Origin of the sequence: Amycolatopsis sp. cmx-11-12, from assembly GCF_046269425.1 — a bacterium.
GTDB lineage: Bacteria > Actinomycetota > Actinomycetes > Mycobacteriales > Pseudonocardiaceae > Amycolatopsis.
In genome coordinates, this window is sequence record NZ_JADNQM010000014.1 from 1 (window position 1) to 56834 (window position 56834).

Sequence of the window (56834 nt, forward strand, 5' to 3'; positions counted from 1 at the left end):
GGCTGATCCACCACGGCGACTGGGAAGTCCGCATGGCGGCCGACGGGCTGCCGGAATTCATCCCGCCCCAGTACCTGGATCCGTTACGAAGAACCCGGCGCAACACCCTCCCCGCCTGACTCTGACCGAGGAGCCCGCCAGCCACACCGGCGACGGGCCCCTCGGCATGCCCACACGAGACCCGAAGCCCGCGACTCTTGATCAAGGAGCCACGGTCGCCAGGCCAAGGCAGAGTCCCGGCAAAGTCAGGGTCTTCAGGTCGGGTGGCTATTGGTCGCTGCGCGAGGCTGGCGATGAAGGATTTGGGACGCCCCCGAGTAAGGAAAGAGTCCTTCACTACCCGCCACCGTGGTCCCTGATGACACTGAGACGGACGTGACACCAGCGCCCCGACCGCCAGCACGACACCTTTTGCCTCGACGACGAGATCGGCGTCATCTCCCTCATCGACACGAGCGCCCACGGGCCTGCTCACTCAGCGGCTGCACCCTCATCAAAGTGCTCGCGGCACGAGCCGACTGGCCCACCTACCTAGCCCGTCGCAGAAGTCCAAAGCCCCCCGCCCACCAGATCGTCCAACTCGGCCGCGAAGAGCACAGCAGGATCGAACCCCATACCCGCGAAGTGCCCAGCCAGTTCGAGAGACAAGACGCCGTGGATCCGGGTCCAGAAGGTCACCGCACTACGGAGAACCGCGGACGCCACCGGCCTGCCACCAGCCCAGTCGCGATGATCGTCGAGATGAGCTTCGAACGGCGTCGCCCGCCCACCTTCGGGACACTCGGCGTGGACGTCGAGCAGCACGGTCATGATCTCGTTCGAGATCTTCGTGGTGTCGTCGGGCGCACGGTAGCCGGGGATGGGCGTGCCGTAGACGAACAGGTATCGCTGAGGGTCCGCCAGCGCCCAATCCCTTATGGCGTAGGCGACTTCGGCCACGCCGCCGCCTGAATCCGCGGCGGCCTGGACGGTGTCGGCGAGGCTCCGATAGGCGTCGCGGATGAGGTCCGTGATCAGGTCGTCGCGACTGGTGAAGTACCGGTACAGCGCGGGGCCGCTCATGCCCACATGTTTGGCGATCGCGTTGAGGGACAACGCGGACACGCCCGCGGTGGCGAGCTGTTCCCACGCGTACCGCTTGATCTCCGCGCACACCTGAGCCCGGTAGCGCTCGCGCGAGGTCTTCGCGTCCATCGACTGCTCCTTCCGGGTCCATCGCCGCGTTCAGTTAGAGGTTATCACTTTCTCTATTGACACTCGCGCTGTCGTGGTTATAGCTTCTAACTATCACAAGTAGCACTAACTAGCCCCCAGGCGAGGAGAAGAACCATGACGGACACCCAGCCCGCCCCGAAGACCCGCCGCCGCACCGCCGCACGTGCCGCCGTACTCGCCCTCCCGTTGACCGTCGGCTTGCTGGGCGGCGTCGTCACGCCGGCCCAGGCCGCCACCGCCACCCCCGCCCCGCTGTCGTGCCAGGGCAAGACCATCGACACGACGGCCCCGATCCACTACCGGACCGAGACCCTCATCAACGCTCCCCTGAGCAAGATCTGGCGGCTACAGACCGACGTCGAGCGCTGGCCGTCCTGGCAGGAGCCGGTCCTGACCAACGAGCGCCTGGACTGGGGCCCGCTCCGGAAGAACTCCCGGTTCCGCTGGACCACCCCGGCGCCGCCCACCGCCACTACCCCCGCCACCACGCTGTCGATCACCTCGACCGTGCACCAGATCCAGCGCGGCAAGTGCATCCGCTGGAGCGGGCCCGCGGTCGGCGAGGGTCTGAGTATCGACAACGGCATCCACGTCTGGAACTTCACCGAGGTCAAGGGCGGCGTCCTCGTCCGCACCGAGGAGAACTGGTCCGGCGCCCAGGTCGAGGCCGACGTGCCCACCGCGACCAAATTCCTCGGCTGGGGCCTCGAAGCCTGGCTGAAGGATCTCAAAGCCACCGCCGAATCCCACTGCTGACTCACACCCGCCCGCCTTCAGGAGGAAACGATGTCCACCCAGACGCTCGACCGCGAAACCACCACCCGCCGCGCCCCGCGCTCCGTCATCATCTCGGCCTGGGCCGTCCCGATCATGATCATCGGCCAGTTCGCGATGATCGCCATCGTCCCGGTCGCCCTCGTCCTGATCGGCACTTTGCGCGACGCCCGGCTCAAGGCGCTTCGCTGGGGCGCGATCGCCCTCACCGCGGCCTACCTCACGCCCCTGGCGCTCTGGGCGATCGGACCCGAACGCGCACAGAGCCTCTCCAAGGACATGCACCCCGTCTTCGCCGCGATCATCGTGGCCGTGGGAGTGGCGTTCGCCGTCGCTTTCCACGTCTTGCGCCGGAAGTCCCGCTGAGCACCGGCGCTGTGCCCCGCGAGTAGGTGACTACTTGCGGGGCACGCCGTCCGTGAACGAGGGGATCACGCCGTACGAGGCCTTCCGCGAGGCCCGCCGCAGAGTCGCCAGCACGGCCGGCCCCAGCACCAGGATCGCGACCGTGTTCGTGATCGCCCGCCCGGTGTCCCAGCCCGCCGTCGAGGTCAGCAGTGTGAACACGGCGAACCGGTGCAGGTTCTCCAGCAGCGGAGCGCCGGGAACGTACGAAATGTGCCCGTCGTGGTATGGCACTTCGGCGTCGGTGATGAACGGCCAGAACCACAGGTTCATCAGGAATCCGAACACATACGCGACGAAGATCCCGTAGCCCACCAACATCGCGATCTCGGCCTTGCCGGTGACGCGGCGCGGCAGCAACCCGGCGCCCATCCCGATCCACGCCGAGCACATCATCTGGAACGGCAGCCACGGTCCGACACCCGCGGTCAGCAACGCCGACGCGAACAGCGACGTACAGCCCAGCACGAAACCGAAGCCGGGGCCGAGCACCCGTCCGGCGAGCACCAGCAGGAAGAACACGGTCTCGATACCCGCGGTCCCCGCCCCCAGTGGCCGCAGCGCCGCGTTCACCGCCGAAAGGACGCCGAGCATCGCGAGGGCCTTGGAGTCCATGCCCCCTTCGGACATCTCGGCCAGCACGATGACGATCAGGATCGGCAGGATGCCGATGAACACGAACGGCGCGTCCGGGCCGTGCTGCATCGACTGCGGTTCGACGCGGACCAGCAGCGGCCACACGAACATCATCAGCCCGGCGAGCGAGGCGAGCCCGAGCACCGTCGCCGAGCGCGGGCCCAGCCGGACGGCGGGAGCGGTGTTCACCGGACCTCCTGCGGAAGCGCCGAGCGGACGTCGTCGACGGTGAGCCACGGTTCGCCGAGGATCTTGGCGACCTGTGTCGCGAACGCCGGCGAGCCACCGAGCACCTCGCCGGTCGGACCGTTCGAGACGACCTCTCCTTCCGCCATCACGACCACGCGGTGCGCGATCGTCGCGACGAATTCGACGTCGTGCGTGGCGACGACCACCGCCTTGCCTTCGGCCGTCAGCGACGCGATCATCTGCGCCAGCGCGGATTTCGCGGTGTAGTCGAGGCCTCGGGTGGGTTCGTCCAGCAGCATGATCCGCGGCGCGGCGGACAACTGCACCGCGAGCACGAGCGCGAGACGCTGTCCCTCCGACAGGTCGCGCGGATGCGAAGCGGGGTCGGTGCCTGGAGCGAGCCTGTCGAGCAGACCCCGGCAATAACCCGGTTCCGCGCCCGACTCCGCGTCGGCGGCCTCGCATTCGGCGGCGACGGTCTGCAAGTACAACAGGTCGCTCGCGGTCTGCGGCACCATGCCGACGAGGGCGCGGGCCGCGGCGCTACTCAGGGTCTTCGGGTCCTTGCCCTCGACGGCGACCTTGCCGCCCTGCCGCGGGCCGGAACCCTGCACCGCCCACAGCAGCGACGACTTGCCGGAACCGTTGCGGCCCATCATCGCCAGCACCTCACCGGCGCGCAGGGTGAGATCGACTTCCCGCACCGCGACCTTCGGCCCGTACCGTACGACGACTCCGGACGCGGTCAGCAGCTTCTCGCCCGCGGTCACGGTCCGATCCGGCGGAGTCCCCAGTGACAGCGAAGAAGCCCGGCGACGGGCGTCGCGCACCGTCATCGGCAGCGGATCCCAGCCCGCCAGCCGTCCTAATTGGACGATCGGCGGCGCGATCGGCATGTCCTTCAGCACCTCGGGCGGCGGGCCGTCCACCACTCCCCCGGTGCCGGGCAGGTAGATCATCCGGTCCGCGAACGGGATCACGCGTTCCATCCGGTGCTCCGCCATGAGCACCGTCGTGCCGAGGTCCTCCACCAGCCTGGCGAGCGTCGCCAGCACTTCCTCGGCCGCCGTCGGGTCCAGCGCGGACGTCGGTTCGTCCAGCACGAGCACCTTCGGGTGGGTGGTGAGCACCGAGCCGATCGCCACCCGCTGCTGCTGCCCACCGGACAGGGTCCGTAGCGCACGACGACGAAGTTCAGCGATACCAAGGAGATCCAGGGTTTCCTCGACGCGGCGCCGCATCACCTGCGGGTCGAGGCCGAGTTGTTCCATCCCGTACGCCAGTTCGTCCTCGACGGTGTCGGTGACGAAGCCCGCGAGCGGGTCCTGGCCGACGACACCGACCAGGTGCGCGAACTCGCGCGGCGGCCGGGACCTCGTCGTGATGCCGTCGACGGACACCGTGCCGTCCAGGTGACCGCCGGTGAAATGCGGGACGAGACCGTTGATCGTGCCGAGCAGCGTCGACTTCCCCGCCCCCGTCTGACCCGCGAAAAGCACGAGTTCGCCTTCGCCGATGGACAGCGTCACGTCGGACAGCACCGGTTCGGAGCGGCCATGGTAGGTGAAGGAGACCTGATTCAGTTCGATCATGCGTGCGCTTCTTTTTCGTGCGCTGCTTCTTCCAGCGCGGCGTGCGGGGGTTCGGGCACCGGGGTCAGGAAGGCGGGCAGCACGCCGATCAGCACCCCGAGCAACGGCCCCCACGACAGCGACGGCCAGGACAGGTCGATCAGTGACGGGTTCATGTTCATCGGGTTCACGGCGGACGTCGTGAACAGGATCGCCGCCACGCCGATCCCGCTCGCGGCCACGACGAGTTCGGGCAGCTGCCAGCGATCGGGCCGGTAGCGGGTGCGCTGGACCCGTTTGCCCGCGGACCAGAATCCGGCGAGCCCGACCAGCACTCCGGCGGTCAGCACCGGCGCGGCGAGGTATCGGGGCGTCGAACCGTCCAAAGTGGCGTAAACGCCGACGCAGACGCCGATCAAGCCGATGATCATCAGCGTGCCGGTGAGCAGCCGGGCACGCGCTTCGACCATTCCCGCACGGCCGTAGCCGCGTGAGTCCATCGACGCGGCGAGTTGCAGCGAGCGGGAAAGCGCGTCCTCCAGCACCGGGATGAGGACAGTGTGCAAGGCCTTCACCTTCTTCTTGCCCGAACCGCCCCGCAGCTTGCGAGCCCGCCGGACCCGCAGCACGCTTTCGGCGAGTTGCGGGAACACCGAAAGCGCGACGATAACCGCGGTGCCGACCTCGTACAACGCCGGCGGCATCGCCTTCAGCAGGCGTTTCGGATTCGCCAGCGCGTTGGCCGCGCCGAGGCAGATCACCATCGTGGCCAGCCGCATCCCGTCGTAAAGCCCGCCAAGCAACGATTCCGCGGACACGTCACCGAAGAGCCGGATACCGGCCGCCCATTCGGGCAGCGGGATTTCGGGCAGCCGCAGGATGATCGTGGACCCCTCGGCGCCGCCGAACACGACGCGGAAGAACACGCGGATCACCACGATGAACGCGCCGAGGTACAGGTAGAGCCGGAACGCCAGCGCCCACGGCGCTTCGGATCGCCGGGCCACGACGACGTACCCCGCGACGGCCACGATGGTCAGCAGCAGCCACGGGTTCGTCGTCCGGGTCGCGGCGACGGCGAGGCCGAGCGCCCACACCCACCAGGCGGCCGGATGCAGGTCGCGCGGCAGGAAGTAGGACGTCATCAGGCTCCCTGCGCGCGTTTCCGTCTGCGTGCCAAGAAGAATCCGGCCACACACAAGGCCAGCACGGCTCCGCCCGCGGCCCAGGGCGCCCAGTCGTTGGCGCCGGACTCGCGTTTGATCACCGCGTTGACGTCCTCCGCGTTCTCGCCGCCGGTGAACGCGACGTTCATCGACGGATCCTTCGCCTGCGGCCGCGCCGAGGCGCTCGGACGCGGCTTGGGCGGCGGCAGCGCACCGGCACTCGGGCCAGTAGCCGGGGCTTCCCCTTGCCCGGCATCGGCTTCCGCTGTCGACTGTGGACCGTCGCCCGTCTGCTGCTGCCCGCTGCCGCCTTGCGGTCGCTGCTGCCGTTCGTCCGGGTCGTCGGTGACGGGTTTGGCTTCCTCACGTGGCACACAAGGCTGGCTCTCGGTTCCCGGGCGCACGGCGGAGACCCGCGGGATCGGGTTGGACTCCGCGGTGGCGTTCAGCGAGAACGACCAGCCTTCGAAACCACCGGGGGTGAAGTCGCGGTTCTTGACGCCCCACTGGCTGTAGTCCCACGCGCAGTTGTTCGAGGCGTGCCAGTACGACCAGTAGGCCTGCGCCGGCGGCGTGTCGATGCACAGCTCGCGGTACTTCTCACGACCGGCGATCGGGACGTTCTCGGCGGCCGACGGGCGGTTCTCGACCCGGCAGATGAACGCCTCGCCCCATCGCTGCGCGCCCGCGATCTGGAAACCCGCGCCCTTGAGCGCGTCCAGCCCGGTGCCGCGGGTGGGCTGGGGATTGCAGCGCACGATGGTCGTGCCGCCGAGTTGCTGGAAGTCGACGACCACGGTCACCCCGGTGGCGTCTCTGCAGAAACCCGGATATCCCTTGCTCTGGTCGACCGCGTGGGCGGCGGGCGCCGTGGCGGCGATCAGGAAGATCGCCGCCACCACCCCGAAGACCCTCCTCATTGGACAGTGCGAGCCGGGTTGGTCGGCGTGACACCGGGCGGCGGGTTGGTCGTGGCCGACTTGTTCAGCGAGAACGACCAGCCCTCGAAACCGCCGGGGACGACGTTGCGGTTGAGCGCGCCATGGCTGCTGTAGGTCCAGGTGGACCCGGAACCGTCGGCGTACCAGTAACCCCAGTACGCGCCGGCGGGCGGGGTGTTGACGCACGGTTCCTTGTAGTTCGGGTTGCTCGACAGCGGGATGGTCTCCGTCGCGGACGGACGGCCTTCCAGGCGGCACACGAAACCGAGCCCCCAGCGGGCGGTACCGGCGACGGCGATCCCGGCGTCCTGCAACGCCTTGATTCCGGTGCGGTCGGTGCCGGGATTCGCGTTGGGCGAGCACCGGGTGATCGTCGGCGCGGCGGTGCCGCCGTTGCCGTCCAATTCCTGGAAGTCAACCACGACGGTGACGCCGGTGAGGGCGTCGTTGCCGGTGCAGATCCCGTTGTACCCCGCGGCTTGTGCGGGCGCGGCCACGGCGGTGGCGAGTCCGGTCAGTCCGATGAGGACGGACGTGACGGCGAGCAGTCTTCTCATGGTGTTGCCCCCTTGGTTTTGATGAAACGGCGAAGCAGGAAGATGAGCACGATCGCGGCGGCCAGCAGGAGCACCGCGATGCCGACGAGTCCCCAGGTCATCCACGTCGGCTGAGTGGACTGGGCGGCGGCCTGCAACTGGGTGCCGGAAACGGCGTTCGCGGCGCCTGCCTCCGAGAGCGGCAGCCGGATCGCGGGCGACAGCGGCGAATCCGCGGCGGTGAGCCAGGAGCGCCCCGCGACACCTTGCGCGGCGGCCAAACTGGTCGGGAAGTCGGTCTTCCCGTCACTCGCCACGACGGATCCCTTGGCGAAGCCGCCATCGGCCTGCACCAGCTTGCCCAGCGACCGTGCGGTGCCGCTCGCGTCGAGGCCCGCGATCTGCCGTGCGGCCGCGACGGAGGCGCTGAGCGCGACGTCCGGCTCACCGGCTTCCCCGGTCACCATGCCCGTGCCGGTCGGCCGGACGCCGAGGGCGCCCACCGCGGAGACGAACGCCGACACGCGCCGCTCGGACCAGCCGTCCGGTCGTTTGGTCGACGGCGCCGCGTCGGTGACCGGCCGGACCGCCAGCGCGGTGACCGCGGCGGCCGTCGCACCGAGATCGCCGGAGCCGCATTCCGCGGTGTCGAGGTGCTTCGGGAAAGTGCCGTCGGCGCATTGGCGCGAGAGCAGCAGTTCGACCGCGGCGCCGGGATCGGCGGCGGTGGCGAGCAGCGCCCAAGCGTGCCTCTCGACCGTCTCGTCGGCGTCGGCGAAGGAACCGGTGTCAGTGAACTTTCCGTCCTCGCCCCGGAGTTTCACCAGATCGGCGCGCATTTGACCGGCGACGTCCGCCTTCGCGAACTCGGCGACGAGCACGAGTTTGGCGAGCGGTTCGGCGTAGGCCGCCCCGCTCTGTTCATACGGCGCACCGTGGGCGTAGGCCTGCACGGCTTCCGGTGTGAGCAGGAACTTCGACGCGCGAGCGACCGTGTCCGGCTGCTCGTCCAGCGCCCGCAATGCCAGCACGAGATCCGCAGTGGCGTCGTAGTCGACGTAGGTCTTGCCGTCCTCGGTGACCTCGACGTGGTCACCGCCGACGAGCCGGTTCGTCAGGTACGTGCCCAGCCGGGAGGCCGGGGTCGCCGTTTCCGGGATCGCGACGGGAGTCGAAATCGCCGCGGGCGGCGGAACCCGTGCACCCGAGGACGCCCTCGGAGTGACGGCCTTCTTGGGCTTCGGCATGGTGGTCTTCGGCGCGGTGGTCTTCGGCGCGGGCTTGTTCGCCTCGGGTTTGGCCGCGGGCGGGGTGTCCGTGACGGTGACCGTGCTCGGCGCTGGTGAGCTGGGGGCGAGAGACGAGGACGTTCCCGGCGTCGGCGTCACCGACGTCGTGGTGGTCGAAGTCGTGGTCGTCGTGGTGGTAGTCGTCGTCGTAGTGGTCGTGGTGGTGCTGGTCGGCGCCGGGTCGCTCGTGGTCGAGGTGGGCGTGCTCGTGTCGGACGTGGTGGACGTCGGCGGCGCCGCCCCCTTCGCGAGCGAGTAGAACCCGATCTGGGACAGCCCGAGTGAACCCTGGGCGCCGGCACGGATCCAGGTGTCGAGCCCGCTGATGCCGTTGGTGCGCGCGGCGACGTAGGAATCCGGGTTGTAGGCGATCGCGCCGAGGTCGCCGGCGAGCCTGTTGCCGGAGTCGGCCGCGGCGTTCGCCTGCGCGGATTTGAGGAACCGCACGCCCTTGTCCACCGCCGCGTCGGCGCCACCGGCGTCGGCGAGGGCCTGGACGATCAGCCCGGTGCTGTTGCTGTTCGGGGCTTCGGTGCCGACACCACCGCCCCAGCCACCGCCGGGAGTCTGGTTCGCGATCAGCCAGGAAACCGTCCTGGCGATCGGCCCGTCGAGTCCCGCGGCGCCCGCCTTCCGCGCGGCCAGCATCGCCGACAGCGCGAGACCGGTGGCGTCGCCGTCCGAGGGAGACAGGTCGAACGGCCTGCCCTCGTCGCAGGTCGAGACCTTGTAACCGGTCGGCGTGACGTGGTCACCGGTCTCGGTCGTCTTGACGTAGCCGAAGAAGATGCGGAAATAGCCCTCGGAACACTGCTGCGTCACCATCTTGTCGATGGCGAGCCGATCGTTCTCCCCCACCGCGGCGAGCCCGATCACGCCGAGCGCCTGCCCGAACATGTTCGCGTTGTTGGGCACGGAATCGGCGAGTTCGGGATCCTTCGAGTAGTCGCTGACCCGGCCGATGTCGGGGCCCTTGCGCATGATCGCGCCCTTGGTCTCGGCGACCATGTCGTATCCGTCGAAGTTCCGGGGATTCCGGCCGGAGACCTCGGCGGCGACCAGGGTCTTGGCCGCGGCACCGCCGACGATGACCTTGTCGTATCCAGCGCCGGGTACGAGGCCGTCCCAGGTGAAGTAGTCGGTGGCGTGGCCATGGTCGTCGAGGAACTTCACGATCGGCTCGGCGCTCTTGCCCTCGCCCGAGGCGTACATCGAGAACAGCGCGTCGATCATCAGGCCGTGGTCGGGCAGTGCGCCGCCGTTGGGGTTCTCGAACGTGCCGTCCGGCTTCAGCTTGGTCGCGAGCCAGCGGGAGTTCGCCTGCGCCGCGTCGCGGTCGCCCGCGGCCGTCGCCGTGCCGGTGAGCAGTGCGGCGACCACGCCGACACTGATGGCGAACGCCGATGCGGCCAGATACCCGCGACGCATGACTCCTCCTTGCGGCCGTGGCGGAGGACAGGCGCGGGGCGCCGCGGTCACCCCTGTTTATCGCGACAGTGGTTCGTTCATCCACCCGTGCGGCATCCCGGCTCGCCCTGGTCAAAGGGCCCACGGTTGCGCGACAGCGCCGGATTTCGACCGGCTTCCCCGTCACGGGCGGCGGTGTTCAGTTGTCGAGCCCGCCGAGGTTAACACCCGATTACCCGCGGCAGGCACCGCTGACCAGGTCGGTTGCCAGGATCACATCGATACTCGCGCCCGGCGGTACCCCGGCGCTTGACCGGGATGAGACTCTTCGGGTCGTCCACTTGGAAAGGGTTCTCATGAGACGTTTGGTCCTCGCTGTCACCATGCTGTGCGGCATCGGACTGGTCGCCGCTCCGGCGGCGACCGCTGCCACCTCGAACAAGGCGGACGCCGCCGCGGGCTGGCTCGCCAGGCAGATGGTCGACGGGGAAAGGTTCGAGGCCGACTTCGGCGGCCAGAAGTTCCCCGACCAGGGTTTGACGATCGACGCGATCTTCGCGTTCGCCGCGGCCGGGGTGTCGGACACGAACGCGGGCAAGGCGATCACCTGGCTGGCGAAGCCGGAGATCACCACGGGTTACGTCGGCGGCGGCACCGAGGCCTACGCGGGCGCGCACGCCAAACTGCTGCTGGCCGCGCAGGTCCGTGGCAAGAACCCGGCGTCGTTCGGCGGTGTCGACCTGAAGGCGGGACTGCTCTCGCTACTCGCGCCGTCCGGCCGGTTCTCCGACCGGTCCGAGTTCGGCGACTACTCCAACGCCTTCAGCCAGTCGCTCGCCCTGCTGGCGCTGGACCGCACTCCCGCGGGCGCCCCCGCGTCGGCCGTGACGTTCCTCGCGGGCACCCAATGCGCGGACGGCGGTTTCCCGCTGAACTTCGGCGAAGCGACGTGCACGAGCGACGTCGACTCGACCGCGACGGTCGTGCAAGCCTTGCGCGCCACCGGTGACGCGGTGAACGCCGGTGAGGGCACTTCCTGGCTGGTCACCAAGCAGCACGCGAACGGCGGCTTCGGCGTTGGCGCGAACGCCCCGAACTCCAACAGCACCGGCCTCGCCGCGGAAGCGCTCGCCGGTCACCGTCCCGCCGCCGCGGTCAAGGCGCGGGAATTCCTGCGGTCGATGCAGACCGGCTGCGCCGGTGCCGTGGCGGACCGCGGCGCGATCGCCTACGACGCCACCGGCCTGAACCCGGCGACCGCCCCGCGCGCGACCGCGCAGGCGATCCTCGGCCTGACAAGGGTTCCGCTGAGCGACCTGCACGGCGGTGGCCGTCCGCAGGCCCCGGTGCTCGCCTGCCCGTGACGTCACCTCGCTGGGGCGGGACCCGCGGTCCGTGAAGGACTCCTTGAGGGACCCAAAGTCCCTCAAGGAGTCCTTCACGGACCTGGAACGCCACCATCGGCCCCAACGCGAAGGCCCCCTTCCTTTCGCTAGGCGCAAGGAAGGGGGCCTTCATGTACTTCAGACGACAAGGGCGCCGGCACCGAGAGGATCGGGTCGGTCCTGAGTGGCGATTCGTGTTAGGGCCGATCGTGTCTTAGGTACCTACTGGGTTTTGGGTGCGATCGATCGCAGGTTCGGTCCGTGACGTCCGGCGGCTGTGTCGCGAAAGCCACTTTCGGGACGTCTGATGTCCCGAAAGTGGCTTTCGCGACACGGGGGCGGACTGGTGTTGGCTTTACGGCGGCCCGGGCCAGTGGGTCGTGAGTGGCGATTCGGGTTGGGAACCGTCCTTACCACTCACGAGCCATGGTGTTATGAGGCGCGGAGCGGCTCGATGGTTTTCGCCAGCTCGTCGAGGTGCTCCAGGGTCTCGGCCTCGGGCAGCGTCGGCAGCATGAGGGAGACCTCGTCGACCCCGGCGTCGGCGAGTCGCCTCAGCAAGTCGGGATCGGCCGGGGCGCCGAACACGCTGATCCGGACGTCTTCGCGACCTTGGTCGGCGAGCCAGGACCGGACCCGGCGCAACTCCTCCGGCGGTGTCACGAAATGCGGCAGCCACCCGTCGGCGTGCTCGGCGAGCCGTTTGAGCCCGGCCGGGCCCTGACCGGCGACGTAGATCGGCGGATGCGGCTTCCGCGTCGGCTTCGGCCAGGAGTAGACCGGGTCGAAGTCGATGTGCTTTCCGTGGAACTCGGCCTCGTCCTTGGTCCAGATCTCTTTGAGCGCTTGGAGTTGCTCGGTCAGCAATGCGCCTCGGGTGCGCGGGTCGACGCCGTGGTTGCGCATCTCTTCGATGTTCCAGCCCGCCCCGACGCCGAAGATCACCCGTCCCTCGGAGAGCAGGTCGAGACTGGCGATCTCCTTGGCCGTGTAGAGCACGTCACGCTGGATCATCAGGGCGACCGCCGTGCCCAGCTTGAGATTCGACGTGACCGCCGCGACGGCGGCGAGCGCCACGAAGGGGTCGAAGTTGCGCAGGGCGCCTCGCGGCAGCTCACCGCCGGGGTACGGGGACTCCCTGCTCACCGGGATGTGGGAGTGTTCGGGGAGGTAGAGGGAGTCGAACCCCTTCTCCTCGATGGCCGCCCCGAGCACGTGGGGCCGGATTCCTTCGTCGGTCACTGCCGTCGCGATACCGAAGTCCATACCGTGCAACGACTCCCCGCGTGGCCCGGGTATTCCCACCGCAATTCGGCACCTCATTGCACGCGGGTCCCGCGGTCGGTGTTCCCAATGTCGCATTGGAGACGCTCAGTGTCTCCAATGCGACATTGGGGACGTCAGCCACACAGCCAGCCGAGAGAGTCGCACCCACCCACCGCAACTAGGGGACTAATTGCGGGGGTCGGTCACTCCCCGGCGGCGACGCGGCGCGCGAGTTCCACGCGTGACCGGACCCCCAGTGCGGTGAAGATGTTCCGCAGGTGGTGGTCCACGGTCCGGTGGCTGATCACCAGCCGCCGCGCGATCTCCTTGTTCGTCTCTCCCGCCGCCACCAGCCGCGTGATCGCGTCCTGCTGCGGGGTGAGCCCGGCGAGGGACCGGTGTGGCGCGTCGACGGTCTCGCCGGTCGCGCGGAGCCCGGCGCGGGCCCGGTCGGCGAACCGGGTCGCGCCGACGTTTTCGAAGCCGCGCAAGGCATCGCGGAACTGGTCGCGTGCGTCCCTGGCCCGCCGGTGCCGTCGCAGCAGGGTGGCGTAGGCGAACCGGGTCCTGGCGAGTTCCACCGCACCGCCCGCGCGCCGGTGTGCCTCGATGGCCAGCCGGAAGTGCCGCTCGGCCACCACCGGATCCGGCGCGGTCAGCGCGTGACAGCGATGGCTGAGTGCGAGCCAGCACGGTTCGGCCCCCGCCAGGGTCCAGCGGTCGAACACCTCCAGCGCCGTCCGCGCGCGCTCGGGCTTGCCGGAATGCACCGCGGCCTCGACCAGTTGCGGCGTGGCGAGCACGCGGATCACCGGCTGGTCGCCGGAAACACCCGACGCGAGATCTTCGAGCCTGCTCAGGGCGTCGTCCGGCCGGTCTTCGGCAAGGTCGAGGCAGGCGTTGGCCCACGCCGCGACAGCCGCGGGCCTGCCGAGGCCGCGTTCGGCGATCCCCTCGGTCGCTTCGTCCAGTTCCGGGACGCGGTCCCCGAGGAGCGCGGCGGCGAGCCCGAGCAGCGTCAGGTGTTCCATCCGCAGGTTTTGGGGCGCGCGCAAACCGTCGCGGGACGCCGCCCGCGCACACGGGATCCGGTCGAGCGCGATCGCCGAGAGCGAGAGGTAGATCAACGCCCACGGCAGCTCCGCGTGCCGCCTGCCGAGCCGCGCGCGGCTCACGGCCGCGGCCGCGTACTCGTGGGCCCGCTCGGCGTGCCCACGAGCGAAGGCCGCTTCGGCGGCCCAGACGGCTCCGGCGACGTCGGCGCCGGACATCCCCCGACGGACGGCGTCGTCCAGTGGCAGGTCGGCGTCGTCGTGACGTCCGGCGTAAACCGAGGTCATACCGCGGAAATGCGCGAAGGCGAGGCCGTCTCCGGCGGGGATCGTCCGTGCCAGGGCCCGGTATCCACCGAGGTCACCGCCGAGCCGCCGCGCCTCGCCCGCCAGCAGGAGCGCGGCCGCGGGATCGGCCAGCAGTTCCGCCGCCGTGCCGAGTTCGTGGGTGGCGACCGCCGGATCGCCGTCGCGCAGTTCGATCTCGCCGTGCAGCAACGCCACCGCGCCCGGTTCGGCGTCGACCCGCGACAGCAGCAGCCGCGCCCATCCAGGCCTGCCCGCCTGCCAAGCCGCGTCGGCCGCGGCCAGCAACCGTTCCGCCCGCACCGAACGGTCGGTGGTCAAGACGGCGGCACGTTCGAGCTGCCGCGCCGAGGCCGCGTGATCCGCCGCGGGCGCCGCGACGAGGGCATCGGCCAGCGGCTCGGACGGCGCGGCGGTCGCCATCGCGCGGTGCCAGAGCACGTCCGGCCCCTCCCCCGCGGCGGCCAGATACTCGTGCGCCGCCCGGCGATCCGCCGGTGACGCCGCCGCGTACCAGGTCGCCTTGCCCGCCGAAATGTCCATACAGGTGACGAGAAAACGCAGACGCTCGGCGGGCGGCATCGCGTCGAGCCTCGCCGTGTACCCGGGCAACCGCTCCCGCAGGACCGGCGACACCGGTTCCCTGCCCGCCGCCTGCGCGGGAGTCAGCGAGGCGGCCAGCGCGACCAGATCGGCCGGATTACCGCCACCGAGTTCGACCAGCTGCGGCCGCACGCCGGCGGGCACACCGCGGTCCCGCAACACCAGGTCAGCGGCGGAATCGGTCAGCGGCGTCAGCTCGACGGTCTCGAACTCGTCGGACCCTGATCGCGACACGAGCACCATCCCGACCGGCGCCCCGGCCAGCCTCCGGGCCGCGAAACCCAGTGCCGACAGGGATTCCGGGTCGACCCACTGCGCGTCGTCGACCCAGCAGATCGTCGGTACCGAAACGGCGCTGAGCCGATCGCGCGCCGCCACACCACCGGACACCGGGGCGCCGAACAACCGATGCAGCGCGCCATACGGCAACGCGCGTTCGGCCCGCAGACCCCGCACCCCGACGAGGCGGACACCGAGCGTGGCGCGCAGAGCGGTGAGCAAGGCCGACTTGCCCAGCCCTTCCGCCCCGCGGACCAAGACGGCGTGCCCGGCGACCGACCGCAGCCCGCCGAAGAGGTCGTCCCTGCCCCGCAACGGGTACACGACGTCCCGGACAGGCATCGGCGCCTCCTCGAATCCCTTCGATGAAACACCAGGCGCAAGTGTTTCACAAGGTCCGGCTGGGCACCCGCCCCTCCACCAGCGCTCCGAGCAGCGTCGACGCCGCGTCGAGGTCGGGTGTCCGCGACGCGAGGACGTCCGAATACAGGAACGCCTCCCCCAAGCGGACGATCGCATAGCAGAGGCTGTCCAGGCCGACCGCGGGCACGAATCCGCCGTCGTCGACGTCGCGGCGCAGCAACTCGACATGCGCCGCGATGACCCTCGGCTGGACGCGTCCGTCGGGGTCGGTGAGCAGCCGGATCGCCAGCACCGGCTCGTCGTCGAGGAAGCGGCGGAACCCGGCGCTCGCCGCGAGCACGGAGCGGTACTCGCGCATGATCGCGAGACAGCGCAGTTCACCGGCCGCGTTGCGCACCACGTCGCCCTCTTCGCGCTCCCAGGTGCGCACGGCGGCCGTCAGGGTGCGCTCGGACAGGTAATAGAGGGCATCACCGAGCAGGTCTTCCCGGTTTCCGGCGCGGCGGAACAGGGTGCTGCGGGAGATGCCCAGATCCTGGGCGAAGGCGGAGGTGTCGACGCGGACGCCGCGATCGATCCACCGCGCGGCGGTGCGGACTATGTCCTCGGCTGAGGGATTCACGATCGCCGATCGTACGGGCGACCGGCCCGGCGAGTGCGGCCGCGGACGAAGACTGGCGATTTCGCCGATGCAGTCCCTCGCGTCCGTTTGCCACAGTCCATCACCACGGACTGTGTTCAACGGCGAACGGAGAGGGCACCATGCGTAGTACGACCCGGATCCTTTGTGGACTGGCGGCCGTCGCGGCACTCGCTATCGCTCCAACGGCCTACGCCGCCGAGAACCCGTACGAACGAGGCCCGGATCCGACCGAGAGCAGCATCGAGGCCTCCCGTGGCTCGTTCGCGGTCTCGGAGACGTCGGTGTCGCGGGTGTCCGTCACCGGTTTCGGCGGCGGCACCATCTACTACCCGACCAGCACTTCGCAAGGCACCTTCGGCGCGGTCGCCATCTCACCGGGCTACACCGCGACCCAGTCGAGCATCGCGTGGATCGGCCCGCGGCTGGCGTCGCAAGGCTTCGTGGTGATCACCATCGACACCAACACGATCTACGACCAGCCCGCCAGCCGCGGTGACCAGCTGCTGGCCGCGTTGGACTACCTGACCCAGCGCAGCACCGTGCGTTCTCGCATCGACACCTCGCGCCTCGCGGTGGCCGGCCACTCGATGGGTGGCGGCGGCTCGCTCGAAGCGGCACAGGACCGGCCGTCGCTGCAAGCCGCGGTGCCGCTCGCGCCGTGGAACACGCAGAAGTCGTGGTCGTCGCTGCGGGTGCCGACGTTCGTCATCGGCGGCGAATCCGACGCTGTCGCGCCGGTCGCTTCGCACTCGATCCCGTTCTACACCAGCATTCCCGCCTCGGCGGAGAAGGCGTACATGGAACTGGACAACGCGAGCCACTTCTTCCCGAACACGGCGAACACGACTATGGCCAAGTACACGATCTCGTGGCTGAAGCGGTTCGTGGACAACGACACCCGCTTCGAGCAGTTCCTCTGCCCCGCCCCGGACGACCGCGCGATCAGCGACTACCGGGACACCTGCCCGCACGCGTGAGCGCCTCGGGTCCCGGCGCGCCCGCGCCGGGACCCCCTTTCGCCGTTAGGAGTTCTTGCGTGACCCTGTCGACCTTCGAGATGTCCGGCGTTTCGGTGACCTTCGGTGGTCTCGTCGCGCTGTCCGACGTCTCCCTGACCGTCGCCCCGGGCCAGGTGCTCGGGGTGATCGGCCCGAACGGGGCCGGCAAGACCACGCTCTTCAACGTGGCGTGCGGTTTCATCCGGCCGGACACCGGCACGCTGACCTGGCGCGACACCGAACTGCGGCGGCTGCGCCCGCATCATCTCGCCGGCCTCGGCATCACCCGCGGGCTTCAGGAACTCGGTCTCTTCGACCGGATGACGGTGCTGGACAACGTCCTGGTGGGCGCCGACAGGCACGCGCGAGCCGGCTTCTGGTCGTCACTGCTTGGCCGGACCCGGGACGAGAAAACCCTGGCGGAGCGGGCGATGGCGCAGCTGAAAGAGTTCGACCTCGCCGACGTCGCCCATCGTTATCCCGCCAGTCTTCCTTACCCCGTCCGGAAACGCGTCGCGCTCGCGCGGGCGCTGGTCAGCGAAACGGATCTGCTGCTGCTCGACGAACCGGCGGGAGGCCTGTCGTCGGCCGAGATCGGCGAACTCGGCGAACTGGTCCGAGGCCTGACCGAACGCATGTCGGTGATGCTCGTGGAACATCACATGGATCTGGTGATGAGCGTATGCGACCAGATCGTGGTGCTGGACTTCGGCAAGGTGATCGCCCGCGGTACACCGGACGAGATCCGCGCGGACCCGGCGGTGCAGGCGGCTTACCTCGGCGAGGAGGTGGCCGGTGCTGATCGTCGATAGCCTCTCGGCGAGCTACGGCCCGGTCAAGGCACTCGATTCCGTGAGCCTGTCCGTCGCCGAAGGCGAGATCACCGCCGTCCTCGGCGCGAACGGCGCGGGCAAGACCACCTTGCTGCGCACCATCTCCGGACTCGTCCGGCCGACGAGCGGCAGCGTTTCCCTCGGCGGCAGGGACATCACCAGAGTGTCCACAGAGGACCTTCCCGCGCTCGGCCTCGCCCATGTTCCCGAGGGCCGTGGCGTGCTGGCCGAACTGACGGTCGAGGAGAATCTGCGGCTGGGCGCGCTCGGATCCGGCAGCCGCGCGACCTCCCGTCAGCTACGCCGGATCTACGACCTGTTCCCGGTGCTCGCCGAACGCAAAAGCGGTCTCGCACACGTACTTTCCGGTGGAGAACGGCAGATGCTGGTGATCGGCCGCGCGCTGCTGTCCCGGCCGAAAGTGCTGCTGCTGGACGAGCCGTCGCTGGGTCTCGCCCCGCGGATCGTGGCGCAGATCTTCGACCTGCTGCGCGGTCTCGTCCGCGACGACGGGCTGGCCGTCGTGCTGGTCGAGCAGAACGCGCGCAGCGCGCTGTCCATCGCCGACCACGGCGTCGTGCTCAATCTCGGCGAGGTCGTCGTCCGGCGGGAAGCGGCGGCACTGGTCGCGGACGACGGACTTCGGCACGCCTACCTCGGATTCTGAAAGGAGCCTCGTGCAGCAACTGCTGACCACCGCGCTCACCGGGCTGACTCTCGGCGTAGTCTACGCCGCGTTCGCACTGGCGCTGGTGCTGATCTGGCGGGCGACGCGGATCGTGAACTTCGCGCAGGCGCCGATGGCGATGATCACCACGTACATCGCGCTGGTGCTGATCGACGCGGGCTGGTCGTACTGGCTCGGTTTCGCCGTCGCCCTGCTTTCGGGCCTGGTGCTCGGCGCGCTGGTGGAACGGTTCGTGGTCCGGTTCGTCTCCGGCAAGGCCGAGATCAACGCCGTGATCCTCACCCTCGGGCTGTTCATCGTGCTGCACGCGCTGGCGGCACTGGTGTTCGGCTCGCGGTACCGGTCGTTTCCCGCGCCGTTCGGCCTCACCGGCTTCCAGGTCGGTGGCACGACGATCGCGCTGACCGGGTTCGGCGTGTTCACCATCGTCGCGGTCGGCGTGGTGCTGACCGGGCTCGTGTTGTTGTTCCGCGGCACCGATCTCGGCCTGCGGATGCGGGCCGCGGCCTTCGACCAGGAAGTGGCGCGACTGCTGGGAGTGCGGGTCGGGCGGATGCTCACACTCGGCTGGGCGCTGGCCGCTCTCGCCGGTTCGCTCTCAGGGCTGCTGATCGCGGGCGGCGGTCTCGTCCATCCGTCCTATATGGACGGTGTGGTCGTGTACGGATTCGTCGCCGCGGTGCTCGGCGGGCTGGACAGCCCGGTGGGCGCGGTCGTCGGCGGCGTCGTGCTGGGCCTGTCGCTGAGCCTGGTCAGCGGGTACGTCGGCTCGGAACTGGTGCCGCTCGCCGCGCTGGCGATCCTCATGGTGGTGCTGCTGCTCAAACCCGGCGGGCTGTTCGCAAATGTCCGTGAGCGGAGGGTCTGACGTGCTGCGCAGACATCTGCTGTTCGCCCTCGCCGCGCTGGTCGTCGTCGTACTCGTGCTCGAGAACACCGGCCCGTTCCTCAACGCGCAGTTCACCGCGATGGCGTACTTCGCCATCGCGGCGGGCGGCCTGACCGTCCTAACGGGACTCAATGGTCAACTGTCCCTCGACCACGGCGCGCTCATGGCTGTCGGCGCGTACTCGACGGCGTTGCTGCTGAAGTCGGCGGATGCCTTGCCGTTAACCGTGATCTTGCTGCTGGCAGTAGTGATCACGCTGGCCGTCGGAGCGCTCGTGGGTATCGCCGCGGCCCGGCTGCACGGGCCGTACCTCGCCGGTGCGACACTCGCGCTCGCCGTCGCCGTACCCGGGATCCCGTTGTTCTTCGGCGAATCACTCGGCGGCGAGCAAGGCCTCGCCGTCCGCATGCCGGAAATCCCCGGCTGGCTCGCGGACGCCGCGTACTTCGTCACCGGCCAGGACCTCACGCCGATCCGTTACCTCGCCTACATTTCCTGGCTCGCCGTGCTCATCGTGTTCGTGCTGCTGGCGAACCTCTCCGGAAGCCGCGTCGGCCGCAACTGGCGGGCGGTGCGCGACGGCGACGTGGCCGCCGAACTCGCCGGGATCGACCTCGGCCGCACGCGGGTGCAGGCTTTCGTTGTCAGCGCCGGATGCGCGGGGCTCGCCGGGGCGCTGATGGCGTTGTCCGCGCGGCTCGCGGCGCCGAGCGGGTTCGCGCTGACGTTGTCGCTGCTGCTGGTGTCCGCGGTGGTGCTCGGGGGTTTGGGGAGCCTCGTCGGCGCGCTCGCGGGGGCGGCGCTCCTGACATTCCTGCCGCCGCTGGTGACCGGCGCGGGAACGGACCTCGGGCTGTCCGACGTCCAGGCCGCGCATCTGGCGCCGTTGATCTACGGCCTGGTCACCGTCCTGATCGTGCTGCTCGCACCGGCCGGACTGGCAGGCGGGCTGCGGAAACTCATCCACCGGAGGAAAACCTCATGAAACGCTGGACCAAGATCGTGGCCCTCTTCCTGGCCGTCACGGTCACCGCCGCCTGCGGCGCGGGCGGCAGACCCGAGGGCGAGGAGAAGGGCTCGGCCGTCGGCGTCACCGACACCACCGTCAAGATCGGGGCGCACTTCCCGCTCACCGGTGTCGCCGCGCCCGGCTACAGCGAGATCCCCAGCGGCCACCAGGCCTACTACGACTACGTGAACGCGAACGGTGGGATCAACGGCCGCAAGATCGAGTTCGTGGTGAAGGACGACGGGTACAACCCGACGAACACCAGCGCGGTCACCAACGAACTGGTACTCAAGGAAGAGATCTTCGCGATGGTCGGCGGTCTCGGCACGCCGACGCACAGCGCCGTCGTCGACTTCCTGAACAACTCGAAGGTGCCGGACCTGTTCGTGTCGTCGGGATCGCTGCGCTGGGGCGACGATCCGAAGAAGGCACCGTTCACCTTCGGCTGGCAACCGGACTACGAGATCGAAGGCAAGATCATCGGCGACTGGGTGCGGAAGAACCTGCCGAACGCCAAGGTCGGCCTGTTCGTGCAGGACGACGACTTCGGCCGCGACGGCGAGAAGGGCGCGCGCCGCTTCCTGGACAAGCAGATCGTCGAGGTCGCGAAATACTCGCCGGGCAACACCGACATCGCGCCGCAGATCGCGAAACTCAAGGCCGCGGGCGTGGATCTGGTGCTGGGCTTCAATGTTCCCTCCTACACCGCGCTTTCGCAGCTGGCGTCGCTCAAGATCGGTTTCAAGCCGAAGTGGTTCTACAGCAGCGTCGGTTCCGACCCGGCGCTCGTCGGCTCGCTGCTCGCCCGGTTCTCCGAAGGCAAGGTGACCAACGGCGCGTCGCTCATCGACGGCGTCCTCACCACGGAGTACCTGCCGGGCGTCGACGCTCCGGACAACGCGTGGACGAAGCTGTGGCAGAACATCTGGAAGGCGCACGGCAAGGGCGGCGACCTGACGAACTACCGGATCTACGGGATGGCGCAGGCGTACACGTTCGTCCAGGCCCTGCAAGCGGCCGGACGGGACCTGACCAGGGAGCGTGTCGTCGAGGTGATCCAGCAGTCCGGCAAGACGTTCGAGGGCCCTGGCCTGGCGCCGTTCCGCTACACCGCGGACAGCCATATGGGAATCTCCGGCATGTCGGTGGTCGAACTCAACGGCGGCGTCGGCAAGGACCTGACGCCGGTCCTGGTGACCGACATCGGCGACGCGCCCATCGAGGCGAACGACTCCGCGGCCAACGACGCGCCGCCGTCGAACGGCATTCCGGGAGCGGGCAAGTGAGGACGTAGGGACCAAGCCGTTCGACAGGTGCCGACAGCGTCGACGGTGTTGACACCGCCTGACCGCCCTGCCATCCTCCCTAACAACTGTTAGGGAGGATGCAACGATGCATCACTTTCGTCGTTCCCTGCTTACCGTCACTGTCATGATCACGGCCGAGTTCACCGGGCCGTCGTGCGGACTGTGCGACGATCCTGCCTTCAGCGATGTCCGCCGCAACGACAAGGCCGACCTTGTCCAGTGAAAGGAAACCAAAGACTTCCGGCGCTGATGTTCGCGACTTCACCGCGCTGACCCGAGTCCGGGCGGGCACACCATGCCTTCCCCCCGGCAGCGGTGAAGGCACGGAACTGCGAATCCTGCTGGAGTCGCTGGGCCTGTTCGCACACCATGGCTACCCGGCCATCAGCGTGCGGCAGATCGCCGGCGCGGTGGGTATCAAAGCACCTAGCCTGTATGAGCACTTCCGCGCCAAGGAGGATATCCTGGCGCGGCTGGTCCTCATTGGACACCGCGCCTTGTGCACGGCGTTCGAGCGCACAATCGGCAGTTGCGAGGCTGATCCGGTCACGCAGGTGCGGGAACTGGTTCGAACGCACGTGCTCAGTCACGTCACCTACCCACTGCTGGCCATTGTCACCAACGACGAACTGCACCACCTGACGCCGGAGCGAGCGACGACAGCGCTGGAAATCCGCGAACGCACCGAACGAATCGCCGCCGAGGCGGTCAGGCGCGGTGTCGAACAGGGGTGCTTCGAGAGTTCCGGTCTCGTCGTCACCATGGCTGCGATCGCGAGCATGGGCGTGCGCGCACCGTACTGGTTCGTGCCCGCACCTGATTACGGGCCCGGTGATCTCGCTGACTCCTATGCCGAGCTCGCTGTGCGGATGCTCCTTCGGCGATCGCCTCGGGGCCTCTAGTTCGGTGCTGTGTCCAGCCACGCGGGGAGGCCTCGGTCGTTGCCCCGGAGGTGGATTGTGAGGTGCGCGTTGAGAACGGTAGTGGGATCACCCCGCGTGATGACCAGTTATGTCGGCAGACGTGCGGACGCGGCCGAGGTGCGGTCGGTACTGGGATCGGCGAGCCTGGTCACGTTGACCGGTACCGGCGGGGTGGGCAAGACCAGGTTGGCGGCGGACGTCGCCACCACCGCGGTGTCCGGTTTCGCCGATGGCGCCATCTTCGTGGAGTTGGCGGAACTTCGGGACGCGGGCCTGCTGCCCAACCTGGTCGCCGACCGGCTCGGCCTGCGGGTGCAGGACCAAGAGGGCGGGGCGATCACCCGCGGTGTGCTCGACTACCTGCGGGACCGCGCGATGTTGGTGGTGCTGGACAACTGCGAGCACCTGCTCGAAGCGTGCGCCGAATTCGCCGCGGCGACGCTCGCGCACTGCCCGCGGGTGAAGGTGCTGGCGACCGGACGTCAGTCGCTGAGGATAGCCGGGGAACAGGTGATGCGAGTGACGCCACTTCGGCTCCCCGACGAAGGCGCCAGGTACTCGCTGGAGAAGTTGCTGGACTTCGACGGCATACGGCTGTTCGTGGACCGCGCGTCCGCCGTCGTGCCCTCGTTTCGGCTCACTGAGGAGAACTCAGCCGACGTAATTCGCGTCTGCCGCGGGCTCGATGGCCTTCCGCTGGCGATCGAACTCGCCGCTGCCAGGATCCGGTTGCTGTCGCCTCGGCAGCTCGCCGACAAACTGGGCAGCCGTTTAGCGCTGCTGACCGCTGCTCCGCGCACGGCCCCGGACCGGCAGCGGACCCTGCGCGCCACCATCGACTGGAGCTACCACTCGTGTTCGGCGGCAGAACGGTCGGTGTGGGCACGGGCCGCGGTGTTCGCCGGGTCGTTCGACCTCGACGGCGCCGAGGTGGTGTGCGTCGGGCCCGGCGTCGAGCGCGACCGTGTCCTTGACCTGATCGACGGGCTGCTGGACAAGTCCGTGCTGACCCGCGAGGAGCACGGAGGCGTCGTTAGATTCCGGATGCTGGAAAGTCTGCGTGAATACGGACTGGAACGGCTGGACGAGGCCGGCGGGCGGTCCCACGCGGCACGCCGACACCGGGACTGGATCGACCAGCTCACCGAGCGGGCCGACCAGGACTGGGTCGGCCCGAACCAGCTCAGCTGGGTCGGGCAGTTGCGCCACGAGCAGGCGAACCTGCGCGTGGCGCTGGGATGGTCGCTCACCGAGCCCGATGAAGCAGATGCGGCGTTGCGGATCGCGTGCCGTCTCGACGAGTACTGGACCCTGCGCGGGTTCAACGCCGAAGCGCGGGGCTGGCTGGACCGCGCGCTGGCCGCCACGTCACCGGACCACCCGCAGCGCCCGCGCGCGCTCGCGGGCACCGCGCTCTACGCGTTGTGGCATTCCGACGTCGAACTGGCCGCGATCCGGCTCCGCGAAGCCGAAGAACTCGCCGTCGGCCGCGACGACAAAGCGCTCGATGCCTTCCTGACCTACGTCCGGAGCCTCGAGTCGATGATCCGCATCGGCGTCCACACCGCGGACCTGGCCGCGGAAGCCGCCGCCGCGTTCCGCGCCATTGGGATCGTCCGCCGCGAGCTGCACCCGCTCTACATCCAAGGCGTAGCGACCGCCTACCTCGGCGATCTCGACACGGCCCGCGAGGTACTACGGCGGATGGTCCTGTTGAGCGATTCGTGCGGCGAGCTGTACTACCGCAGCATCGGGCTCGCCGGGATCGTGCACGTCGAAGTCCAGTTCGGGGACGCCGACGCCGCGGCCGCCGCCGCGCGCGAGGGACTGGTCGCCGCCAGGGCGCTCGGTAGCCGGTTCCAGCTCGCGTACCGGCTCGACGGCCTCGCCTGGGTCGCGTCGCGACAGGGCGAACACGACCGGGCCGCGATCCTGTTCGGCGCGGCGGCCACCGTCTGGGAAGCCGTCGGCGCGTCGCCGGAAGTCGCGGTGGCGCTACCGCACGACCGCTTCTTGCGTGCCACCCGCGACGCGCTTGGCGACAGGTTCGGCGCCCATTTCGACACCGGCCGCGCCTTCACTGGCGAGAAAGCGATACGGTTCGCGCTCGGTGAGGAAACCGCGGGCACAACGGCACCGGCACGGCGGAGCGACGAACTCACCAAACGCGAGTGGGAGATCGCCGATCTCGTCACCGAGGGTCTGTCCAATCGGGACATCGCGGACCGGCTCGTCATTTCCCGCCGCACCGCCGACACTCACGTCCAGCACATCCTGACCAAGCTCGGGTTCCGCAACCGCGCGCAGATCGCGGTCTGGGTCACCGGCAAGCGGTGAGGCGCCGCCGCGGACGGCGCCCCATCCCGCTCAGACCTTGCCCGCCACGAACTCGGCGGCCTCGCCCGCCCTACGGCCATAACCGAGGTGCGGGAGGAAGGTCCCGCCGCCCGGCTCGCAGATCACGTCGCCCTTCGCGCAGAACTCCTTGGTGCGGTCGCCGTACTCGCCGGTGATGTGCTCGCCGCGCTTGGCGATCGGTGCACCGAACACCACGAGCGCGGCGACCCTCGACCCGAGCTCGGCCGGGATCGTCGCGACGATCGGGCCGCCGACGACGGCGCCCTCGCTGCTCACGCCCACCGAGTTGCCCACCACGTTGGCGCCCTGCGAATAGCCGACCAGCACGAACCGCTGACCGGGACAAGCGGCGGCCTGCCCGGTCACGTGGTCCACGAGATCCTTGTTGCCCTTCGAGGCCGAGTCGGTCGCCAGGCTGGCCGGGTAGTTGACCGCGTAACTGCTCACGGATTTCCCGGTGAGCTTGCCCCGCACCGCGGAGAAGACCGGGTCTCCGACGATGATGCCGAGCGCGCCCGGCTCACCGGTGCCCCTCGCGAAGACGACGTCGACGTCGGAACAGCTCGCGGCGGCCGCGGCGGGCGACGCCATGACCACCGACGCCCCGGCGATCGCAAGTGTTGCGGCAAGCGGTGCGACCATGGTTCGTTTCGGCACACGGGGAAAGAATCGACGGCAGGTGGAGCGCATGCAGGATCACCTTTTCTGCAGGGTTCGCGAAGTTGCGATCAAGCACCCGCACCAGCGAGGCCCGGGGTGCTGGGAAGTCTGTGCCCGGCGGCCTGGCGGACGCATCAGTCGAAATGCGTATTCAGCGCCATTCCCCTACGTATCCCGTGCGGTTCCCGCGTCTATTACCCAGTTGTTCGCGCAGCCGTGGATCTCTTCGAGGGGTAAGTCAAAGGTGTCGTCCAGATTCCTATATCGACACGAGACCACCCCGGTAGCACCATCACGTTGTGGTGGGGCCCTGGACGCAGTGGGCGGGGTGCGGAGGGAATTCGTTCTCCTGGTTCGCCTGTTGCGGGCCGAAGCGCCACATGACAGCATGCTGTCATGAGCGGCGATCAAGCTTGCGACGCCTACGCCGCGCTGATCGACCAAGTCGGTAGGCTCACCAACGTCGTCGAGGCGATCGGCAACGGCATCGCCCGGCCCACCGGCCAGAGCTTGGCGCGCTGGCAGGTCCTCGCCGAGATCGAGAACGAAGCCGCGCCCGTCGGGGCCATCGCCCACCGGCTCGGCCATACCCGCCAGAGCGTTCAGCGCGTCGCGGATCTGCTCGTCGACGACGAACTCGCCTGCACCCAGCTCGCCTTGCGCACCACCGAAGGCCTCGACCCGGAAAGGCTCGACCTCGCGCGCGAAACCCTCGGCGAACTACAACGCCGCCTCGAAGCCGAACTGCCCTGACCTCACGGCCGGTTCGGGTTTGAACCGGCGGGTTTCTGGACACTCAGTAACCCGTTGGCGTGAACCTCGTTGCCGCGTCAAGCAGACGGCGCCAGATGACGGGGCCCCGAGCGTGAGGTGGCGATCGAGAGATGGAAGCGGATTTCGGCGAAGCGGCCTTGCACGGCCTTCGACGGTATGTGCGTCGCGTGAGCGAGGAGCTCGGGCTCCAGGGTGAAGCGTTCAACGCGCAGACCGAACCGACCGCGAGCGCGTATCTCGCCTTGGACCGGCGGCTTCCCGACCGGCCCGACCGCGATGTGGCGTTGCTCTGGACCGAGCGGCACGGCTGGGCGTTGACGATCGAGACGAACGCCGGTGAGGATCTCGTCGTCGCCGGCTACCTCACCGCCGAATCGCTCCCGCCGCCCCAGGTCGTCGCCGAATTCGCGCAAAGCCTGCTCTCGGGCGAACGCTCGCCGAGACCGGAGCCGCCGCCCCACTTCGACGGCGAGGCCGATTTGACGCGCAGGCTGGCGTCGTACCCGACCCCCGACGCCGAGCCCGCCTTCCCGCGGCACGGGTGATCGCCCTCGCTCCGTTCTGCGACCTCATGTCCCGGTGGGTGATGATGGGGCCGGATTCCCGAAACGGAGGTGGCGACAGTGGACAGTCGGCGCCGGGAACGGCTGTGGCGGCTCGTCACCGAACGCGTGGCAGACCGGGACCCGGACACCGGATGGGTAGGCGTCGTCTGCGCGGTCGCCGTCGGGGAACTCGACGTCGACGGTTCGGCGGTCTCCCTGCGTCTGCGGGACAACGACCAGGAGCTGGTCGCCGCGGACGGCCCATGGGCGACGTCGCTGGAGGAATTGCAGTACACGGTCGGCGAAGGCCCCGGCGTCGAAGCCTTCACCGCCGGTGATCCCGTGCTGGTCGACGAACTCGTCACCGACGTACAACGCTGGCCGGGGTTCGCCGACGGTGCCGCGGCGAGCGGGGTCGGCGCGGCGTTCGCGTTCCCGCTGGGAGTCGGCGCGCTGCGGCTCGGCACCCTGGACCTCTACCGCCGCGAGCCCGGAACGCTGGGCCGGGAGGGGCTGGGCGACGCGCTCGCACTGGCCACCCTCGCCACGACCGCGCTGCTCACCGACAGCAACGGCGGGGGCGACCCGCACGCGCAATGGGCTCGGCACGACGTCGCGGGCCACTACGACGACGTGAACGTCGCGACGGGGATGCTGGCCACCGAACTAGGGATCAGCCTCGAAAACGCCATGTTGCGGTTGCGCGCCCACGCCTTCAGTCACCGGCTCCCGGTGACCGAGGTCGCGCGAGCGGTGCTCAACCGGCAACTGCGTCTCGACGCGCCGCAGGAGTGAAGGCCCCGATCACCTCGCCGGCAGCACCCGGCCCCGGACCTCGCCGAACCCGATCCGCCCGCCGTCCACGCCGGGCGCGGTTCCGGTGATCACGACCTCGTCGCCGTCCAGCAGGAAGGTGCGCTCCTCCCCCTTCACGGTGAGCGGTTCCTTGCCGCCCCAAGACAATTCAAGGAACGCGCCGCGCTGGTTCTTCTCCGGTCCGGAGATCGTCCCGGATCCGTACAGGTCTCCCGTGCGTGACGACGCGCCGTTGACCGTCAGGTGCGCGAGCATCTGGGCGGGCGACCAGTACATCTCGCGGTAAGGCGGACGGCTGACCTCCTCGCCGTTCCATTCGACGACCAGGTCGATGTCGAGTCCCCACGGGTCGCTCTCCCGCAGATACGGCAGCGGCACCGGATCCGTCTGGCCGGGCAACGGGATCCGTGCGGCCGCCAGCGCCAGGATCGGCACCACCCAAGGGGAGATCGAAGTCGCGAAGCTCTTGCCGAGGTGCGGGCCCAGCGGAACGTATTCCCACGCCTGGATGTCGCGCGCCGACCAGTCGTTGAGCAGGACCGCGCCGAAAACGTGGCGGGGGAAGTCGTCCGGGGCGATCGGGGTGTGCGGCGGGGTTCCGGTGCCGACGACGAAACCCAGTTCCGCCTCGATGTCCAGTCGCGTACTCGGCCCGAACACCGGTGCCGCGTCGGCCGGCGCCTTGCGCTGACCGTTCGGGCGCACGATATCCGTACCGGAGACCAGGACCGTGCCGGATCGCCCGTGGTAGCCGACGGGGAGGTGTTTCCAGTTGGGCAGCAACGGTTCCGCGTCCGGGCGGAACAACCGGCCGACGTTCGACGCGTGATGCTCGGAGGCGTAGAAGTCGACGTAGTCCGCGACCTCGATCGGCAGATGCATCGTCACCCGCCCGACGGGATGCACCGCACCGTCGGGGATTTCGCCGGTGGCCAGCTCGCGGATCCTCTCCCGGACCGCCACCCAGCGGTCGTATCCCTGCGCCATGAACGGGTTCAGCGACGGCGCGGCGAAGACGTCGTCGCCGAGTGCCGCGGCCAGATCGAGGACCGAGTCCCCGACACGCACGCCGACGCGGGCGGGATCGCCGTCGACGGAGAACACGCCGTAGGGCAGGTTTTCGATCCCGAACAGGGAGCCGTCGGGGATGTCGATCGTGGTCATGCCTCTCCTCGGGGCGTCTCGAGCAGGCCGAGCCCGGCCAGTTCGGTCAAGGGGTCGGTGATGCTGCAGGTGCCGAACGACGTGAAACCCGCGCGGGCGGTGGCGACCCGGTCCGCGTCCAGCGCCCGCAGGCGCGCGGCGACGACCGCGCCGTCCCGCTCGGCGAGCAAGGCTTCCGGGTCGCCGTCGGCGCGGAGGACGGCGTCGGTGGCCAGCAGCAGGTTCAGGAATCCGTGCTGTTCGAAGCCGGTCTCCGGATCGGTGTTGCGGAGCGCGTGGTGCAACCCGGCGGTGGCCTTGAACGGAACGCCCGCCTCGACGGCCGTCCGGACCGCGGCGGCGAGTTCGGCTTCGTCGGGATACAGCTCGGCCCGGACGCCGCCGGTGCGGAACTTCGCGCGGTGGCCGGTACCGGAAAGAGCGGTCAGCAACGGGACGCGCCGGTCGTCACGCGGGATCTCGACGTAAACCGGTGCGGTGGCGCCGGAAATCGCGGCGAGCAGGGCGTCCGGTCCCATACCGTCCGGCACGGCGATTTCGAGCGCGTCGAGTTTCACCGGCAGCGTGGCGACAGCCTTGAGCACGCCGGCGAGTTGCGCGGGACCACCCGGGAGCGTCACCGCGACCGGCAAGGGAACGTCGCGTCCCGCGAGGACACCGTCGAGGTCGCCGAGTGCCGTGGCGGCGACCACCAGCGGCCCGACGAGGTCGGCGTACCAGGCGGAGACGTACTCGTCGTGCGCCACGACGGCGTCCGGCAGCGGAGCCAGACCCGGTGGGAACACCGCGGCGTCGTCACACAGCCCGGCGAAGAGCGCGGGAATCCGCCCGCCGTCCACCATGGTCTCCTCCTCGCCGATTTAGTTCACACTTTTACTAACTGCTGGCAGCGTAGTCCGGTCGCTTGGGGGACGGGAAGGGGTCGTGAGTGGTTTGCCAGTCGATCGCAGGTCCGTGAAGGGCCACCTCGCGACTGCCCCGTGGCCGTGTCGCGAAAGCCACTTTCGAGACATCAGACGTCCCGAAAGTGGCTTTCGCGACACCCTGGATGGCGGCCGCAAGTAGAGGCCTCACTTGCGGCTGCGGGTGCCGAACTCGGCGCGGCTCGTGATCAGCTTGCCCAGCAGCATCACCAGGATGCGCTGCTCGGTCTCGGTCAACGCGTTCGTCCAGCCGAACTCGCGCTCGTTGTGCTCACGGAAGACCGAGACCATCTCCTCGTGCCCGGCCTCGGTCAGCGACAGCTGCACCGACCGGCCGTCCCGTTCGTCCGGGACCCGGTGGAGCATTCCCTCCGCGACCTGCGATTTGACCAGATTCGACACCGCCGCCCGGCTCATCCCGGTCAGCCGGGCGGCGCTCGTCGGTTCGAGCGGACCGGCGAGCCAGACGACGAACAGCAGCCGGAACGCCGACCAAGACCGGCCGCGCGGCCGGTGCACGGCGGCTTCGAGGTCGTAAGTGACCAGGTCGGAGGCCCGGTTGAGGGTCAGCAGCACCTCGGTCGCCAGCTGGTACCGGAAGCCGTACTCCTGCGCGAGCCGCTGGTTGGCCAGCGCCACGAACGACCAGAAGTCCAGCCCGGCCGAGTCCACGTCTTCCATCGCCGAACACTAACCTCCTCTCTCGAAAATGGTCAAAGTCGAAACTAGTTTCCCGAAATAGAGATATCTCCAACAGAAAGTCGTGATCATGGAGCTTCCTCCATGGCGCACGACCAGTCCTCACCGGTTAGCTGAAGGCATGAACAGAACGGAAGTGCCACCGGGGACCGCCCGGGCCGTGCGAGTGGCCGCGGGTGACCTCGTGCGGGTGATCGACGTCGAAGGAGGCCAGGTCGGTGACGTGTTCGCGTTCACGGACAGCGGTCCCGAACTGGCCGAGCACCACAGCGCGGCGCACACCCGCGCGGGGACCGACAGGCTGTTCCCCACCGTCGGCGAGTCCTTCGTGACCGACCGGCGCCGCCCGATCCTGACCCTGGTCGAGGACACCTCCCCCGGCGAGCACGACATGCTCATCCCCGCCTGTGACCCGGCCCGGTACGCCGCGCTGGGGGCTCCGGAGCACCGGTCCTGCGCGGCGAATCTGCGCGAGGCGCTGGCCGACGCCGGGCTGAGCTTCGTGGGTCCGACCCCGCAGCCGATCAACGTCTTCATGCGCATCCCGGTCGGCGAGGACGGCCGCTTGAGCTGGCTCACCGCGTCTTCGCGGCCCGGCGACGCGGTGACCCTGCGCGCCGAACTGGACTGCGTCGTCGTGGTCTCCGCCTGCCCGCAGGATCTCGTGCGCATCAGCGACGCCGGGCTCACCCCGCTCGCCATCGAAACCGTCCACAATGGAGGAACCCTGTCATGACCACCACCGTCGAACACGCCCATCCCGCGCTGGCCCCGATCACGCTCGGCGGCCTCGCGCTGCGCAACCGCTACGCCGTCGCCCCCATGTCCCGCGTCTCGGCGCGGCCCGACGGCACCCCGACCGGCGAGATGGCCGATTACTACGCCGAATTCGCCCGCGGTGGCTTCGGCTTGGTGTTCAGCGAGGGCACCTACCCCGACACGGCGGCCAGCCAGGGGTACCTCAACCAGCCGGGCCTCGCGCGTGACGAGCACGTCGCGGGCTGGCGTGTCGTCACCGCCGGGGTGCGCGCGGCGGGCGGCCGGATGATCGCCCAGCTCATGCATGCCGGGGCGATCGCACAGGGAAATCCGCACCAGGATCACACCGTCGGCCCGTCGGCCGTCCAGCCGCTCCGGGAGAAGATGCGCGCGTACGGCGGTTCCGGGCCGTGGCCCGTACCCCGGGAGCTGACCATCGCCGAGATCGACGACGTCGTCGCCGGGTTCGCGGCGGCGGCCGAGCGCGCCCGTCAGGCCGGGTTCGACGGCGTCGAGGTGCACGCGGCCAACGGTTACCTGCTCGACCAGTTCCTCACCGACTACACCAATCAGCGCACCGACGAATACGGCGGACCGGTCGCCAACCGGATCCGGCTGACCGCCCGCGTCGTGACCGCCGTCGCCGAAGCCGTGCCGGATCTGCTGACCGGGGTACGGCTGTCGCAGACGAAGGTCAACGACTTCACCTACCGCTGGCCCGGCGGCCGCGACGACGCCGAGGTGATCTTCGCGGCGGTCGCCGAGGCAGGCGCAGGCTACCTCCACATCGCCAGTGAGGGCCGAAACTGGCTGGAGACGGCGAAGCTGGCCGACGGCGGCACCATCACCGCCCTCGCCCGGCAGGTCACCGGTCTGCCGGTGATCGCCAACGGCGGCATGCACGACCTCACCCAGGCGCAAGAGGTGCTCGCCGGCGGGCACGCCGACCTGCTTTCGCTCGGCCACGGCGCACTGGCCAACCCGGATCTGCCCGCCCGCGTCGCCGCGGCGGAACCCCTGGAGGAATTCGACCGGGCGATGGTCTCCCCCACGGTCACGGTGGCGAACTCGCGCCGCTGGCGGGAGAGTCGGCAAGCGTGACGGAAACCAGCTGGCACGGCGGCGCGGCCGCCGTGGCGACCCTGACCTTCGACGTGGACGCGGAGTCCCCGATCCTCGCGCGAGGCCGGGGCTACGCCGAACACCTGTCGACCATGTCGCATCAGGCGTACGGGCCCCGGGTCGGGGTGCCACGCATCCTCGACCTGCTCGACGAACTCGCCGTGCCCGCGACGTTCTTCGTGCCGGGCTGGGTCGCCGAACAGCGGCCCGGCCTGGCCACCACGATCGTGGAACGCGGACACGAGGTGGCCCACCACTCCTACAGCCACCGGCCGCCGACCGCGATGACCGTGGCCGAGCAGCGGGCCGACTTCGAGCGCGGCATGGCGGTCTTCGCGAGCCAGGGCATCGAGATCAGCGGCCATCGCGCGGCGGGCTGGGAGTCCACTTGGGACACTCCGGGACTGGTGGCCGAACACGGGCTGAGCTACGACTCGTCGCTGATGGCCGACGACCGGCCCTACCTCATCGAAACCGAGGCTGGCCGGATCGCCGAACTCCCGGTGCATTGGTCGCTCGACGACTGGGAGCAGTACGCGTTCCTTCCCGCGCCACAGATCGGTTCGGTGATCACTTCCCCGGTGCGGGTGTTGGAGCTGTGGCGCGCGGAACTGGACGCGATGCGCCGCTACCGCTGCCTGTTCAATCTGTGCCTGCACCCGTTCCTGTCGGGCAGGCCGGGACGGCTGGCCGCCGTACGGGCGCTCATCGAGTTCGGGCTCGGCCTCGGTGACGTCCGGTTCGCCCGGTGCCGGGACGTGGCGGCCGCGGCGCTGGCCGACCCGGCTCTGCCCGCGGAACCCTTGCGGCGCCTCGAAGTCGACCCGGCGGTCTATCCGGACTGACCTGCTTCCAGCGCCAGGAACAGGTCGACGCGGTCCGCGGTCCGCCCGACGTCGCGGCCGGTCAGCTCGGTGACCTTGGCCAGCCGGTTGCGCAAGGTGTTGACGTGCACGAAAAGGGCGGCGGCGGTCGGCGCCCACTGGCCGTCGTGGTCGAGGAACACCCGCAAGGTCGCTTCGAGGTCGCCGTCGCGGGCGCGGTCGTGCTCGCGCAGCGGGCCGAGCAGGGCGTCGGCGAAAGTGTGCCGCCACTGCTCGTCGTGCGACTCCAGCAGCAGCCGGTAGCTGCCCAGCTCGGCGAAACTCGCCGCCACCGGCCCGCCGCGCCTGCCGCGAAGCACGCGGCAGGCTTCGCGGCTACGCGACAACGGCGTGCGGAGTTCGGCGGCGCCGGACACGGGATCGGCCAGCCCGACCACGACGCGCCTGCCGCCGAACCGATGCGACACCGCCGCCGCCAGCCGGGGCGCGAGGGCGGCGGGCGACTGCGTCCCCGAACGCCAGGGCAGCACCGCCACGACGTCCCGGCTGCCCGCCGCCACGACCGCGGGCAGCCCGTCCGCCAGCAGGAAATCCGTCACGGCCTCCGCCATCCCCGCCCACGTCGCGGTGTCGTCGTCGCCCGCGAACGCCAGCGCGAGCACCGTCAGCGGCCCGTCCGGGTCGACCCCGAAGGCACGCAGCCTGCCGGGCACCTCCGCGACACGCTGCGCGCCGGAGAGCACCATGTCCAGCAACTCGACGGCGAACCGCATCTCGATCGCCTGCACCGCCTGGTGCCGGGCCACCTCCAGACTGAGGTAGCGGGCGGTCTGCTCCAGCGCGTCCCGCTCCTCCTGCGTCAGCTCGGCAGAGGGACGCAGGCAGAGCAGCGCGGCGTCCGCGTCGCCGATCGCGCCGACCGGGAACAGCGCCGCTCGCGTCCCCGCGCCCAGTTCCGTCTCCAGCGGCGGCGGACGACTGGTCAAGGCCTCCGCCGCGGCACGCAGTTGCCCGGCGTCCAGTTCGGCACCGGCCGCCGCCAGCTCGCGGCCCATCCGGTCCACGACCACCAGCGGCAACTCGTGCTCACGGCGCAGAACCGCGAGCACCCCGGAAGCGCCGTCGCCCCTCGACAACGCCGAGGTCAGCTCGTCCCCTCGCCGCACCAGCGACATCAGCGCGTTCTGCCTGCCCCTGGCCTGGATCGCCGCCGCCGCACGGGTGACCGCCGTGAACGGCACCGCTATCGAGATCTCCAGCAGGGGCAGCCCGGCTTCCCGGCACGCCTCGGCGAGCGCCGCCGGAGTGTCGCGTTGTTCCACGCGCAGGCCGAAGATGATCCCCGCCGCTCCCGCGCGGACCACCCGTTCGACGAAGTCCGCCGGGCCGGTGCGGTCCAGCCAGAGGCCGTTGGTCAGCACGACCTCGTGCTCGCGCACGTACGGCGCGGGGTCGGGCAGCTCGGTGTTGTGCACCCACAGCACCTGCTCGGTCAGTGCCCCGCCGCGGCCGGGGACGACCACCCGCAGTTCGAGATCCGGGTCCGCGACCAGCGCCGTCAAGCTCAGCATGACTGTGAATATATCCAGCCGAATACGTCCATTGTGGATGATCGGCCATTTCATCGGTTTTTCATGATCGCTGGCTAGCGTGTCTCGAAGACCCCGCGGAATTTCGAGGAGACCGACTGTGACGGCAGCTTCACGCATGATCGCCGAGCGCTACACCCTGCTCGAGGAGCTGGGTCGCGACGGGACGGCCGTGCTGTGGCGCGGCGAGGACGGGCCGGACGGCCGCCAGGTCGCGATCAAGGAGCTGCCGCTGCCCGCCCACGAGCCCGCTCTCGTGGAGCGGCTCCGGCGGGAAGCCCGTGTCGCGGTGGATCACCCGTCGGTGGTGCCCGTCCACGATGTCGTGGTGGCGGACGGGACGGCGTTCCTCGTAATGGACCCGGTGGAAGGGCGGACCTTGGAGGAGTGGGCGTCCTCGGGTCCGATGCGGCCTCGGTTCGTCGCCGAAATCGGCGGAAAGGTGCTCGGCGCGCTCGCCGCCGCGCATACGGCGGGCATCGTGCACGGGGACGTGCGGCCCGCGAACATCCTGGTGGGTCCCGACGGCGCGGTGAAACTGACCGGCTTCGGGATCGCCAAGGCCCTCGACCCGGTCGGCACGCCTGCCTTCCTCGCCCCCGAAAAGATCGCGGGGCACGACGGCACTCCCCACTCGGATCTCTGGTCGCTCGGCGTGACCCTGCTCAGCGCGAGTGAGGGCGGCAATTTCTTCCAACGGGCGAACGTCGCGGCCACGCTGTACGCCGTCGTCAACGAGCAGCCGTCCTTCGACCGGACGTACGGACCGCTCGCGGACGTCCTCCGCGGGCTGCTGGCGAAAGCGCCACAAGCACGCCTGCTGCCGGACCACGCGCTCCCGCTGCTGGCGCAGGCCGCGAACGGGATCGAAGCCCCCGTGCCGCTCCTGCCCGCGCCGCCGCGCCCCGGACTGACCACGCCGTCGGTGTTCGCGGTCCTGGCGGGGGTGGCGGGCATGGTGCTCGGATTCGCTCTTCTCGGCAACGCGATGCTGATGCACGAGGCGTATTACTTCTTCGAGTTCTATCACCCGTGGATCTCTCTGGGAGACATCACCTTGATCCTCGCCGGAGTGGCCGCGGTGGCGGGGGGCGCGAGCCTGCTCGCCAGGGTCCGGGCGGGGCAGGTCATGCTCAGCGTCTCCGCGCTGCTGACGCTGATCTCGCTGTGTCTGCTGACTTTCCTCGGCGAGGAGCGGATGCACCTCGGCCTTCCGGTTCAGCCGGATCTCACCATCGATGTCCTCGTTCTCGTCTTCGCCGTCGTCCTGGCGGGAGTCGTCTGGTTCGTCCCGGCCAAGCGCCCTGCTGTGGGCTGATCCGCTCACAGCAGAGAAAGCGGCGGACAGCGGGTCCCCGGCGGCAAGGTCGGGGCATGAGCGACTACGAGAAGCAACCACTCTTCGACCAACGCCTCCGGGAACGGTTCTTCAGCCAGCGCGTGCTGGTCCTCGACGGCGCGCTCGACGACGACAACGGGACGGTGCTCACCACCCAGCTGCTGTCGCTGGCGAGCGAGGATCCCCGCAAGGACATCGCCTTGTGGATCCACTCGCCGGGCGGTTCGGTCCCGTCGATGCTCGCCATCCGCGACGTGATGCGGCTCGTGCCGTGCGACGTCGCCACCCTCGCGTTGGGACTGGCGTGCAGTGCCGGGCAGTTCCTGCTGTCCGCGGGGACCAAGGGCAAACGGTTCGCCCTGCCGCACGCGCGGATCCTGATGCACCAGGGTTCGGCGGGTATCGGCGGCTCGGCCGTCGAGGTGGAGGTGCAGGCGGACGACCTGCGCTACACGCGGGACACGGTGCTCGGCCTCATCTCCGACGACACCGGACAGCCCATCGAGCGGATCTTCGCCGACTCCCTGCACGATCGCTGGTTCACCACGGACCAGGCACGCGAATACGGGTTCATCGACCACGTCGTCGACAGCCTCGACCAGGTGGTTCCCGTGCGCACCCACAAACTCGGCCTCGGCTCGGAAAGGACTGTCGGCGCATGAGCACCTACACCATCCCCAACGTCATCTCCCGCAGTCCCGCCGGCGAGCGGATCATGGACGTCTACTCGCATCTGCTGTCGGAGCGGATCATCTACCTCGGGACCGCGATCGACTCCGGCGTCGCGAACGCGTTGATCACCCAGCTGCTCTACCTGGAGGCGGACAACCCGGAGCAGGAGATCAACCTCTACATCAACACCGAGGGCGGCGACCCGTCCGCGATGCTCGCGCTGTACGACACCATGCGCTTCATCAAGGCGCCGGTGGCGACGACCTGTGTCGGCCAGGCCGTCGCGGCGGGCGCGATCCTGCTGGCCGCGGGCGAGGCGGGGCACCGGTTCGTGCTGCCCCACACCCGCGTGGTGCTGCACCAGCCCGCGGCGCAGGGCCGGGGCACCATCCCGGACCTCATCCTCCAGGCCGACGAGGTGGTGCGGGTGCGGACGCAGCTGGAGGAGATCCTTTCCGTGCACACCGGCCGCTCCGTCTCGGATCTCCGGCACGACACCGACCGGGACCGCGTGTTCGACGCGGCGGGTGCCGTCGCCTACGGGCTCGCGGACCGCGTCCTCGACAGCCGGAGCTAAGCGGCCATGAGCAAGGGGCCCGCCGGGCGGCGGCCGACCGCGAGGCCTGTGCTGCCGCCCCGCCGGACCGTCCCCGCAATACCGAAGAGCAGGTCCGCGAGATCGATCCCGAGCGCGCCGGTGACCGCGGCGATCATCTCACTGGACGGCTCTTTGCGGCCGCGCTCGATCTCCGAGAGGTACTGCGGCGAGATGCCGGCGCGTTCCGCGATGTCGATCAGGCGGCCGCCCTGTTCCTCCCTCGCCGCGCGCAGGCTCTGGCCCAGCACGTCACGCCACAGCGGCTCCGGCTCGGGATCAGGGCGCTTCTGCTGGAAAGGGAGGATGTCCGCCATACGGTCATCCTGACATCGGCCCGGGGCCCGCGCGGGTTGTTCCGCTCAAGGCGAAACCCGGGCGGGGTCACGAGCCTCGGAACGCCGGTCTCCTCCAGCGCCGACGACCGACAGGCCGCTCTCGGTCGCGATGATCCCCGCGAGCGAGACGGCCTGTTCGCTCGTGATCTTCGCCCCGCGCAGGGTCAGCAGGCCACGGACACCGGACAACCGCGAGCCGCGGAGGTCACAGCCCGCCGCACCGGTCACCGCGAATTCGGTGTCGGTGAACTGACAGTCCACAAAGGTCAGATTGGCCAGATCGCCGGAGAATACCGTCTCCCGGAACGAACATCCGGAGAACACGACCGCGTTCTTGACCCGCTCGACACCCACCGACGCGTAATCGAACTGCGCGTTCTCGACGTACAGGTCACTGGCGGAGGCGATCGAGACACCCAGCCCGATCGCCCGGCAGCGAAGGATTTCGACACGGCGTACGGCCAGTTCGCGGATCGCCGCGTTGGACAGGTCGACACCTTCGAGAACCACATCGGAGAGCGTGAGCCTGTCGAGCCGGGCGTTCGCCAGGCTCACGTCCGAAACAAGGGAATGCGCGATCTCGCCGCCGCCGCTGACCCCGTCCTGCTCACCGCCGTCGAGGTGGACAGCGTCGAAATCGAAATCACCCTGGAACAAGGCGGGCTCGCGGGCGAGGCCGTCCCGCTCGACCGAAGGCCGCCGGACCTTGACGCCGTCGAAATCCCGGAAATCCATGGACCGGACCGTACCCATCCACGATCCCGCACGAAGAAAAGGGCCCGCCCGAAGGCGGACCCTTTTCTGACCACCAAGGTCAGTCCCGGACGCCCTTCACGGCGTCCTTGAGCTTCTCCCCGGCCTGCTTGACGTTGGCCTTGCCCTGCTCGGCCTTGCCTTCGGCCTGCCACTGCTCGTTGTCCGTGGCGTTTCCGGCGGCCTCCTTGGCCTTGCCCTTGAGTTCTTCGACCTTGTTCTCGGCTTTGTCGTTCATCAGGCCTCCGTTCGTTGTCGTCCGGTGCCCTCCGGATACCCGCCCAGCCCGCTCCGAAACGACTTGCCCGACGTGGCGACGGACACGTTCGAGCCAGGCCGCCGCGGCCGCTTCCCGTGCCGCAAGCCCTCATCGCTCGCTACCGGTGTGGCCGCACGGGTAGACCGTCTTCGCGGCGAGCGCTTCACACGCGGGACAGTTGTTCACCGGCCGCTCGCGACGGCCCCAGTAGGGGTGGGTGGCCCCGCAGAGCGCGGTGACCAGGTCACCACGGCCAGGATCCGGAGCGCACACGGGACAGTAGGCGTGCGCGGCCCGCTCGATCTCGGCGGTCATCTGTCTCCTCCCGGAAGAGCGGTCGTCCAGGTCATCGTCGCCGTGGTGCCGTCGCCCCGGTACCGGCAGTCGGAGTGATCCGCCAGGCAGGCGTCCGGAGCGAGCCCGCCGCGACACTAGTGCCGTCCCCCGATCGTGGATCGCCGTGGCCCTGAATGGCCGATGTGCGCTACGGCATCCGGTCCTATCGTTCGGACGCATGGCGAGCGACTTGCAGCGGCGCAAGATCTCGGGTGTTTTCGCCGCGATGGACCTCGACGGCGACGGTTTCCTTCAGGAGCAGGACTTCCAGGCCCTGGCGGACCGCTGGGCGCGGCTGCGCGGGCCCGGTGACGAGCGGCGCCTGACCGGCATCATGCTGAGCTGGTGGACGACCCTGCTGACGGCGTCGGACCTGAACCGCGACAACAAGGTCACCCTCGACGAGGTCCTGCTGGTGGTGGACAAGCTGCCGGACATGCCCGAGGCCGTGACCGCGACCGCCGACGCGATGTTCGAAGCGATCGACGAGAACCGGGACGGCTTGATCTCCGCGGCGGAGTACCGCCAGCTGATCGAGGTCTGGAACGGCCGCCCCACCGACACCGACGCCACGTTCCCGCTGCTGGACTCCGACGGTGACGGAATGCTGTCCCGGAACGAGTTCGCCGCGCTGTGGCTGGAGTTCTGGGCGGGTGACGACGCCGAGGCGCCGGGCACGCTCGTCTTCGGTCCACTGGCGGCCTGACGTCCGTGCTGCCCTTTCGTTCAGTGCCGATGACCTTGCGACCCGAAAGCCGCCGTACCGGGGCCGAATCACGCTAGCGTCGGTGATGCGGCCGGTGACGGGCCAGGGGCTCACGCTCCGCCCGGTCGCGACGCAGGCACGTCCGCCACCCCATGCGGCCGTGCCGTGTCGGTGGTGTCCTGGATTCGGTGCCTTCCCATCACCCCCCTGGGGCGGCACCGCACCGGATCACACCGGTCCCGCGCAGACGGATGTGCGCCGACCGATGGCCGGCGCACATCCGGTCGCGGCTTTCGGGCGGACCCACCGTCCATACGGGCCAGAACCGCCGGGTGACGAGTCGCGGGCGCTCGAGTCCACTCAAGATGTCAGACGTGGACGCCGTGCAGGAAGCCCAGTCGATCGCCGTCTGCGCACTGCACAACTCCGGCAACACGGCCGAACTGGCGAGGATCGCCACGAATCCGCCGGACTGGTCGGTGGCGTCGAGCGCGATCGCACTGAGCCTGCTCGACCGGTGGGCCGAAGCGGCCGAACTGTTGGCGGAGAACGATTCGTGGCGCACCGAATCGACGGTTTCCGCGATGTTGGGCGAACTCTTCGGCAGCCTTGCCGAACTCTGGGCAGGCCGCTCCGCGCGCTTCGGCGCGAACCTGACCGAACGCGAGCGGTGGCCGTTGAGGACGGCGAGGCGGCACCGGAACGACCAGATCACCTCGTACGTCGCCGCGCTGCTGGTGCTCGGCGAACGGGCACGCGCGGAAAAGCTGCTGTCCGACGAGGTCTTCCCCGAAACCGGACTGCGTGACAGCGAACGTTCGATGCTCGCGGCCATGCGTGGCGAGTCCTCCCTCGCGGTCGACTTCGCCCACCGCTGCGTGGCCGACCGGTCGCGGCGCGGCTACAACATCGGATCGGCGGCGATGCACCTGTCGACCGTGACGGTCCTGCTGTCGCAGGGCCGGGTCACCGCGGCCAGGGAGCTGCTGACCGCCGCCCGCGCCACGGCCCCGACGCTGTCGCATCTGCTCGACGTCGCGGAGGCCAGGGTCGACATCGCCTTGGGTGAGACCGACCGCGCCGCCGGCCGCCTGCACACGGCCACCCGCGGACTCGCCGTCGGCACGGACATCGCCTGGGCCGACCTCGCCGAACTGGCGTTGCGGGCGAACGACCGTGCCGGGGCGCAGAAGGCGCTCGACGCGCTGGAGGATCTCGCTTCCGCGATGCCGACCGGGCGGGTGCTGCTGCATCGGCATCTGGTCCGGGCCTGCCTCGGCCAGGAGCCGGGCGGCGAATGCCTGTGGCTGGCCCGCGAACGCGCGCAGCCGCTCGAACTGGCCGTCGCGGCCGAACGCCTGGTGCGGCACGGCGCGACGGATCCCCAGGTGCTCACCGAGGTCGACCTCCCCGGCTGGACGGTCGCCGAGAACGGCCGATACGCCTCGTGAACGCGCCGCACATCCGGGTGGCCGTCTACTCGGCCGACCCGGTCACCCTGGCGGGGCTGGTCGGCCTGCTCTCGCCCGCCGCGATGCTCGACGTGGTGCCGTCCGGTGTCCGGGGCGCGGACGTGCTGGTGGCCGCCGAGGACCCGGTCGAACACGACCTCCCGGTGCTCCGGCGGGCGGTGGCGGAACAAGGCGCCCTGCCCGGTGTGCTGATCGCCGGGCCGCTGCCGGCGGCGGGCCACCAGGCGGCCGTGACGGCCGGGGTGCGCTGCCTGCTGCCGCACCGGGAGGCCGGGGCGGAACGACTGATCGCGGAGGTCATGGCCGCGCGGACGGCGGTCACGTCCTCCCCCGGGAAGCTGGCCGCCGAGTACGACGTCTCGACGGGCGGGGCTTCGCTGTTCCACGAACGCGAGCTCCGCGTGTTGCGGCTGATCGCGGAAGGCAAGGAGACCGCGGAGATCGGCGAGGCGATGGGCTACTCCCAGCGCACCATCAAGAACATCCTGTACCGGGCCCAGCGGCGACTGGCGCTGCGGAACCGGGCACAAGCGGTCGCCGCCGCCATCCGCGCCGGCCTGATCTGAACCCGACCTCGCGAGTTCTCCGTCCAATCACGTGAGTTCGCCGTCTAAGCACGTGAGTTACGCCTTCAAGCACGCGAGTTACGGGTTTCAGCACAGGGGCGTCGTGACTCGGACTAGCTGAGTGATTCCGAGAAGTGCAACCCCGCGAAGGAATCCTTCCCTTAACCGTCCATAAAGGACACGACATGCTCGGGTGGCCGTGGCCGTCTCGGTCACGAACGCCCCTTCGGCGCGAACCAAGGTCGCGAAGGCCTCCTTGCTTACCCTCAAGGTAGGCAAGGAGGCCTTCACGGCCTTGGCGATACGGACATACAGCATCTAATCGGACGATTCGGCTCGAAAAGTGTCCTTTACGTGATTTTTCACGGAATCAACCGGCTAGATGACCCCGGCCCGCACCGCGTACGCGACGGCGTGCGGCCGGTTCCGGAGGTTTAAACGTCCGGTGATGCCCTGGATGATGTGCTTGACGCTGCGCTCCGAGTAGCTGAGTTCCCCGGCGATCTCGACGGTGTCCTTCCCGTCGGCCATCAGGCGCAGGACGTCGATCTCCCGGGTGGTGAGCCCCGCGGTGTTGACGCCCATCGGGTCGAGCACCTCGCGTTGCAGCCGTTCGACGTGCTTGAGCAGTTCGCCGAGCAGGCTCGGCGGGAGCACACCGCCGCCGGACGCCGCCGCGCGGACCGCGTGCGCCAGCCGCTCACCGGTCGTCGCGGAGCGCGGCAGTACCGCCACCACCCGGCATTCGATGGCGGGCACCAGTTCCGCCTCGCTGATCTGGCTCACCACGAGCACCACCGGCTTGCCGTCCTCGGAGGCGAGCCGCCGCAGCCACAGCACGATCTCGGGGGTGAGCCATTCGGCGGCGAACACCAGTACGTCGGTGTCGGCGCGCTGCTCCCAGTCCCGGATGTCGATCCCCTGCTGCGTGCCCAGCTGACTGGCCAGGCCGGCCGTGGTGATCGGATCGGGCGCGTGCACCGCCACGGTGATCTGTCGGGTTTCCGTGTCCACTCTGTCCCCTCCGCTTGATCCGCGGCCCCAGTCGGATGGGACACAGTCTGCGAAGGAGCTCTTCACGAACTCTCCACGAGTTCTCAACGAGGCGTGAAGGACTTCGTGGCCTGCTGAAACGCCTCCACGTACTTGGGAAGCTCGTCCAGGATTTCGCGGAGCCTGTCCTCAGGCCCGGTGTAGTCCGGGTCGGCGAGCAGGGCGTACCCGTAGGCCAGCGTCCGCCGAAGCTCGGCGACGCGCGCTTCGGCCTCGGCGGCGTCGAGCACCAGCCTGCCGTCATGGGCGAGGCCGAGCAGGACATCCCCGGCGAGTCGCTCCTGATCCTGGCTCACCGATCCAGCATGCACAGCCACGCATGCCATCCACCAGCGCCGGACGACACTCTGCCCCCGAGAACGCCGGGTCTTGCCCTGTCGCCCCTCATCTGTCCGCATCATGAAACCCACATGAACGGCGCCGAAACCCACACGGTGGCTGCCCGATTGATTGCGAAACCCACAACGGCGCCACTAGGGTTTTCCACTAGCGGTTTTCGCCGAGCAGTATGCTCTTTCGAAGTCGGACGCACAGGCGGCAGGTCATGGACGAGGTTCCCTCGCTGACGGTGCGGCTGCTGGGCGGTTCCCCCGCCTGGCACGGCGACGGCGAGATCGCGCTCGGCCCCGCTCAGCGGCAGGCGGTGTTCGCCACGCTCGCCCTGCACGCCGGCCAGTTCGTCTCCCGCAAGGAGATCATCGACGCCGTCTGGGGCGAGCGGCCCCCGGACAGCGCCACCGGCATCGTCTACACCTACGTATCCGCGCTGCGCCGCGCACTGGAGCCGGCGGGCGAACCGCTCGTCGCCACGCGTGCGGGTTACAGCCTCGACCTGCCGAGACAGCAGGTGGACGTCCACGTCTTCGAGGCCGAATTGGACCGGGCCCGCACACATCGGCTCGCCGGTGCGCACCAGCGGGAACTGGAGTCGCTGCGCTCGGCGCTCGGGCAGTGGCGGGGTTCCGCGCTGAACGGGATCCCCGGCCCGTTCGCCGAAACCCAGCGCGCCCGGCTGAACGAACTGCGGATGAGCGCGGTCGAACGCCAGGCCGAGGTCGCGCTGCACCTTGGCGGCTACCGTGAACTCGTCGGCGAACTGGCCGTGCTGGTCGAGCGCCATCCGTTGCGTGAAGGCCTGCACCGGATGCTGGTCACCGCGTTGTTCCGGTCCGGCAGGCAGGCCGAGGCACTGGCCGCGTTCGACCGCGCCCGCGAGACGATCATCGAGCAGTCCGGCCTCGAACCCGGCCCGGAACTGCTGGCGCTGCGGCAGCGGGTCCTGGACGGCGATCCCTCACTGCACCACCAGGACCAGCCGGAACGGCACCGGCCGACGCAGGCCCTGCCCGAACGGCCGTCCGCGTTCGTCGGCCGCGAGTTCGAACTGGGCCGCCTGCGCCGGCACCTGTCCGCGCTGATGGACGAAGGCCGCGGCGGGACGGTGTGGCTGGACGGCGAGGCGGGCAGCGGCAAGAGCGCGCTGCTGGCGGAAGCTCTCGCCACGGCGAGACACCGGACAAACTGGGTCGAAGCCGATGAACTGACCAGCGCGGTCCCGCTCAGCCTCATCGCCGACTGCCTCGGTGGCGAAGCGCTCGAAAGTCTCAACAAGACGGTCACCGAACTGTGTGAAGACGGGCCGCGGGTGCTCGTCTTCGAAGATCTGCACTGGGCCGACGAGGAGAGCCTGCTTGCCTGGCAGCGGCTTCACCGGCTCACCACGCACCTGCCCCTGCTGCTGATCGGCTCCGCGCGCCCGCTCCCCCGGCGCCGCTCGCTCGACGTCCTCCGCTCGCGGCTCGAAGGCGAGATCGTCTCGCTGCCGCCGTTCGACGGCGTGGGCGTCGCCGCGCTCGCCGAGGAGTCCCTGGCCAGGGACCCCGGCGAGGAGTTCCTGGGGTTCGCGGCCGAATACACCGTCGGCAACGCCGGCTACCTGTGCGAACTGTTCGCCGAGTTCGCCGACGGCCGCGACGTGACCACCGCGCCGCACAGCCGGATCGCCGCCGTCGTGGAAGATCACCTCTCCACGCTTTCCTTGCCGTGCAAGCGAACACTGAATTCGGCCGCGTTGCTCGGCTCGTCGTTCACGGTCGCCGACCTGGCAGGAGTCACCGGCCGCGAACTGCGGGTGCTCATCGAGGTCGTCGAGGAGGCGCTCGCCGCCCGCGTCCTGGAAACCGAGGACGACCGTCTGCGGTTCCGAGTCCCACTGGAACGGTCGGTGTTCGCCGCGAACACCCCGCCCGCGATCCGCGCCGTGCTGCACCAGGAGATCGCCGCGACCATGGCGGGCTCCGGCGCGCCCGCGGACCGCGTCGCCGAGCAGCTTCTCCAGGCAGGGGACGAACTGACCGCGGCATGGATCCCGCAGTGGCTGCTCGACAACGTCGGCGCGCTGTCCACCGGGCCCGCGGTCGAACTCCTCCATTTGCTTTCGCACCAACGGAATCTCACCGAGGACCAGCACGAGAGCCTGACCGGGGAACTCGCCGCGCTCCTGTTGCCCGGCCCGTGAGATGAAGGACGCTTTCATAGCAAAATTTGCTATGAAAGCGTCCTTCATCTCAGCCAGGGCCGCGGTCCGAAGCACGAACAGGCTCACCGACCGGGTGCGCAACCGAGCCGCCACTCGAACGTCCTAAACTGCGGGGACACAGTAGTGATCCGGCCACTTTCGGTGCATGACGAGAAATGGAGCCGGTGTGACGAACGGGCTGCGCGTCGAGCTGCTCGGGCCGCCTCGTGCCTGGCTCGAAGACGTCGAGCTGAAGCTCGGGCCCGCCCGCCAGCGCGCGGTCTTCGCCACCCTGGCGGCACGCTGCGGCCAGGCGATCTCGCTCGGCGAACTGATCGCCGGCGTCTGGGGCGGGTCGGCGCCCGCCAGCGCCACTGGCAGTGTCCACACCTACGTCTCCGGTCTGCGCGGGGCGATCCGCAAGGCGGGCGGCGCCGCGCACGAGGTACTGCGGTCGTCCGGATCGAGCTATGTGCTGCGGCTGGACCGCGAGGCGCTCGACGTCCACCGGTTCGAACAGGACGCCGCCGACGCCAGGAGGCTGCTCGCGAACGCGGATCAGCGGGGTGCGGCCGCGCGGCTCACCACCGCGCTCGGCCTCTGGAGCGGCGAGGCCTATTCCGGCGTGCCCGGCCCGTTCGCCGAGGCGGAGCGCGTCCGGCTGGAGGAACTCCAGCTGACCGCCACCGAATTGCGGGCCACCGCACTGCTCGGCCTCGGCGACCACCGAGAACTGGTGGCCGAACTGACCGCACTGGTCCAGCGGCATCCGTTGCGCGAGTCGCTGCACGAGACACTCATGCGCGCCCTGCACGCCAGCGGACGGCCGATCGAAGCCCTGACCGCCTACCGCGAGGCAAGGCGAGCACTCCGGGACGAACTCGGCGTCGAACCCGGCGCCCCGCTGCGCGAACTGCACCAGCGCATCCTGGACGGCACCGAAAAACCTGTCACCGGACCGAAACCGGCTCCGCTGCGGATCGTGCCGCCGCCGGTGGCCAAGGCGATCGAACGCGGCGGCCAGGGGTATCTGCCCGGGCGTTCGCGCCAGGTCGAACGGCTGCACGGCTTCGTCACCGACGTGCTCGCCGGCCGCGGCCGCCCGGTGTGGCTCGAAGGCGAACCGGGGATCGGCAAGTCGGAACTGCTGATCGCCGGGCTGTCGAGCGCCGCGGCCCGCGGCTGCCAGCTCGCCTGGACCGCGGCCGACGAGCTCCAGCAACGATTCCCGCTCCAGGTGATCATGCAATGCCTCGGGGTGCACCACGGCGCGGCGGATCCGGCCAAGGCCAAGCTGGCCGGTGAGCTGCACGCCGAGCCCGCGCACGGGAACTGGGGCCCAGCCGACCCGATGTTGTCCACTGTGGACAAACTGCTGGCGCTGGTCGACGAGACCTGCGCGGCCGGCCCGCTGGTGCTGGTGATCGACGACCTCCACTGGGCCGACGAGGCCAGTGTGCTGCTGTGGCAGCGGCTGGCCGCCGCCACCCGCCAGCTGCCGTTGCTGCTGGTCGCCGCCACCCGCGCCGGGCACGGCCGCCGGGACCTCGCCCAGCTGCGACGCGGGATCGAGGCGCGGGACGGCGAGATCATGCCGGTCGAGGTGCTGGCCGACGACGACGTCGCCGCCGTGTTCGAAGCGATCCTCGCGGCGAAACTGGGCCCGAGCCTGCGCCCGCTGGTGCGGCGCGCGGCCGGGAACCCGCTCTACGCCAGGGAAATCGCGCACGACCTGGTCCGGACCGGTTCACTGCGGATCAACGCGGGCGTGGCCGAGGTGACGCTGGACGGCACCGAGAACGCGCCGCGGTCGCTGCTGGCTGCGGTGGGCCGCACGCTGGAATGCCTCGACCCGGCCACCACCGAGATCCTGCGCACCGCCTCGCTGCTGGGCGCGGAGTTCGCGGTCGAGGATCTCGCCGCGCTGGCTGGGCAGAGCCCGCTGGAAGTCCTGCGGGAACTGGAACCGGCCATCACCGCCGGTGTGATCGAGTACGCCGGCGACAAACTCGCCTTCCACCACCCGTTCCAGCGGCAGGCGCTCTACGGCGGCATCGCGAAACCGGTCCGCGCCGCCCTGCACCGGCGTGCCGCCGAGTCCCTCGCGCGGGCGGGCGCGCCGATCAAGCGGGTCGCCGAGCAGCTGGCGGCCGAGCCGGTGCCGTGTGATCCGTGGCTGGTCGGCTGGCTCACCGCCAACCACGTCGCGGTGTCCAACCGCGCCCCGCACATCACGGCCGACCTCCTTCGCGGCGCGCTCGACAGCACGGTGCCCACCCGCGAGCAGCGGGAGACGCTGATCGCCGCGCTGGTACGCGTGCTGTTCCGGCTCGAACAGGCCCCGGAGGCCGAGGCCGGACAGGCGGTGAAGACGGTCCGTGACAAGGCGGATCTGGCGCAGATGCGGCATTTCCTCGCCGCCCTGCGGTACCGCCGCGGCGACACCCCCGGCGCGATCGAGGCACTCGGCGACACCGCGGACGATCCGTCGATGCCGGAGCTGTGGCGCACCAGTACCCGGACCCTGCTCGCCAACTTCCGGCGCGGCACCCTCGACGATCTCGACGAGACCGAACGGATCGCGCGAGGCCTGTACGCCGAAGCCGTCGAGGCGAGCGAACGTTATCCCGCCGCGCACGCCCAGCAGACGCTATGGCTCGTGCATTCGATCCGCCGCGAACACGACCGGGCGCTGACCGCGATCGACGCCGCGATCGAGACCACCGGTGACGAAGCGGACCTGGCGACGCTGCGGTTCGACCTGCTCGACAACCGCCTCTTCACCTTGCAGAACCTCGACCGGCTCGAAGAAGCGGACGCCACGCTGCACGCCGGGTACGAGACGGCGGCGAGGCACGGCCTGCCGACCGGGCCGCAGGTCTCGGCGGCCGTGCACTACTACTGGACCGGCCGCTGGGACGAAGCGCTGGCCGAACTGGACTCGGTCACCGAAGACGGCCCGGCGATCACCTTCTACGGGGTGCGAGAGCCGGGTGCCGCCGCGCTGCTGCTGCACGGGGTCGCCGCCCTCATCGCGGGCCACCGGAACGAACGCGTCTCCGTCCGCGCGCATCTCGAAGCGGCCGAGGCGCATTCGCCGTCGAACTCGTCCGAGCGTGAGAGCTGCGATTTCTACCTCGCGGCGCTGGCGATGGCCGCCGAACAGCGCGGGGGGCTCGACGATGCGCTGCGGCTGTTCGCCCCGGTGCTGCGCCCCGACTACGCCCGGATGATGCTGCGCCACCAATGGCTGCCCGACGTCGTCCGCGTCGCGCTCGCGGCCGGGAACGACGACGTCGCACGGCAAGCGCTCGCCGTCTGCGCCGAAGAGGCGAGCCTGGAGACCGTGCCCGCCAGGGCCACCGCGGCCGCGCGCCGGTGCCAGGCGCTGATCGACGGCGATCCCGAAGGCGTGCTGGCCGCGGCCGACCACTATCGCGAGGTCGGCCGCCCGATCGAACTCGCGGCCGCGCTGGAGGACGCCGCCGAGCTGCTCGGCCGCGCGGGCTACCTCGAAGCGGCCACCCAGGCGCTCACCGAAGCGTGTGAGGTGCTCGGCCCGGTCGGCGCCGGTTGGAGCATCCGCCGGGCGGAGAGCAGGCTGCGCCGCCACGGCGTGCTGAGCCGTGCCGAGCAGGGTCCCCGGCACGCCGGTGCGCTGTCACCGCTGGAGCTCCGGGTCGCGCGGCTGGTGGCGGCGAAACTGTCCAATCCGGAGATCGCCGCGGAGCTGAGCCTGCCGCGGAGGACGGTGCAGTCGCTGGTGTCCCGGGTGCTGACCAAACTGCACGCCGATTCCCGGCTGACCGTCGGTGACCAGTTGCCGAGACGGCTCGCGTGAACCCACGACCGAGGAGAACCATGACCCGCGTGCTGGCCGGATTGACGGCCCTCGTGCTGCTGCTCACCGGCTGTTCGGGCACGCCGGAACCCGGCGGTCCGATCAAGCTCACCGTCGCCACCTTCGGCGAGTTCGGCTACGAGAAACTCTTCGACGAGTACGAGAAGACGCATCCGGGGATCACCGTCGAGGGCAGGGTCGCCGACTTCGAGACGCACCACCGGCAGCTCGCCACCGGCCTCGGCGCCGGTCGCGGCAGCGCGGACGTGGTGGCGATCGAGGAGCAGTACCTCCCCAAGTTCCGCCAATCCACGGACAAGTTCACCGATCTGTCCGAATTCGGCGTGCAGGGTCTCCGCGAGAACTGGCCGGCCTGGAAATGGGACCAGGGCACCGCCGACGGTGGAAAGTTCGTTATGGGCCTCGGCACCGACATGGGCAGCCTCGCCCTCTGCTACCGCCGTGACCTGTTCGCGAACGCGGGCCTGCCGACCGACCGCGACCAGGTGGCCGCGCTGTGGCCGACCTGGGAGAAGTTCGCCGAAACCGGTGAGAAGTTCAGTTCGAGGGCGCCGGACGTCAAGTTCGCCGACTCGGCGGGCACCATCTACACCGCGATGCTCAATCAGGCGGAGGAGAACTACTTCTCCAAGGACGACAAGTTCGTCGCCGACACGAACCCCAACGTGCGCAAGGCCTTCGACCTGGCGGGCGGAATGGCGCTGAAGAAGGAGACGGCCGCCGTCACCACCTTCACCCAGCCGTGGACGGTGGCGATCAAGCAGAGCCGGTTCGCCGCGATCACCTGTCCCGCCTGGATGCTCACCCAGATCGAAGAGGCGGGCGGCCCGGAACTGGCGGGCAAATGGGACGTCACCTCGGTACCGGGCAAGGCGGGCAACTGGGGCGGGTCGTTCCTGACCGTCCCGAAGCAGGGCGCGCACCGCAAGGAGGCCTACGACCTCGCCGTCTGGCTCACCGCGCCCGAACAGCAGAAACGGATCTTCCTGGACAGCGGCCTGCTGCCGAGCGCGCTGGGCGCCTACCAGGACGGTGCTGTGCTTTCCCACACCAGCAAGTACTTCAGCGACGCGCCGGTCGGCAAGATCTTCGCCGCGTCCGCCGAAGCGCTGCGGCCGAACTATCGCGGGCTGCGTGACGGCGAGGTGCGGCCCGTGTACGGGCACGCGCTCGGCCGGGTCGAAGAGGGACGGCAATCGCTCGAGCAGGCCTGGACGCAGGCGTCGACCGAAGGCCGCGCCGCGGCCGCCAAGTGAGCGGAGGCGACGTGACGCGCGGCTTTCCGGCAGGATTCCGCTGGGGCACGGCGACGGCGGCCTTCCAGATCGAGGGATCGACGACGGCGGACGGCCGCGGACCGTCCATTTGGGACACTTTCGCCGCGCGACCCGGCCGGGTGCTCGACGGCGCCACCGGCGACCCGGCCTGCGACCACTACCGGCGCTACCGTGAGGACGTCGGCCTGCTGCGCGAACTCGGTGTGCCGTACTACCGCTTCTCCGTCGCGTGGTCGCGGGTCATGCCGGACGGCCGCACGATCGAACCACGCGGGCTCGCCTTCTACGATCGCCTTGTCGACACGGTGCTGGAGCACGGGATCACCCCGATGATCACGCTCTACCACTGGGATCTGCCGCAGGCGCTGGAAGACGAAGGCGGCTGGCCCAACCGCGATCTCGCGAGCCTTTTCGCCGACTACACGCTGACCGTCCACAAAGCACTCGGCGACCGTGTCCGGCAGTGGACCACGATCAACGAGCCGTTCTGCGCCGCCTTCATCGGCTACGGCAACGGCGACCACGCCCCCGGCATCCAGGACGAGGGCGCCGCGGTGGTGGCGGGGCACAACCTCATGCTCGCGCACGGACTGGCCGCGCAGGCGTTGCGCGACGGCGGCGGCGAGCAGGAAGTGTCCATCGTGCTCAACTTCGCCCCGGTACTGACCGATGTGGACGATGCCGCACACCGCGAGGCCGCGCGCAAATTCGACTTCCTGCACAACAGGTTCTTCCTCGACCCGCTGCTCGGCCGGGGCTATCCGCCGGAGTTGCTGGCGGATCTCGCGCATCTCGGCACCCTCGAACCGGCGATCGCCGACGGCGACCTGGAACTCATCGCGCAGCCGCTGGACGTCCTGGGCGTCAACTACTACGCGCCCGCACGCGCTATCCCGCTCGACGATCCCGAGGCCGACAGCAACTGCCCGCTGCCGGGTCTGCGCGGTATGGACGTCACCCCGCCGCGCGGCGACGTGACCTCGCTTGGCTGGGAGCAACGGCCGGAGTCGTTCACCGATCTGCTGCTGTGGCTGCGGGATCACTGCCCCGGCTTGCCGCTCGTGATCGCCGAGAACGGTGCCGCCTTCGAGGACGAGGTCGTGGACGGGCGCGTGCACGACGAGAAACGCGTGCGGTACTTCGCCGAACACCTCGGCGCCGTACACGACGCGATCGAACGCGGCGCCGACGTCCGCGGTTACATGGCCTGGTCGTTGCTGGACAATTTCGAGTGGGCCATGGGGTACACGCAGCGATTCGGCCTCGTGCACGTCGACTTCGGCACGCAGGAACGGGTGCTCAAGGACAGCGCCCGGTTCTACGCGGACGTGGTGGCGCGCAACGGGCTCGAGGGAGTCGTGACCGGTCCGATCACGACTCCCTGAAGTGTTATGAACGGTCCGTTCATAACAAATTTTGTTATGAACGGACCGTTCATAACATCCAGGGGTTGCGAACGCCGTCCGAAGTCAGTACCTCAACCCCGTAACGCCCCGCGCATGACGCCGTCGACCACCTTCCTGGCCAGCAGGATGAACAGCACGATGACGGGCAGCACGCCGATCGTGGCCGCGGTGAGCATCAGCGAGTAGTCGGTGAAGTAGCCGCTCGCCAGCCGCGACAGTGCCACCTGGACGGTCGGGTGCGCGTTGGGGTCGAGGACGACCAGCGGCCAGAAGAAGTCGTTCCACGCGGTCATGAACGTCAGCATGGCGAGCACCGCGGCCTGGGGGCGGATGGCGGGCATGGCGACGCTCCAGAACAGCCGCGCCGTCGAACAGCCGTCGACGCGTCCGGCGTCGAGCAATTCGCTCGGGATCGCCTCCTCGCACGCCTGCCGCATCCAGAACACGCTGAACGCGCCGACCAGCCCCGGCACGATCACCGCCTCCAGCCGTCCGTACCAGCCGAGTTCGCCGACCACCAGGTAGAGCGGGATGACCCCGAGCTGGGCGGGCACCATGGCGGTGCCGATGACGACCAGGAAAAGCGAGTCACGGCCGGGGAATCGCAGGCGCGCGAAGGCGAATCCGGCCATGCTGGACAGCAGGACGTTCGAAACGGTCACCGTGCCGGCGACGATCAGCGAGTTCTGCATCGCCAGCCAGAAGTCGACCGTCTCGAAGACCCTGCCCACGTTCTCGATCAGGTTGCCGCCGGGCAGCAGTGGCGGGGTGGTCTCGCCGAGGGCGGAATTGTCCTTGGAGGACACCACGAACGACCAGTACAACGGGAAGATCGACGCGATGCCGACGGCGAGCAGCAGCCCGTAGACGACGAACCCGGTCCGTTCCCTCGCCGCCAAGGTCACTCACCGCCCCGCATGCGGCGCACGAGCGAGAAGTTGACCAGCGCGAACCCCGCCGAGAACAGGAAGAGCAGCCACGCGATGGCCGCCGCGTATCCGGCGTCGAACTCGCCGAACCCCTTCTCGTACAGATACATGGCGAGTGTCTGGAATTGCCGGTCGGCGCCGCCGGTCCCGGCGACACCGGTCTCGTCGAACAACTGCGGCTCGGCGAACAGCTGGAGCCCGCCGATGGTCGAGACGACGACGGTGAAGGCGATCGTCGGCCGGATCGCGGGCACGGTGATCGACCAGAAGGTCCGCCAGCGCGAGGCTCCGTCGAGCATGGCGGCGTCGTAACGCTCCTGCGGCACGGACTGCATGGCCGCGAGATAGAGCAGCGCGTTGTAGCCGGTCCAGCGCCACATCACCATGACACTCACCGCGACATGGGAGGCGAGCCGATCCGACCGCCAGTCCACCGGGTCGAGCCCCACCAATCCCAGCGCCCAGTTGACGACGCCGTAGTCCTCGGCGAAAAGCTGGCTGAACACCAGCGCCACCGCGACCACCGAGACCACGTTGGGCAACAGCACACTGGCCCGCCACAGGGTCCGCGCGCGCAGTGGGCGATCGAGCAGGGCCGCGAGCCCGAGCGCGGCCAGCAGTTGCGGGACGGTCGACAGGACGAAGATGCTGACCGTGTTGAAGAGCGCGTTGTAGAAATGCGGGTCCTGGAGCAGGAGGGCAAAGTTGCCGAACCCGGCGAACCCGGTGTCGCCGTTGACCAGATGCCAGTGGTGCAATGCCACCCACGCGGTGTAGAGCAGCGGGAAGAGACCGAAAACGCCGAACAGGACGTAGAACGGCGCGGTCATCAGGTATCCGGCGAGCCGCTCGCCCGTTCGCCTCAAACGGTGACCACCTTGACGCCGGTCCGGGTGATGTCGTCGGCCGCCTGAGGGTCGACGCCGGTGTCGGTGATCAGGGTGTCGACGTCGCCGAGGTCACCGAACCGGGCGAAGTGGTCGTTGCCGACCTTGGTGTGGTCCGCCAGCAGCACCGTGCGCCGCGCGGACGCGATGGCCGCGCGTTTGACCATCGCCTCGGCGGTGTCCGGCGTGGTGAGCCCGCGCTCGACGGAAAGGCCGTCGGTGCCGATGAAGGCGACGTCGACGTAGGTGTCCTTGAGAGCGTTGAGCGCCCAGCTGTCGACAGCTGCCATCGTGTGCCCGCGCAGCCTTCCGCCTGCCAGCATCAGCGTGATGCCGGGCCGGTTGGCGAGCACGAACGCGTTCGGCAGCGAATGGGTGACCACGGTCAGTTCGCGATCGGCGGGGACGAGGTTCGCCAGCCGCGCCACGGTGGTACCCGCGTCCAGCAGAATCGCGCCCTCGGCGGGGATCTGGTCCAGCGCGGCGGCGGCGATGCGGTCCTTTTCCCCGCACATCGCCTTGTCACGGGCATCGAGACCAGGGTCGATACCCAGCCGCTCGACCGGGATCGCGCCGCCGTGCACCCGCCGCAGCACCCCGCTGCGCTCCAGCGCCGTCAGGTCACGCCGGACGGTCTCGCTGGTGATCTCGAAAGCGGCCGCGAGCGTCGCCACGTCGACGCGGCCGTTCCGCCGGGCCTGCTTGAGAATGGCGCGTTGCCGCTCTTCGGCGTACAACGGTCACCTCCTGGCCTGGCGAATGAGCGGACAGGGCGACAATAGTTGGTTTCTCACGGGTCCGACAACGGAACCTCGGTATCCGCGACCACGACGAGGTTCTGTCCTTTAAGGACACAGGGTCGAACGGGCTCTCACGCGTGATCTCCGCCGGATCACGTGTGATCTCCACCGGATCACACGTGACCTCCGCCGGATCACGTGTGATGCCCGCCGGATCACGCTGCCCGATCGGGCGGAATAACTGCCCGTTCCGCCCACCACGAACCCCACCCACCGCAATTAGTCCTCTAAATGCGGTGGTCAGGCGGTCCCGGTGAGCGGGACGAGGCGAACGGCGGATTTACAACGTTGTATCAACGATGTAAATCTGGGCGGACCTGGTCATGAAAGGGGAAACCCCATGTCAGTCCCCCGCCGTAGCTTCCTCAAGGCCACCGTCGCGACGGGCCTCGTCGTCGGCAGTGGAGCCGGCATCGGCGCCCAAGCCGAAGCCGCGACCAAAGCCTCGCCCTACGTGGCCAACCGCGCGCCGCTGCTGCCCGCTCCCCTGCTGCGCCTCCCGCCCGGCTCGGCGAAGGCGAACGGCTGGCTGGCCACCCAGCTCCGCAAGCAGCTCGATGGCCTCAACGGCCGCTACCAGGAGGTCTCGCACTACCTCGCGTTCGACAGGACTGGCTGGGTCCGCCCCGAACTGGGCGGCTGGGAGGAAGTGCCGTATTGGCTGCGCGGTTACGGCGACCTCGGCTACGTCACCGGCGACACCCGCGTACTGGCCGACGCGCGCCGCTGGATCGACGCCGTCCTCGCCACCCAGGCCCCGGACGGCTTCTTCGGGCCGTCCGAACTCCGCACCAAGCAAAACGGCCACGCGGACCTCTGGCCGCATATGCCGATGCTGCACGCGCTGCGTTCCCATGAGGAGTACACAAAGGACGCTCGGGTCGTCCCGTTCCTCAGCCGCTACTTCCGTTTCATGGCGGCACAACCGGTTTCGGTGTACACCGACGGCTGGGGCAACACCCGCTGGTCCGACACGATCGACGTGATCTACTGGCTCTACAACCGCACCGGTGAAGCGTTCCTGCTGGATCTGGTCCGCACCATCCACCGGCATTCGGCGAACTGGGTGGACAACCTGCCCACCGGGCACAACGTCAACATCACCCAGGGCTTCCGCGAACCGGGCCAGTTCTGGGTCCTGTCCGGGGATCCCGCGCACCGCGCGAGCGCCTACGCGAACTACGACCGGATCCAGGGCCGCTACGGCCAGTTCCCCGGTGGCGGTTTCGCCGGCGACGAGAACGTGCGGCCCGGTTACGACGATCCGAGGCAGGGCTTCGAAACCTGCGGGATCGTCGAGTACATGATGAGCCACGAGATCCTCGCCAGGACGACCGGCGATCCCGTTTGGGCCGACCGTGTCGAGGAACTCGCCTTCAACATGCTCCCGGCGGCGCTGGACCCGGCAGGACGCGGCGTGCACTACGTGACGTCGGCGAACGGCATCCAGCTGGACCGGCAGCCGAAGACGTTGAGCCAGTTCGACAACGACTTCACCATGCAGGCGTACGAACCGGGTATCGACAACTATCGGTGCTGCCCGCACAACTACGGGATGGGCTGGCCGTACTACGTCGAAGAGATGTGGCAGGCCACGGCGGGCGGCGGTCTCTGCGCGATGCTGTACGGCGCGTCCACGGTGACCGCGAAGGTCGCCGACGGCACGCCGGTGACCGTCACCCAGACGACCGGCTACCCGTTCTCCGACACCATCACGTTCACCTTCTCACTGCCGAAGCCGACGGTATTCCCCTTCCAGGTCAGGATTCCCGGCTGGTGCTCGGCACCGGCGCTGTCGGTCAACGGCGGAGCGGTCGCCGTGAGCAGCGGTCCACGGTACGAAACCGTCCGCCGGGTCTGGCGTACCGGCGACCGCGTCACCCTGCGGCTGCCGATGACCACCCGCACCAGGACCTGGGCGCGCAACCACAACTCCGTCTCGGTCGACCGCGGGCCGCTGACGTTCTCCCTCGCGATCCAGGAGAACTGGACGCGGGTCGCGGGCGACGAGCACTGGCCGGTCCACGAGGTCCGGCCCGGGTCCGCGTGGAACTACGGTTTGGTGCCGCAGGCCGCGTTCACGGTCGTCACGGCGGGCGGGAACCCGCTCGACCCGTTCACCCCGGCGAACAGCCCGGTGCGGTTGACGACCGACGCCCA

The 56834-nt window shown here is 69.5% G+C and carries 52 protein-coding genes and 1 riboswitch (1 of these 53 running past the window's edge); of the genes, 28 read left to right on the plus strand and 24 right to left on the minus strand.

The genetic code is table 11. The annotated features are described in order from the left end of the window. Nucleotides 1-531: 531 nt before the first annotated feature. The gene (locus tag ACLARN_RS20210) at nt 532-1194 is read right to left on the minus strand and encodes a TetR/AcrR family transcriptional regulator (RefSeq protein ID WP_409492987.1); all 663 of its coding nucleotides are present in this window, start codon (nt 1192-1194) and stop codon (nt 532-534) included. 135 nt (nt 1195-1329) lie between these two features. Between ACLARN_RS20210 and ACLARN_RS20215 the strand changes: the two genes are divergently transcribed. Next, complete coding sequence (locus ACLARN_RS20215) at nt 1330-1971, plus strand: SRPBCC family protein (RefSeq protein WP_409492988.1); 642 nt, start codon at nt 1330-1332, stop codon at nt 1969-1971. 30 nt (nt 1972-2001) lie between these two features. Continuing rightward, nucleotides 2002-2355: a hypothetical protein gene (locus tag ACLARN_RS20220; RefSeq protein WP_409492989.1), complete on the plus strand. Its 354-nt coding sequence runs from the start codon at nt 2002-2004 to the stop codon at nt 2353-2355. Between the two features lie 30 nt (nt 2356-2385). On the opposite strand, the gene ACLARN_RS20225 is transcribed toward ACLARN_RS20220, so the two are convergent. The 6 genes from ACLARN_RS20225 to ACLARN_RS20250 are packed head-to-tail and all read right to left on the minus strand — an operon-like array spanning nt 2386 to nt 10150. Continuing rightward, complete coding sequence (locus ACLARN_RS20225; RefSeq protein ID WP_409492990.1) at nt 2386-3219, minus strand: ECF transporter S component; 834 nt, start codon at nt 3217-3219, stop codon at nt 2386-2388. Continuing rightward, entirely contained in the window at nt 3216-4811 is a 1596-nt protein-coding gene (locus ACLARN_RS20230) for an ABC transporter ATP-binding protein (protein ID WP_409492991.1), read from the minus strand. Before ACLARN_RS20230 ends, ACLARN_RS20225 begins: the two co-directional genes overlap by 4 nt. Then, nucleotides 4808-5935 carry an energy-coupling factor transporter transmembrane component T gene (locus tag ACLARN_RS20235; RefSeq protein ID WP_409492992.1) on the minus strand — a complete coding sequence of 376 codons (1128 nt, stop codon included), beginning with the start codon at nt 5933-5935 and terminating at the stop codon, nt 4808-4810. The genes ACLARN_RS20230 and ACLARN_RS20235 overlap by 4 nt, the downstream gene beginning before the upstream one ends. After that, entirely contained in the window at nt 5935-6876 is a 942-nt protein-coding gene (locus tag ACLARN_RS20240; protein ID WP_409492993.1) for an ABC transporter substrate-binding protein, read from the minus strand. Before ACLARN_RS20240 ends, ACLARN_RS20235 begins: the two co-directional genes overlap by 1 nt. Continuing rightward, nucleotides 6873-7454, minus strand: a complete 582-nt coding sequence (locus ACLARN_RS20245) for a flagellar hook-length control protein FliK (RefSeq protein WP_409492994.1) — start codon at nt 7452-7454, stop codon at nt 6873-6875. The genes ACLARN_RS20240 and ACLARN_RS20245 overlap by 4 nt, the downstream gene beginning before the upstream one ends. Continuing rightward, nucleotides 7451-10150, minus strand: coding sequence for a hypothetical protein (locus ACLARN_RS20250; RefSeq protein ID WP_409492995.1), 2700 nt, complete (start codon nt 10148-10150; stop codon nt 7451-7453). Before ACLARN_RS20250 ends, ACLARN_RS20245 begins: the two co-directional genes overlap by 4 nt. A gap of 91 nt (nt 10151-10241) precedes the next feature. Continuing rightward, a riboswitch (cobalamin riboswitch) is annotated at nt 10242-10310 on the minus strand. A gap of 175 nt (nt 10311-10485) precedes the next feature. Here ACLARN_RS20250 and ACLARN_RS20255 point away from each other — a divergent pair. Next, nucleotides 10486-11493 (plus strand): prenyltransferase/squalene oxidase repeat-containing protein, encoded by a 1008-nt coding sequence (locus ACLARN_RS20255; protein WP_409492996.1) that lies wholly within the window; start codon nt 10486-10488, stop codon nt 11491-11493. A 453-nt stretch (nt 11494-11946) separates the two neighbouring features. Here the strand turns inward: ACLARN_RS20255 and ACLARN_RS20260 are convergent, their stop codons facing one another. From ACLARN_RS20260 to ACLARN_RS20270, 3 genes are all read right to left on the minus strand, one after another. Next, on the minus strand, nt 11947-12780 hold the full coding sequence (locus ACLARN_RS20260) for an LLM class F420-dependent oxidoreductase (protein WP_409492997.1): 834 nt from the start codon (nt 12778-12780) through the stop codon (nt 11947-11949). Between the two features lie 203 nt (nt 12781-12983). After that, the gene (locus ACLARN_RS20265; protein WP_409492998.1) at nt 12984-15362 is read right to left on the minus strand and encodes a helix-turn-helix transcriptional regulator; all 2379 of its coding nucleotides are present in this window, start codon (nt 15360-15362) and stop codon (nt 12984-12986) included. 46 nt (nt 15363-15408) lie between these two features. Beyond that, nucleotides 15409-16005, minus strand: a complete 597-nt coding sequence (locus tag ACLARN_RS20270; protein WP_409492999.1) for a QsdR family transcriptional regulator — start codon at nt 16003-16005, stop codon at nt 15409-15411. Nucleotides 16006-16145: 140 nt separating this feature from the next. On the opposite strand from ACLARN_RS20270, the gene ACLARN_RS20275 reads away from it, so the two are divergent. From ACLARN_RS20275 to ACLARN_RS20310, 8 genes are all read left to right on the plus strand, one after another. Further along, the gene (locus ACLARN_RS20275; protein ID WP_409493000.1) at nt 16146-17003 is read left to right on the plus strand and encodes an alpha/beta hydrolase family protein; all 858 of its coding nucleotides are present in this window, start codon (nt 16146-16148) and stop codon (nt 17001-17003) included. Nucleotides 17004-17083: 80 nt separating this feature from the next. After that, the gene (locus tag ACLARN_RS20280) at nt 17084-17836 is read left to right on the plus strand and encodes an ABC transporter ATP-binding protein (RefSeq protein ID WP_409493155.1); all 753 of its coding nucleotides are present in this window, start codon (nt 17084-17086) and stop codon (nt 17834-17836) included. Next, nucleotides 17820-18524: an ABC transporter ATP-binding protein gene (locus ACLARN_RS20285; protein ID WP_409493001.1), complete on the plus strand. Its 705-nt coding sequence runs from the start codon at nt 17820-17822 to the stop codon at nt 18522-18524. The genes ACLARN_RS20280 and ACLARN_RS20285 overlap by 17 nt, the downstream gene beginning before the upstream one ends. A 10-nt stretch (nt 18525-18534) precedes the next feature. Continuing rightward, a complete protein-coding gene (locus tag ACLARN_RS20290; protein ID WP_409493002.1) occupies nt 18535-19413 on the plus strand; it encodes a branched-chain amino acid ABC transporter permease in 879 nt (292 codons plus the stop codon). A gap of 1 nt (nt 19414) precedes the next feature. Beyond that, on the plus strand, nt 19415-20419 hold the full coding sequence (locus tag ACLARN_RS20295) for a branched-chain amino acid ABC transporter permease (RefSeq protein WP_409493003.1): 1005 nt from the start codon (nt 19415-19417) through the stop codon (nt 20417-20419). Then, nucleotides 20416-21729 (plus strand): ABC transporter substrate-binding protein, encoded by a 1314-nt coding sequence (locus ACLARN_RS20300; protein WP_409493004.1) that lies wholly within the window; start codon nt 20416-20418, stop codon nt 21727-21729. Before ACLARN_RS20295 ends, ACLARN_RS20300 begins: the two co-directional genes overlap by 4 nt. Nucleotides 21730-21962: 233 nt before the next feature. Beyond that, the gene (locus ACLARN_RS20305; RefSeq protein WP_409493005.1) at nt 21963-22652 is read left to right on the plus strand and encodes a TetR/AcrR family transcriptional regulator; all 690 of its coding nucleotides are present in this window, start codon (nt 21963-21965) and stop codon (nt 22650-22652) included. A gap of 99 nt (nt 22653-22751) precedes the next feature. Further along, nucleotides 22752-25010, plus strand: coding sequence for an ATP-binding protein (locus ACLARN_RS20310; RefSeq protein ID WP_409493006.1), 2259 nt, complete (start codon nt 22752-22754; stop codon nt 25008-25010). 30 nt (nt 25011-25040) lie between these two features. Here ACLARN_RS20310 and ACLARN_RS20315 read toward each other — a convergent pair whose 3' ends face one another. Further along, entirely contained in the window at nt 25041-25688 is a 648-nt protein-coding gene (locus tag ACLARN_RS20315; protein ID WP_409493007.1) for a cutinase family protein, read from the minus strand. Nucleotides 25689-26087: 399 nt separating this feature from the next. Between ACLARN_RS20315 and ACLARN_RS20320 the strand changes: the two genes are divergently transcribed. From ACLARN_RS20320 to ACLARN_RS20330, 3 genes are all read left to right on the plus strand, one after another. Continuing rightward, on the plus strand, nt 26088-26444 hold the full coding sequence (locus ACLARN_RS20320) for a MarR family transcriptional regulator (protein WP_409493008.1): 357 nt from the start codon (nt 26088-26090) through the stop codon (nt 26442-26444). A gap of 188 nt (nt 26445-26632) precedes the next feature. Next, a complete protein-coding gene (locus tag ACLARN_RS20325; protein WP_409493009.1) occupies nt 26633-27010 on the plus strand; it encodes a DUF6292 family protein in 378 nt (125 codons plus the stop codon). A 78-nt stretch (nt 27011-27088) separates the two neighbouring features. Then, on the plus strand, nt 27089-27805 hold the full coding sequence (locus ACLARN_RS20330; RefSeq protein ID WP_409493010.1) for an ANTAR domain-containing protein: 717 nt from the start codon (nt 27089-27091) through the stop codon (nt 27803-27805). A 9-nt stretch (nt 27806-27814) separates the two neighbouring features. On the opposite strand, the gene fahA is transcribed toward ACLARN_RS20330, so the two are convergent. From fahA to ACLARN_RS20345, 3 genes are all read right to left on the minus strand, one after another. After that, complete coding sequence (fahA, locus tag ACLARN_RS20335) at nt 27815-28990, minus strand: fumarylacetoacetase (RefSeq protein WP_409493011.1); 1176 nt, start codon at nt 28988-28990, stop codon at nt 27815-27817. Continuing rightward, entirely contained in the window at nt 28987-29832 is an 846-nt protein-coding gene (locus tag ACLARN_RS20340) for a hypothetical protein (RefSeq protein ID WP_409493012.1), read from the minus strand. The genes fahA and ACLARN_RS20340 overlap by 4 nt, the downstream gene beginning before the upstream one ends. Nucleotides 29833-30060: 228 nt before the next feature. Continuing rightward, complete coding sequence (locus ACLARN_RS20345; RefSeq protein WP_409493013.1) at nt 30061-30594, minus strand: MarR family winged helix-turn-helix transcriptional regulator; 534 nt, start codon at nt 30592-30594, stop codon at nt 30061-30063. Nucleotides 30595-30733: 139 nt separating this feature from the next. Between ACLARN_RS20345 and ACLARN_RS20350 the strand changes: the two genes are divergently transcribed. From ACLARN_RS20350 to ACLARN_RS20360, 3 genes are read left to right on the plus strand one after another with little or no spacing between them, the layout of a single operon-like run. Beyond that, a complete protein-coding gene (locus ACLARN_RS20350; RefSeq protein WP_409493014.1) occupies nt 30734-31348 on the plus strand; it encodes a DUF1989 domain-containing protein in 615 nt (204 codons plus the stop codon). Next, the gene (locus tag ACLARN_RS20355; protein ID WP_409493015.1) at nt 31345-32472 is read left to right on the plus strand and encodes a tRNA-dihydrouridine synthase; all 1128 of its coding nucleotides are present in this window, start codon (nt 31345-31347) and stop codon (nt 32470-32472) included. The genes ACLARN_RS20350 and ACLARN_RS20355 overlap by 4 nt, the downstream gene beginning before the upstream one ends. Next, complete coding sequence (locus ACLARN_RS20360; RefSeq protein WP_409493016.1) at nt 32469-33338, plus strand: polysaccharide deacetylase family protein; 870 nt, start codon at nt 32469-32471, stop codon at nt 33336-33338. The genes ACLARN_RS20355 and ACLARN_RS20360 overlap by 4 nt, the downstream gene beginning before the upstream one ends. Here ACLARN_RS20360 and ACLARN_RS20365 read toward each other — a convergent pair. After that, the gene (locus tag ACLARN_RS20365; protein WP_409493017.1) at nt 33326-34888 is read right to left on the minus strand and encodes a PucR family transcriptional regulator; all 1563 of its coding nucleotides are present in this window, start codon (nt 34886-34888) and stop codon (nt 33326-33328) included. The genes ACLARN_RS20360 and ACLARN_RS20365 overlap by 13 nt on opposite strands. Nucleotides 34889-35006: 118 nt before the next feature. On the opposite strand from ACLARN_RS20365, the gene ACLARN_RS20370 reads away from it, so the two are divergent. Genes ACLARN_RS20370 through ACLARN_RS20380 form a run of 3 tightly spaced genes read left to right on the plus strand, consistent with a single transcriptional unit; the run spans nt 35007 to nt 37494 of the window. After that, nucleotides 35007-36224: a serine/threonine-protein kinase gene (locus ACLARN_RS20370; RefSeq protein WP_409493018.1), complete on the plus strand. Its 1218-nt coding sequence runs from the start codon at nt 35007-35009 to the stop codon at nt 36222-36224. Between the two features lie 56 nt (nt 36225-36280). Next, on the plus strand, nt 36281-36907 hold the full coding sequence (locus ACLARN_RS20375) for a ClpP family protease (protein WP_409493019.1): 627 nt from the start codon (nt 36281-36283) through the stop codon (nt 36905-36907). After that, the gene (locus tag ACLARN_RS20380; RefSeq protein ID WP_409493020.1) at nt 36904-37494 is read left to right on the plus strand and encodes a ClpP family protease; all 591 of its coding nucleotides are present in this window, start codon (nt 36904-36906) and stop codon (nt 37492-37494) included. Before ACLARN_RS20375 ends, ACLARN_RS20380 begins: the two co-directional genes overlap by 4 nt. On the opposite strand, the gene ACLARN_RS20385 is transcribed toward ACLARN_RS20380, so the two are convergent. From ACLARN_RS20385 to ACLARN_RS20400, 4 genes are all read right to left on the minus strand, one after another. After that, nucleotides 37491-37829: a helix-turn-helix domain-containing protein gene (locus ACLARN_RS20385; RefSeq protein WP_409493021.1), complete on the minus strand. Its 339-nt coding sequence runs from the start codon at nt 37827-37829 to the stop codon at nt 37491-37493. The two genes, ACLARN_RS20380 and ACLARN_RS20385, sit on opposite strands and share 4 nt — an antisense overlap. Nucleotides 37830-37874: 45 nt before the next feature. After that, nucleotides 37875-38585 (minus strand): pentapeptide repeat-containing protein, encoded by a 711-nt coding sequence (locus tag ACLARN_RS20390; protein ID WP_409493022.1) that lies wholly within the window; start codon nt 38583-38585, stop codon nt 37875-37877. A gap of 79 nt (nt 38586-38664) precedes the next feature. Then, the gene (locus ACLARN_RS20395; protein ID WP_409493023.1) at nt 38665-38841 is read right to left on the minus strand and encodes a CsbD family protein; all 177 of its coding nucleotides are present in this window, start codon (nt 38839-38841) and stop codon (nt 38665-38667) included. A gap of 129 nt (nt 38842-38970) precedes the next feature. Beyond that, entirely contained in the window at nt 38971-39177 is a 207-nt protein-coding gene (locus tag ACLARN_RS20400) for a hypothetical protein (protein WP_409493024.1), read from the minus strand. Between the two features lie 199 nt (nt 39178-39376). Here ACLARN_RS20400 and ACLARN_RS20405 point away from each other — a divergent pair, with 199 nt between their 5' ends. The 3 genes from ACLARN_RS20405 (at nt 39377) to ACLARN_RS20415 (ending at nt 41942) form a co-directional block, all read left to right on the plus strand. After that, nucleotides 39377-39904 carry an EF-hand domain-containing protein gene (locus tag ACLARN_RS20405; RefSeq protein WP_409493025.1) on the plus strand — a complete coding sequence of 176 codons (528 nt, stop codon included), beginning with the start codon at nt 39377-39379 and terminating at the stop codon, nt 39902-39904. A 374-nt stretch (nt 39905-40278) separates the two neighbouring features. Beyond that, entirely contained in the window at nt 40279-41355 is a 1077-nt protein-coding gene (locus ACLARN_RS20410) for a hypothetical protein (protein WP_409493026.1), read from the plus strand. Next, the gene (locus tag ACLARN_RS20415; RefSeq protein ID WP_409493027.1) at nt 41352-41942 is read left to right on the plus strand and encodes a helix-turn-helix transcriptional regulator; all 591 of its coding nucleotides are present in this window, start codon (nt 41352-41354) and stop codon (nt 41940-41942) included. Before ACLARN_RS20410 ends, ACLARN_RS20415 begins: the two co-directional genes overlap by 4 nt. 378 nt (nt 41943-42320) lie before the next feature. Here ACLARN_RS20415 and ACLARN_RS20420 read toward each other — a convergent pair whose 3' ends face one another. Further along, nucleotides 42321-42956 carry a helix-turn-helix transcriptional regulator gene (locus ACLARN_RS20420; protein ID WP_409493028.1) on the minus strand — a complete coding sequence of 212 codons (636 nt, stop codon included), beginning with the start codon at nt 42954-42956 and terminating at the stop codon, nt 42321-42323. A gap of 83 nt (nt 42957-43039) precedes the next feature. Continuing rightward, the gene (locus ACLARN_RS20425; protein ID WP_409493029.1) at nt 43040-43291 is read right to left on the minus strand and encodes a hypothetical protein; all 252 of its coding nucleotides are present in this window, start codon (nt 43289-43291) and stop codon (nt 43040-43042) included. A gap of 248 nt (nt 43292-43539) precedes the next feature. On the opposite strand from ACLARN_RS20425, the gene ACLARN_RS20430 reads away from it, so the two are divergent. The 4 genes from ACLARN_RS20430 (at nt 43540) to ACLARN_RS20445 (ending at nt 52037) form a co-directional block, all read left to right on the plus strand. Continuing rightward, complete coding sequence (locus ACLARN_RS20430) at nt 43540-45513, plus strand: BTAD domain-containing putative transcriptional regulator (protein WP_409493030.1); 1974 nt, start codon at nt 43540-43542, stop codon at nt 45511-45513. Between the two features lie 187 nt (nt 45514-45700). Next, nucleotides 45701-49354: a BTAD domain-containing putative transcriptional regulator gene (locus ACLARN_RS20435; RefSeq protein ID WP_409493156.1), complete on the plus strand. Its 3654-nt coding sequence runs from the start codon at nt 45701-45703 to the stop codon at nt 49352-49354. 20 nt (nt 49355-49374) lie between these two features. Next, complete coding sequence (locus ACLARN_RS20440; RefSeq protein WP_409493031.1) at nt 49375-50631, plus strand: ABC transporter substrate-binding protein; 1257 nt, start codon at nt 49375-49377, stop codon at nt 50629-50631. A gap of 11 nt (nt 50632-50642) precedes the next feature. Beyond that, nucleotides 50643-52037: a GH1 family beta-glucosidase gene (locus ACLARN_RS20445; RefSeq protein WP_409493032.1), complete on the plus strand. Its 1395-nt coding sequence runs from the start codon at nt 50643-50645 to the stop codon at nt 52035-52037. Nucleotides 52038-52129: 92 nt separating this feature from the next. Here the strand turns inward: ACLARN_RS20445 and ACLARN_RS20450 are convergent, their stop codons facing one another. The 3 genes from ACLARN_RS20450 to ACLARN_RS20460 are packed head-to-tail and all read right to left on the minus strand — an operon-like array spanning nt 52130 to nt 54611. Further along, the gene (locus tag ACLARN_RS20450; RefSeq protein WP_409493157.1) at nt 52130-52957 is read right to left on the minus strand and encodes a carbohydrate ABC transporter permease; all 828 of its coding nucleotides are present in this window, start codon (nt 52955-52957) and stop codon (nt 52130-52132) included. A 2-nt stretch (nt 52958-52959) separates the two neighbouring features. After that, nucleotides 52960-53853 carry a carbohydrate ABC transporter permease gene (locus ACLARN_RS20455; RefSeq protein WP_409493033.1) on the minus strand — a complete coding sequence of 298 codons (894 nt, stop codon included), beginning with the start codon at nt 53851-53853 and terminating at the stop codon, nt 52960-52962. After that, nucleotides 53850-54611, minus strand: a complete 762-nt coding sequence (locus ACLARN_RS20460; RefSeq protein WP_409493034.1) for a DeoR/GlpR family DNA-binding transcription regulator — start codon at nt 54609-54611, stop codon at nt 53850-53852. Before ACLARN_RS20460 ends, ACLARN_RS20455 begins: the two co-directional genes overlap by 4 nt. Nucleotides 54612-55014: 403 nt before the next feature. Here ACLARN_RS20460 and ACLARN_RS20465 point away from each other — a divergent pair, with 403 nt between their 5' ends. Then, nucleotides 55015-56834, plus strand: the 5' portion of a protein-coding gene (locus ACLARN_RS20465; RefSeq protein WP_409493035.1) for a beta-L-arabinofuranosidase domain-containing protein. 586 nt of this gene lie beyond the right edge of the window; the window shows 1820 of its 2406 coding nt (coding positions 1-1820); its start codon is at nt 55015-55017; its stop codon lies beyond the right edge, outside the window.

Excerpts from the sequence above, each read along its gene's own strand:
- ACLARN_RS20210 (WP_409492987.1), bottom strand. The coding sequence starts at position 1,194 with ATGGACGCGAAGACCTCGCGCGAGCGCTACCGGGCTCAGGTGTGCGCG.
- ACLARN_RS20215 (WP_409492988.1), top strand. The coding sequence starts at position 1,330 with ATGACGGACACCCAGCCCGCCCCGAAGACCCGCCGCCGCACCGCCGCA.
- ACLARN_RS20220 (WP_409492989.1), top strand. The coding sequence starts at position 2,002 with ATGTCCACCCAGACGCTCGACCGCGAAACCACCACCCGCCGCGCCCCG.
- ACLARN_RS20230 (WP_409492991.1), bottom strand. The coding sequence starts at position 4,811 with ATGATCGAACTGAATCAGGTCTCCTTCACCTACCATGGCCGCTCCGAA.
- ACLARN_RS20235 (WP_409492992.1), bottom strand. The coding sequence starts at position 5,935 with ATGACGTCCTACTTCCTGCCGCGCGACCTGCATCCGGCCGCCTGGTGG.
- ACLARN_RS20240 (WP_409492993.1), bottom strand. The coding sequence starts at position 6,876 with ATGAGGAGGGTCTTCGGGGTGGTGGCGGCGATCTTCCTGATCGCCGCC.
- ACLARN_RS20245 (WP_409492994.1), bottom strand. The coding sequence starts at position 7,454 with ATGAGAAGACTGCTCGCCGTCACGTCCGTCCTCATCGGACTGACCGGA.
- ACLARN_RS20250 (WP_409492995.1), bottom strand. The coding sequence starts at position 10,150 with ATGCGTCGCGGGTATCTGGCCGCATCGGCGTTCGCCATCAGTGTCGGC.
- ACLARN_RS20255 (WP_409492996.1), top strand. The coding sequence starts at position 10,486 with ATGAGACGTTTGGTCCTCGCTGTCACCATGCTGTGCGGCATCGGACTG.
- ACLARN_RS20260 (WP_409492997.1), bottom strand. The coding sequence starts at position 12,780 with ATGGACTTCGGTATCGCGACGGCAGTGACCGACGAAGGAATCCGGCCC.
- ACLARN_RS20265 (WP_409492998.1), bottom strand. The coding sequence starts at position 15,362 with ATGCCTGTCCGGGACGTCGTGTACCCGTTGCGGGGCAGGGACGACCTC.
- ACLARN_RS20275 (WP_409493000.1), top strand. The coding sequence starts at position 16,146 with ATGCGTAGTACGACCCGGATCCTTTGTGGACTGGCGGCCGTCGCGGCA.
- ACLARN_RS20280 (WP_409493155.1), top strand. The coding sequence starts at position 17,084 with ATGTCCGGCGTTTCGGTGACCTTCGGTGGTCTCGTCGCGCTGTCCGAC.
- ACLARN_RS20300 (WP_409493004.1), top strand. The coding sequence starts at position 20,416 with ATGAAACGCTGGACCAAGATCGTGGCCCTCTTCCTGGCCGTCACGGTC.
- ACLARN_RS20310 (WP_409493006.1), top strand. The coding sequence starts at position 22,752 with ATGACCAGTTATGTCGGCAGACGTGCGGACGCGGCCGAGGTGCGGTCG.
- ACLARN_RS20320 (WP_409493008.1), top strand. The coding sequence starts at position 26,088 with ATGAGCGGCGATCAAGCTTGCGACGCCTACGCCGCGCTGATCGACCAA.
- fahA (WP_409493011.1), bottom strand. The coding sequence starts at position 28,990 with ATGACCACGATCGACATCCCCGACGGCTCCCTGTTCGGGATCGAAAAC.
- ACLARN_RS20340 (WP_409493012.1), bottom strand. The coding sequence starts at position 29,832 with ATGGTGGACGGCGGGCGGATTCCCGCGCTCTTCGCCGGGCTGTGTGAC.
- ACLARN_RS20345 (WP_409493013.1), bottom strand. The coding sequence starts at position 30,594 with ATGGAAGACGTGGACTCGGCCGGGCTGGACTTCTGGTCGTTCGTGGCG.
- ACLARN_RS20350 (WP_409493014.1), top strand. The coding sequence starts at position 30,734 with ATGAACAGAACGGAAGTGCCACCGGGGACCGCCCGGGCCGTGCGAGTG.
- ACLARN_RS20355 (WP_409493015.1), top strand. The coding sequence starts at position 31,345 with ATGACCACCACCGTCGAACACGCCCATCCCGCGCTGGCCCCGATCACG.
- ACLARN_RS20365 (WP_409493017.1), bottom strand. The coding sequence starts at position 34,888 with ATGCTGAGCTTGACGGCGCTGGTCGCGGACCCGGATCTCGAACTGCGG.
- ACLARN_RS20375 (WP_409493019.1), top strand. The coding sequence starts at position 36,281 with ATGAGCGACTACGAGAAGCAACCACTCTTCGACCAACGCCTCCGGGAA.
- ACLARN_RS20380 (WP_409493020.1), top strand. The coding sequence starts at position 36,904 with ATGAGCACCTACACCATCCCCAACGTCATCTCCCGCAGTCCCGCCGGC.
- ACLARN_RS20385 (WP_409493021.1), bottom strand. The coding sequence starts at position 37,829 with ATGGCGGACATCCTCCCTTTCCAGCAGAAGCGCCCTGATCCCGAGCCG.
- ACLARN_RS20390 (WP_409493022.1), bottom strand. The coding sequence starts at position 38,585 with ATGGATTTCCGGGATTTCGACGGCGTCAAGGTCCGGCGGCCTTCGGTC.
- ACLARN_RS20395 (WP_409493023.1), bottom strand. The coding sequence starts at position 38,841 with ATGAACGACAAAGCCGAGAACAAGGTCGAAGAACTCAAGGGCAAGGCC.
- ACLARN_RS20400 (WP_409493024.1), bottom strand. The coding sequence starts at position 39,177 with ATGACCGCCGAGATCGAGCGGGCCGCGCACGCCTACTGTCCCGTGTGC.
- ACLARN_RS20405 (WP_409493025.1), top strand. The coding sequence starts at position 39,377 with ATGGCGAGCGACTTGCAGCGGCGCAAGATCTCGGGTGTTTTCGCCGCG.
- ACLARN_RS20430 (WP_409493030.1), top strand. The coding sequence starts at position 43,540 with ATGGACGAGGTTCCCTCGCTGACGGTGCGGCTGCTGGGCGGTTCCCCC.
- ACLARN_RS20440 (WP_409493031.1), top strand. The coding sequence starts at position 49,375 with ATGACCCGCGTGCTGGCCGGATTGACGGCCCTCGTGCTGCTGCTCACC.